We start from the raw sequence: 57,671 nt of genomic DNA, 5'->3' as shown, positions 1-57,671 counted from the left end.
TCCTCGTGGCGACGACCGAGTACCACGAGGACGTCGAGCGACAGGCGATCAAGGCGCTGCAGGACCGGCGGGTCGACGGCATGCTGTACGCCGCGATGTACCACCGCATCGTCGTCGTGCCTGAGGCTCTGCGCGGATCACCGCTCGTCGTCGTGAACGCTCGCACGGCCGAGCCGGACACGTCCTGGGTCGTCCCGGACGAGGTACGCGGCGGCTGGGACGCGGCAGACGTCCTCCTCGCGGCGGGTCACCGTCGGATAGCCATGATCAACAACGTCGACGACATCCCGGCGCGCGATGGTCGCGAGCAGGGATTCCGAGCCCGCTGCGCGGAGGCCGGCCTGCCGGCGGCAGACGTCGTGGTCGAACACGCCGCCGCTGTCGCCGAGGGCGGGTACGAGGCTTCGATCCGCGTCCTGCGCGGACGGTCGCGTCCGACGGGCCTGTTCTGCTTCAACGACCGGATGGTCATGGGCGCCTACCGCGCGGCAGCCGAGCTCGGCCTGTCGATCCCGGTTGATCTCTCCGTCGTCGGCTTCGACGACCTCGAGCTCATCTCCGAGGGGCTCTACCCGGGCGTCACGACGCTCGCGCTACCGCACTACGAGATGGGCGTCTGGGCGGTCGAGCAGCTCTACGCCCAGATCGACGCTCCGGCCGGCATGAGCATGCCGGTCCGAACCGCAGAACTCCGGTGCGCGGTGATCCAACGCGCATCGGTGACGTCGCCCCCTCCGCCGTAGCGGAAGGGACGACGCCAGCCACCGCTCGCGTGTTCGAGCACGCGGTGCCGGATCCATTGCAGAACCCATCAGTGACATCGGAGGAAAACCGTGGCATATCGAACCATCCGTCGCCTCTCGGCGGCCAGTCTAGCGATCGGAGCGCTCGCGCTGACCAGCGCCTGCTCGGGCTCGGGTTCGGGCTCGAGCTCGGATGCCAGCTCCGGAGGCGGATCCTCGTCCGACAGCACCATCGAGCTCTGGACGCACAATGGCGGCAACGAGGCCGAGCTGGGTGTCGTCAACCGGATCGTCAAGGACTTCAACGGCAGCCAGGACAAGTACACGGTCAAGGTGCAGTCGTTCCCCCAGGACTCCTACAACGACGCCGTCGTCGCCGCCGCGTCGGCGAAGAAGCTCCCGTGCGTCGTGGACATCGACGCACCCAACGTCCCCAACTGGGCATGGGCCGGCTACCTCGCACCCCTGGACCTCCCGGAGAGCACCTGGGACGGTCAGCTCCCCACCACGATCGGCAAGATCGGCGACGAGGTGTACTCCTACGGCTTCTACGACGTCGCGCTGGCGATGTTCGCCCGTCCGTCGGTGCTCCAGGCCGCCGGCATCCGGGTTGCGACGCCGGACGAGCCGTGGACCAAGGCGGAGTTCGCCGACGCGCTGGCCAAGCTGAAGGCGACCGGCACGTGGCCCTACCCGCTGGACCTGGGTACAGGCGGCGGCGGCGAGTGGATCCCCTACGCCTACTCCCCGTTCCTGCAGAGTGCCGGCGGTGACCTGATCGACCGCAAGGACTACCAGAGCGCCGAGGGCGTCCTCAACGGACCGGAGGCGCTCGACTGGGCGAACTGGTTCCAGGGCCTGGTCAAGGACGGGTACATGGCGGCGAAGTCCGGAGCGGACGCAACCGCGGACTTCGTCAACGGCAAGAGCGCGATCCTCTACTCCGGAAGCTGGGCGAACGACACCGTCCGCAAGGCGTTCGGCGACGACATCGCCGTCATCCCGCCGCCGGACCTGGGTGAGGGCCCCAAGATCGGTGGCGGCTCGTGGCAGTGGGGCATGACAGACCAGTGCAAGAACACGGACGCTGCCAAGGCGTACCTCGAGTTCGCCCACCAGACGAAGTACTTCGTCGACTTCGCGAACACGCTCGGTCTGATTCCGGCGACCGAGGAGGCCGCGGCTCAGGTCCCGGCCTACGCACCCGGTGGCGAGAACGAGATCTACCTCACGCTGGCCAAGGACTTCGCGCTGGTGCGTCCGGTGACACCGGCCTACCCGATCATCTCCTCGGTGTTCCAGAAGGCGACGCAGGACATCCTCTCCGGTGGTGATCCCCAGCCGATCCTCGACAAGGCCGCGAAGGACATCGACGCGGACATCAAGCAGAACGGCGGCTACACGTACTGATGCCGCAACCGGCGCGGCCGGTGGGTGGTGACAACCCCCACCGGCCGGGCCGGACCCAACCCGAAAGGGCCCGTCATGGTCTCCACGACTCCGCTCGCGCCCGGGAACGAACCGGCCGCGCTCACCACCACCCGCCGCAAGTCGGCCCGACCCTTCGCAGGGGGTCAGCGCCGGCCGACGTCCGCACGATCCCGCGAGTCCCGAACCGCAGCGTGGATGGTCGGACCGGCAGGGATCCTCCTCTTCCTGTTCCTCGTCGTGCCGGTGGTTCTGGCCTTCATCCTCGCCTTCACCAACGCCAGGCTGATCTCGCCCAGACCGGCCGAGTTCATCGGGTTCGACAACTTCACCAACCTGTTCACCGATTCGGTGTTCTGGGCCTCCCTGCGCAACAACGTGGTGTTCGCGCTGGTCATCGTGCCCGTCCAGGCCGGGTTCGGCCTCGTGCTGGCGCTCCTGGTCAACGCGAAGGTCCGCGGGACGAACTTCTTCCGGACCGTGTACTTCGTCCCGGTGGTGACGTCGATCGTCGTCATCTCCCTCCTGTGGAAGTTCCTCTATCAGCTGGACGGACTTCTGAACCAGATGCTGGTGCGGGTGACGTTCGGGCACTTCACGCCGATCGACTGGCTGAACAACCCGTCGACCGCGCTGCCGGCGATCATGGTGATGTCGGTGTGGCAGGGCGTGGGATTCCACATGATCATCTGGCTGGCCGGCCTGCAGACGATCCCGGCCGACCTCTATGAGGCGGGCGACCTGGACGGCGCCTCCGGCTGGCAGCGCTTCCGGTACATCACCTGGCCGGGCCTGCGGGCGACGCGGACGTTCATCCTCATCACGATCACGATCTCCGCGCTGAGCCTGTTCTCACAGATCAGCGTGATGACCCAAGGTGGCCCGCTCGACTCGACGACGACCCTGGTGTTCATGGCGGTCCGCAGCGGCTACAAGCAGCTCGCCACCGGGTACGCCTCGGCGATCTCGCTCATCTTCTTCGTGCTCGTCCTCACCGTCGCCGCGATCCAGCGGTTCTTGACCCGGGAGAAGGTCTGACATGGCTGCACTGACAGACGCACCGACCGGGGTGCAGCCTGCACCTGCTCCCCAGAACCGCCGGCGGGCGCCGGTCAGCCGCCCGCGGTCGGTCCTCATCACGGTGGCCCGCGTGGTCCTGGTCCTGGTCTTCGTCCTGCCCTTGCTGTTCATGTTCGTGTCGTCCCTGAAGCCCGACCTGCAGATCTTCGCCGACATGACGAACTGGCGCGCCTTCCTGCCCGTGGGAGATGTCTCGTTGGACAACTACGCGGGAGTCTTCGACCGCGTGCCCTTCCTGCGCTTCCTGCTCAACTCCATCGGGATCTCAGGACTCACGGTGGTGCTCGGCATCTTCGTCAACAGCCTGGCCGCGTTCGGCCTCTCCCGGCTCCAGTGGCGCGGTCAGCAGGCCGTGCTGACGGCGATCATCGCGACGCTCATCGTGCCGTTCGAGACGCTCGCCCTGCCGCTGCTGTGGTGGGTCAACAAGCTGCCGTCCATCCAGCTGGACGGGTTCCACCTCGTGTTCACGACCGGCTGGATCGACACCTACCAGGTGCAGATCATCCCGTTCATCGCGAACGCCTTCTCGATCTTCCTCTTCTACCAGTACTTCTCCAGCATCCCGCGCGAGCTGGACGAGGCCGCCCGCATGGACGGTGCCGGCTGGTTCCGGATCTACCGCAGCGTCGTCATGCCGCTGTCCGGTCCGGCGATCGCCACCGTCGCCATCCTGACCTTCCTGCCGATCTGGAACGCCTACATGTGGCCACTCATGGTCGTCCAGCGAGAAGAGCTGCGTCCCGTGATGGTCGGGATCCAGTACTTCTTCCAGCTGAACGTCGCCTGGGGTCAGGTCATGGCGTACGCCTCGATGATCACCATTCCCGTCCTCGTGCTGTTCCTTGGGTTCCAGCGCTCATTCATCAACAGCATCGCCTCGAGCGGTGTGAAGGGTTAGGCATGTTCCTCCTTCCTGACGTCTGGACCTGGGATGCATGGTTCGTCGACGACGGCCACCAGTTCCACGCCTTCTACCTCAAGGCCTCCCGCGCCCTGCTCGATCCGCACCGGCGGCACGAGCGAGCAAGCGTCGGGCACGCCGTGTCAGCCGATCTGCGCACGTGGACGGAGGTGGCCGATGCCCTCGTTCCCAGCGACGGTCCCGCCTTCGACGACCTCGCCATCTGGACGGGCTCGGTCCTTCGGGGTCCGGACGGCGTGTGGCGGATGTTCTACACCGGTCGCACCCGAGGGGAGCCCGGGATGCGACAGCGGGTCGGAGTCGCCACCTCGGCCGACCTGCTGACGTGGCGGACCGATCCTGCCCAGCAACCGGTCGTCGCCGACGAGCAGCACTACGAGCTGTTCGGCGACTCGGCGTGGGACAACGAGACGTGGCGCGACCCCTGGGTCTTCCCTGATCCGCACGGTGCCGGGTGGCACATGCTCGTCACTGCCCGAGCCCAGCACGGCGAGCTCCGGCAGCGCGGCGTCGTCGGCCACGCCACCTCCACTGATCTGGAGACGTGGCGCGTCGAGCCGGCGCTCAGCGAGGCAGGCGCCGGCTTCGGACAGCTCGAGGTGCTGCAGGTGGTGGAGGTGGACGGTCGCGGCGTGCTGCTGTTCAGCTGCTTGGCCGGCGAGCTGGCCGACGACCGTCTGGAGACGGACCCCGACGGCGGCATCTGGAGCCTGCCGGTGGACGACCTCACAGGACCGTTCGACATCAGCCAGGCCACGCGCCTGACCGACAGCTCCCTGTACGCGGGAAGGCTGGTGCAGGACCGGTCCGGAACGTGGAACCTGCTCGCGTTCGTCAACCATGACGACTCGGGAGAGTTCGTCGGCGGCCTCTGCGCTCCGATTCCCGTTGCCTGGATCGGTGGCGTGCTCACCTGCGAACGCTCACCAGCGCGGTTCGCGCCGGTCGTGTAAGGCAACCTTCCTGTTCGTCGCCTCCCGGGCGCGGCTTCCCCACCGCGCCCGGGCAGTCGGCTTGCAGGTGCACCACCTGACGGTTTGCGCCCGTTCTTCGCGAGGGGACCGACAGCTAGGAGCCCGATGTCCGACGCCCAGACGACCCTCTCATGGCGCCCGTGGGCGTCGCTGTCTGAGGCGGACGTTCGCGCGGTGACGCGCGGTCGAACGGCGCGCGCCCATCCACTCCACTCCGAGCTGTTCGGAGAGATGTCAACCCTCATGGAGCGCATCCGGACGGGTGGGGACGAGGCGGTCCGCGCCGTCACCCTCGACTTCGACGGAGTCGCGCTGGAGGGGCCCCTCCTGCGGGACGTCGACATGCTGCGCACGCAGTACGGGCACGCGCTCCCCGACGACTTGCGCGACGCCCTGGATCTGGGTGTCGAGCGCGTGCGTGCCTACAACTCTCTGCTCGCCGAGCGCTCGCGGGACTATCTGGTCGCATTCGGCCCGGATCGCATGGGACAGCTGACGCGACCCCTGGACTCGGCTGCCCTGTTCGTGCCGGCGGGCAAGGGCTCGTTCCCGTCCGTCCTCATCCACGTCGGCGGACCGGCGGTGGAAGCGGGCGTCGCGAACCTTGTCGTGGCCTCGCCGCCCGACAAGCGCTGGGGACCGGAGCACGGGTACGTCGACCCGGCGACGGTGCACATCGCCTCTCGCCTCGGGATCTCCCACATCCTGGTCGCCAACGGACCGGCCTGCATCGCAGCCGTGACTTTCGGCACCGAGACCGTCCCAGCAGTCGACATGATCGCCGGACCGGGTAGCCCGGCGATCGAGACGTGCCAGCGCATCGCTGCGGCGGCCGGGCTCGTCGTGCCGGCCGGACTTGGGCCGTCCGACTCGCTCATCGTCGCGCAGTCTGGCCTCGACCCAGAGATGCTCGCTGCCGACTTCCTGAGCGAGGCGGAACACGGCAGTGACTCGTCGGCCGTCTTGCTCAGCGACGACGCTGCGCTGCTCGACGCGACCCTCGCGGCAGCGAGCCGAAGGCTTTCTGAGCTTCCGCAGCCGCGGCACGGGTATGCACGATCGGCGGTGGCACGCGGCGGCGCGTACCTGGTGTCCGACGTGGAGGAGGCGCTCGACGTCGCCAACGCCTACGCGCCTGAGCACCTGCTCCTGCTCACTCACGACAACGACGCCGCGCTAGCACTCGTGCGGGACGCGGGCACGGTCCTTCTTGGCCGCCACACGCCATTCGTGGCGTCGAGCTATACCGGGGGCACGCCCGCGACCCTTCCGACCACCGGGGCCGCTCGCACCGCCAGTGGGGTGACCGCCACCTCGTTCACCAAACGGATCGCGGTGCTCGAGCTCGACGCGACCACCATGGCAGCGATGGCGGGACGACTGGAGCTGATCGCGCGACACGAGGGCTTTCCCGCGCACGCGGAGTCCGCACGAATCTCGCGCGAGGACGGTCGGTGAGGTACCGCTGACCATGGATCGAGGCGTAGGCCGCGGAGTGGGGTCGAAACGTTCAGCGACCCGGTGGGGTCTCCCGGATAGGTGACAGCCGAGCACCGGCGGTGAGGGTCACGTTGGTCTCGTGCTCGACTTCGGGGCTGCTCACCCCGCACGGTTACGAGGTCGCGGTCGATGCGGCCGCCCGAACCTCCACGGGCCCACAAGGCGCCGCGGTCACCAGGTAACCGCGGCGCCCAGCCGCTACCGTCGGTGTGCTGGCCGTCGTGAGCGGCCGATGAGCAGGAGCAGCGCTCCCGCGCCGAGCAGTGCCGCGACCCACGTGAGCAGTTCACCCGCCGATGCGCCGGTGATCGGCAGCCCGTCCGGTGACGCGGTCGTCGTCGGCGCGGCGGGAGCTGCGGTCGTCGTCGGCGCGGCGGGAGCTGCGGTCGCCGTCGGCGCGGCGGGAGCTGCGGTCGCCGTCGGCGCGGGGGGTGTCGCGAAGACGAGGACGCTCAAGGTCGCCGGCGTGCTGCGCAGGCCGGCGGCGTCCGTCACGGTGAAGCGCACGTCGACGTTCCCGACGAACCCGGCCTCCGGAGTGAAGGTCGCGACCCCCGTGACCGGGTCGACGGTTGCCGACCCCACGAGGGCGGAGGTGGCGTCCATCTGCCACGTGAACGGGCCCGTCCCGACCGGCGCCGGAAGCTGGACGCTCACTGGCGTCCCGGCAGGAGTGCTCACGCTCGTGCCCGCGGTCGTGGGGTGGACGCGCAGGACGGAGGTGACCGGCTCGCTGGTCAGGCCGTCGGCACCGACCACGGCGTGGGTGATGGTGAGGATCCCGCTGTAGCCCGGGGCCGGGGTGACGACCAGGGTGTGTCCGACGACCGTGACGGCGGCGATGTCGGGTGTCGGTCCCGCCTGCACGACGGTGGTCAGGTTCGTCCCGTGGGGCGTCTGCGGCGTCAGGGTCACGGGGACCGGGGTCAGGGATGCCTCGACGTCCGCCTGGGTGGCATGCGCGACGGGGATGACGGTGAACGTGACGACGCGGGTCTGGGTGGCCAGGCCCGCGGAGTCGTAGCCGGTCAGCGCGATCTGGATGATGCCGGAAAGGTCAGTGGTGTCGAGGGTGAGCACACCGGTGGACGGGTCGATGCGGACGGCACCGGAGGTCACCTCGGGTCCGGCGATCGTCCAGGTGGAGGGGCCGGTGCCCACCGTCGTCGGCGTGGCCGCCACGAGGGTCTCTCCGGTCGTGCCCTCGACGACCGGCAGCGGTGCCAGGTAGGGGTGGACGATGACGGACGCGTCGACGGTCCCGCTCGAGACACCGTCGGTGTCGTCGACGTGGTAGCCGGCGAGATAGCTGCCGCTGTGCCCGCCGGAGACGACGACGTCCAGGATGCCGCCCGCGCTGACGGTCGCGTCGGTGCCGAGTGCGATGCGGGTCGCCCCGTCGCGGGTGAACGCGAACGGACCGGTACCGGCCGGGGTCGGCAGCGTCAGGCTGTCCGCGGCGTTCCCGTCCTCGTCGAGCCACAGCTCAAGGACGGCCGGCCCGGCCCCCGGGCGCACGCGCACGGTGACGGTGGCCGGCGCGCTGTGCAGACCGGACGCGTCGATGGCCTCGTACTGGACGGTCGTGACGCCACTGAACCCGGCGGCCGGGGTGATCGTCAGCTGCGGCCCGGTCGGGGTCGAGACGACCGTCGCGTCAGCAACCCCCGGGCCGTGCGGCAACAGCTGGTACGTGAACGGACCCGTCCCCACCGGCAGCCCCGGCGCGGCGGTCACCGGCTGCCCCATGTCGGTCACGACCGACGCGGGCTGCCCGGCAGGCAGCACGTCGACCGTGACGGCGGCCCATCCCGAGGTACCCCCGTCGGGGTCGGTGACCTGGTAGGTCGCACGGATGGGACCGCTCGCGCCGGGGGCGGGCGTTACCTGGAGCTTCTGCCCCGAGGGTGCGACCGACCCGACGGACGGCGTCGTCGGCGCGGTCGTGGCGACGGTGAACGGGCCCGTCCCCACGGCATCAAGGTCGATGAGCACGGTCGACGGCGTCGCGGAGGCGACCACGGGGCCCGCAACGACGGGCGCTGCGGTCGGGGTCCACTGCAGTGTCGCGCTCGCTACATTGTCGGCGGCCAGGGTCGGGTCGTCACTCGCACTGGTGACCGTGCCGGTGACGGTGCGCCTTCCACTCGCGCTTGTCGCGAGAACGTTCGGCACAGTCAGCGGGGGCAGGTCGGTGCCCGGTGCCAGGTCGCCGCTCGGCAGGTAGGAGCAGGCCGCCTGGGACGGCGTCGAGGCCGAGCAGTCCCAGCCGGCGCCGGTCGGGAGCCCGAAGGACACGCCCGCCGGTGCGGCCGCGGCCAGGGAGACGGCTTCCCCGGCAGGTACCGGGCCGCTGGCCTCCGAGGTGCGGACCGCCAGGGCGAGAGTCCCCGGGACGCCGGTCGACTGGGTCGAGGCAGTCGCGGCGACGGACAGGTCGGGCTTGATCGGGTTGACCGACGTCACCTTGAGGAACGTGAGCTCGTGGATGTCCGTCTTGTTGCCGGTGGAGGCAGCCCAGCCGAACTTGAACGTCGGCGTCGTCGCGATCTCCGCCGGCTCGTCGACCTGGGACACCAGGACGCCGTCGAGGAAGACGCTCACCTGGGGTGCCGGATCCGTCGGCGGGTCGATCACGATGTGGGTCGCGATCGGTGCCGGCCGGGGGGCGCTTGCCGAGTGCAGCGAGGGGGCGCCAGACACGTCGGCCGTGTTCACCGGGGCGTCGAGCAGGCAGTAGCCGTTCAATCCGTTGCCGGGGCCGCGCATCGCGACGCTCGACGTGTGGTTGAAGTCGCTGCCCCAGATCCACGCCGGATTGGTGGAGGGGCAGTCCGCGGTGTTGTTCGTCTCGACGCTGAAGTTGCCCCAGGCGTCGAACCCGATACCGAGCAGGCCGCCGGACAGGCCGGGGACGCCCAGGCGGTTGTGGTAGCCCAGGGACCCGCCGAACGCACCCGGGGTCGACAGGGTCTGCGACCCGTCCGCGAGGAAGAACGTGATCCCGTCGGCTGCCGACCCGCCGTACTGGAACTGGTTGAACGTGATGTCGAGGCCTGCCTTCGTCGGCAGCGCCTTGTCATACAGAAGGAAGCCGGCTTGGTCCACGACTGCGGCGGTCAGTCGCAAGGCGCCGCTGCCGACCGAGTCGATGGCACCCGCCTGACAGCCCGGGATCGGGGCCGCCGAGGTGTCCGAACCCGCCGTCAGGCACGCGCGGAAGTTGGTGCCGCCCGCCAGATAGCGCGAGTTGACGGTCGTCGCGTCCCGGAAGGTCTCCACGAAGAGGGTGGTGCCGCTCGAAGCCTGCGCGGGGACGGCGACGCACACGGACGTGGCGACCACGGCCACGACCGCTGCGACAGCAGGTAGCAGGCGACGTCGACCGGCCGCGGGCTGGGCGCGACGATGCGCCCGTGCGGCTCGTCCCACCGTGGAGCGCCCTTCCGTGGGGTCAGTCAGAGTCGTCATGGCCTCTGGATCGGCAGCCGCGGTGCAAATCGTTTGGCATCCGCCGGGTGAAACTCGCGCCCCAAGCCACCGGGTCGAACCTTGGTTCGGCCCGTTTCGTCGTCGCGGGGCCGGTGGTCGGCGCTGGGTCGCTATTCGGGCTCGAGCGGCACGTACTGGTTTCGCTCGTCGTCGAACCGCCGACGGGTTGCGGCGGGCTGCGCCCATGCCCAGGCGACCACCACATCGCGTGTGCCGTCGAAGTCGACGTGGGATGCCGCCTCGGCGCCCTCACCCTGCCAGATCGCGCTCCACGAGCCGTCGCGAAAGCGCGTCACGAACACGTGCCCCGTCCCTGGCGAAGGTGCGTTCGTCACGACGTGTGCGACCTCCGATCCGAGATGGTCGGAAAGTCGGTGCGCCCTGGAGGCAGGACGTTCCGGCAGCTGGGCTCTGATCGACCCCGCCGAGCAACGCTACAAGCCTGGCCGTGACGACGATCGGTCGGCCCTGGCGGTGACAGAGACACTGCGTCCGACGGACCGCCCGGCGCGCGCGCGAAGGACGAACGGTGCGTTTGACCCCGACCGCGCCGAGCCGGGGGGTGAACTCTCGGCGGCCGGGCACCCCGAGTCGCCCCGGAGACCCTGACGAACCACGACAACGGGTACCCGGCTCCGGCCGGATATGGCATGCGGCCCGCAACGCTCGTCGGCCGGGCGTGGGAAAGGCAGCAGAATTGTGCGTCCGACCAGCCCACCGCCTCAGGAGCCACCGTGCGCCGCGCACTCACCGTCGCCATCGCGACTGCACTGTCCCTCACTCCTGTCGCCTTCACCGCGACACCTGCCTCCGCGGCGACGGGGAGCTGCACGGCGTCGATGTCGGTGACGGCACCGGCTCAGTACACGACGACAGTCGTGCGGGTCTCGGGCGTCGGCGGCTCCGCCAAGGTGACGACCGCCGCCCACTACAAGACGACGACGAACCAGAAGCAGACCACGGCGTCCACCACGGGCAAGGCCTCGGTCGCGTACTCCATCTCCCGCGCGACCAAGGGCTACAAGGTCGTCGTGAGCGTGTCCGCGACGAAGGGCACGTCCACCTGGAAGTGCAGCACGTCCTTCACGCCCCGCTGAGCGAAGCCGGGCCGGCGCTGCCGCGCTGCGCCTCACGGGTCGTGGGCAACGATCGCTGAGGGCACTCCCGCGCGCCTGCACGTCGGGCTGATGCCACAGCCCGCATGACGCCGACCGGGTGAAATCTCGCCGGCCAGGCGGCACGCGTCTCGGTTCCCCGGACGACAGCGCCGACCGGGCCTCAGGTCCAGGGCGCCGGTCGGGCGTCGGCTGCCCGCACGACGTGCTCGAGGAGCCGGATCCCAGGCTGACCTGCAACAGCGCCATCGACCTGCGCCCCCCGGCAGCGGCGGAACGGCCGGCCGCAGCAGGAGCGGCGCATGGATGCGGTCGTGGGCGGACCCGACCCGCGCTGGTATGTGCAATGAGCGTCGGAGAAAATGTCCGACTTGACATTCCGGGGTTAGGAGACGGTACGCCCCGATCGTCGACGTTTGCCCGATCATTTCCCCCGCATCGCCGTCGGCCATAGCACATTGCGGTTGATAAACTCGCGCACGCCGGCCGACGGAGGAAGGAGCCCAGAGATGGTCGCCCAGCGCGATGTACTGGACTTGCTCCGCGACGCGGCGGTCCGTGCCCTCGACGAGTCGTGGGACATCCACCTGCCGTCGACGCTCCTCGAGCGCGCGTGGGTGGCTGCGCTGCGCAGCCTGCGATCCTCCCTGCGTGGCACGTGGGGCGATCTGGGGCTCGACGTGCTGCTGCGCGGCCCGGCACGCGATCAACGGACCGGCCCCTCGGACGCGCTCGTTTTCGGCATGGCGCTCGACGCGTTCGTCGTCGCCCTCGGCGCGGCGTCGGAGGACGACGACCTGTCTGCGGAGGACGTGGTGTCCGCGGCGGACCAGCTCCTCGACAGGTCGCGGTACCGCGAGGCCGACCTCGCCGGCCCCGCCACCCACGCCGGGATCGACGTGGTGCGCGCAGCCCACACACTTCTGGGACTCGTTCTCGGGGTCGGCTCATTTGCACGCGTCAGAGAGCTGACGGCCAATGCGGAAACGCTCGAATGGGAAATTCAAGACCGATTGACGTGGGAGAAGTCGAGCGCCGCGAACGACCCGGGTGCTCGCCGATCGATCCTCGAGCGGCTGCCCATCTTTCGCGGGCTCCGTCCCCGCCGGCCGTCCACCGCGCCCGAGCACGAGCTGCACCGCGGTCCGCACGTCAACGTCGCGGTGCTCGCCGCTGCCGGACCCGCTGAGCACCTGCCCCGGGTGCGACCCGGCAGCCGCGTCTGGCTCGCCGTCAACGTCGGGCCGCACGCGGACGATGCCGCGAACGGCCTCCGGCCGCCGCTGACTCTTCCGAAGCGGGTCCGGCGGGAGCTGGTCGACGTCGTCATCCTGGCCGACGGAACGGGAGACAAGTTCCCTGTCGCACCTCCGCCGGGACAGCTGCGCATGTCGGCCGACGGGCCGTTCACCGTGACCCGGCCGGCGGGCATCGGACCGGCAGGCAAGGCGGACTCCCTGCGCCTGTACTTCGCGCTGCAGGCGCCGACCGAGCCGGGCGACTGGCGGGTGCGATGCGTGCTCTCCGTCCGCGGACTCATCGTCCACGTCGAGCAGGTCAACGTCGTCGTGGCGGAGATCGCCCCGGGGATCGCGGCGCAGTCCGACGCCGGGTCGTCGGGAGAGCCGGTGACGGAGACGACGGCGGAGACGACGTTCCGGCTCGTGGAGGACATGACCGATCCGGAGTCGCTCGAGGGCATCGAGGCGCCGACGCTCGCGCTCTACGCGAGCTGCGACGACGGGAGGCAGAACTTCTCCTTCCTGCTCTCGGACGACGCCGGCGTCGAGGCCGCGCAGGTGCACTTCGACCCGGAACGGGTGGCGGCCTTCATCGACACGGCGCGGGTCGCCCTCGACGAGGTCACCTGGGTCATCCCGGAGCCCGACGAGCAGGGCGCCGTCACCTGGTACTCCTGGAACTGGGCCGCCGTCGGGGACCCGTCGCAGGTGGCGAGCCACCTGGTCGCGCTGGCCCGGACGGGCCGGCTGGTCTGGGGCGACCTCGCGGAGGGGCTCGCCAAGCACCCCTCGTTCGTCTCCCAGCTCCGCGAGGCGATGAGGACACCCGGCAGCGTGCAGGTGGCCCTCAAGGACAGCATCACGCACGTGATCCCGGTGCAGTTCCTCTACTACCTCCCGCTGCGCACCGACGTCGACGAGACCTTGCGCCTCTGCGACGCGACGAAGGAGTGGCTCGCCGCCAACGTCGACGGATCGGACGACGCCGAGGAGCCGCCGTGCGTCGCGGGGACCTGCCCCCAGGAGGGGGACGACTCGCGCGTGTGCATCGCGGGGTTCCTGGGATATCGGCACCGGGTGACCAGCGACCTGGACAGCGCGACGGCGCTCAGCGAGCTGGACATGTCACTCACGGCCTGAGGTGTCCCGCCGCAGGTAGTTCCATGCCAGGAACGCGCAGACCAGCCCGTTGACGGCCCCCATGGCCACGTCGGTGGGGTGGTGCATGCCCCGGTACAGGCGTGCCGCGCCGACGCACACGGGAACCAGCAGGCAGAGCACGGTCACGACGACACGCAGCACCGGGTTGCCGATCCGCTGGGCGATCAGCGCGAGCGTGACGTAGAACGCCGTGGAGGCGCCGGTGTGCCCGCTCGGGTACGACGAGGTCGGCGGCGAGGTGTCCAGGTGGTCGACGTCGGGGCGGTGCCGCCCGACCACCAACGCGGACGTCATGAAGACGATCGCCTGCACGCTGATCGCCTGGACCGGGATGATCGCGACCCACCACTGCTTCGTCCGCCACCAGAAGAGCGCGACGAACAGCACGCACGCGCCGATGATGATCTCGGTGCTGCCGACCGCCGAGAGGGCAGCCGTGACGGAGTTCAGCGCCGGCGTCCGGATCGAGACGAACCAGCGGTTCATGGCCTGCTCGCCCGGCCAGTCGTCCAGCGGTCCCGTGATCAACAGACCCACGCCCACGACGACGACCCAGAGCGCGACGGCGGGCAGGAGTACCCGGACGCCGATGTCGCGGAGCGCCGCACGGCCGGCCGGTGCGGAGTCGTCGAGCTCGTATCGGTGCAGGAAGGTGTGCATCAGGGCTCCGGGTGAGGGGCGACGGCGGACCAGCCGCTGTAGCCGAGGTAGGACGCTCCCGCGAGGGCTGTGCCGAGGGCGAACCCCGCGATCACGTCGGAAGGGAAGTGCACGCCGAGCATCACGCGGTCGATACCGGTCAGCAGGACGCAGGCTGCCGCGACGACGGGTACGACGACCCGTCCCCGGGGGCCGAGCAACGGCCAGACGAGCAACGTCACGGTCACCGCGACGGCGGCGGTGTTCGTCGCGTGCCCGGACGGGAAGCTGGATCCAGGGGCGTGCGCGACCGCGTCGGCGACGACCGGCCGCGTGCGCTGCACGAGGCCCTTCGCTCCGAGCTGCAGGGCCCACGCGGCCATGATCGTGAGGAACGCCCAGAGTGCGCGCGTGGTCAGTCCGTGCCGCCGCCAGACCCAGACGCACAACCCGGTCGCCGCGAGGTTGAGCCACTTCGCCTGGAACATCTCCTGCCAGGCGAGCAGCAGCTGCCGCAGCTCGGGGTGTGCGCGCGTGATCGCGGTGGCGGCGACGATGGCCCGCTGGTCGAGGCGAAGGACGTCGTCGACCTGTGCACGCACCAGGTAGGCGAGCAGGGCGACCGGAACCGTGAACGCCACCCCGAACGCGGCGGCACGCAGGAGCGCGCGGCGGCGGAGGGGGAGAGGACGCATCCCCGGAGGCTAGGGCCGTCGGACCGTCCCCGCTCGTCGGGAGGCGACGCCGAGGGGACGCAGCGCCTCGTCCCGCGGGTCACGAGCCTGTATCGAGGAACGCGAGGCGCAGGGTGTCGGCGGACGTCTTCAACCGTTCGGCGTACCGGACCTCGTCCCAGCTCGGGGCTGGGATCGTGCCGAGCGTCTGGTCCACGCCTGCGGAAGAGAGCACCACGGTGATCCCCGGACTCGTCTGCGATGCCGGCGTCGTCCCGTCGGGGACCAGCATCTGCGCGGAGGACGGGTCGCTGAACCCGGCGAGCGCCCACGGGATGCGCAGCTCCAGCTTCGAGCCGTCGGCGTGCCACGTCGCCCGGCTGTCGAACTCCGGAGCCGAGACGTCGAACGTGCCGTAGCGCAGAGCGCCGGCGTCGAAGAGCTCGAGAGGCTGTGGCCCGATCCCGGGGACGGTCAGCGCGCGGTTCACGACGAGCTGGTACGGCCACCACCCGGGGACCGTCGCATCGCGGGCGTCAGCCGGCACCTGGTAGTCCAGCACCAGCGGGTCGAGCTGTCGGCGGACCCAGGCCTGCCCCGTGCGGGTGCCGAGCTCCAGAGCGAACGCGGTGTCCGGACGACGGTCACCGGCACCGGGAGGTGGTTCACCGGTCAGCGCGGGCAGGGAGTCCAGACCGACCGTCAGCTGTGAGACATCGGCCGACGAGAGGTCGATGCTCAGGTGCAGGTAGCTCTCGTCCATCCACCACGAGGCTCCGTCGGCGGGTCCCGTGGCAGGGTCGACGGGCAGGGCGGCGGGGGCGTCGTCCGGCGGCCCGAGCGGGTCGGTGGCGACGATCCCGAAGTACTGCTCGTTCGTGAGCTCGTCGTGCCAGAAGGGCCGACGCCCCGGCGGGTACTGGTGGGTCTGGGTGTTCCAGGTCGCCTTGAACCACTCGTCGGTCCACGAGAAGACGAAGCCACCGGCGAGGCCCTGCTGCCGGATGAGGCGCAGCATGTCCGCGTCCATCGTCATGGCTTCCTGCTCGTCGTGGTCGCCCTGGCCGCGGCCCAGCGGTCCGTAGTGGGCGGTGCCGATCGACGACGGGACCCCGAACTCGCTGATGACGACCGGCATGTGCGTGTAGTGGTCCCGGAGAGAGGCGAGGTAGGCGCCGTAGGGATCGCTGCTGCCGGGGAACTCGTAGCGCTGGAAGTCCGGGTAGTACGGGTAGGCGTGGAAGCTCGCGAAGGTGCCGCCCGGCCAGGCGGACGTGGGAAGGACGTGCTCGGCGTCCACGCCGGCGAGGTCTTCGAGCGGGTTCGGCTCGAGCGGGTGCGTCAGAGGGTCCGCCGTGGGCCAGTTGACGAACGCGATCGGGGAGCTGCGGCCGCGGGTCACCTCGTCCGTGGCGAGCAGGTTCATCCGGGTGGCCAGCCAACGCTCCGTCGGGCTCGCGTCGGGCGTGCTGTGGAAGAGGTCGCCGCCGCCGGCCGGTGCGCTCTGGTTCAGCGCGTCGCTGGCCTCGACGGCCGTTCCGTCCCACTCGACCCCGATGATCCAGCCGATCAGCCACGGGCTGACGTCGGTGGTCCAGGTACCCGACGCCCTCCCTGGCGCCGGCTCGCGTACGAGGTCGCCCGACACCGCTGCGGAGGCGTCGCGGAGCTCGGCGTCGAAGGCGTCGGTCACGGCCGAGTCGTAGAGGTTGCCCTTCTGGACGTAGGACTCGTCCGGCAGGTAGACGCCCTGGACCAGGTAGAGCGGCTGGTCCGGCCACCTGCGGTTGTAGGCGGCGAGCTCGTCGTAGAACGCGGGCGGGTGGATCGTGTAGTCGCGCACCACGCGGATGCCCATGCGACCCATGACGTCGAACCAGCGTCGGTAGTCCGACGCCGAGACCGCGAGCTCACCGGGTTCGTGTCCCGGGGTGGACGCGCCCACGTCCACCCCCGGCAGGAAGGTGCGGTCCGCGCCGGCGGTGTGCAGGAAGAACCCGGTCGGGCCCGCCTGAGCATTGACCTGGAGGCCCTCGACCGTGAGCGGGCTGGGCGCCCAGGACGAGCCCGCCGGCGGTGACGTGGGGAGGTCCTGGGTACCCAGCATGGCGATCTGCTCCCCGAGGTTCGGGTCTGCCGTGTCCGCAGCCGGACCGAACGGTCGCACGACCACGAGGACCACAGCGAGTGCGACGGCTGCGGCCGTGGCCCCGGCGAGTGCAGACGTCCGGGCCGGATGACGACGACGCGCGGTGTCCGCGTGCCCGACCCGGGTCATCGTCCCCCAGGCACCGCGCTTGCGCCGCAACGCCTGCCAGATCCCCTGGAGCTGGAACCCGGCGAGGGCCTGCCGGTACCCGAGGTTCTCCAGCACCGCCGCGGGGAGTCCGCGCGCCAGGTCGGTCCAGCGTCGGTAACGGGAGAACGACGCCTCTTCCAGGACGACCGCGCAGAGGGTGACCAGGATCCCGTAGCCGTAGGCCACGAGCATGAAGTGCCAGGCGAACTGCACGTCGACGATGCCCAGCACGAGGCTGACGGGGATCAGGATCAGGGCGAGGAGCTCGATGACCGGGGCAGCCAGCTCGAACAGGACGTAGAACGGCAGCGCCACCAGACCGATCCGCCCGTAGCGCGGGTTGCCGATCATCCTGCGGTGCCGCATCAGGACCTCGGTGAGCCCACGGTGCCAGCGACGCCGTTGGCGCCCCAGGATCCGCAGGGTGTCGGGCGCCTGGGTCCAGGCGACGGGGTCGGCGGCGAAGACGACCTTGTAGTCGCTCCTGGCCTCACGCAGCCGGCGGTGCATCCGGACGACGAGCTCGGCGTCCTCGCCGACCGTGTCGAGCTGCATGCCGCCGATGTCGAGGACCACGTCTCGTCGGAACAGCCCGCAGGCTCCGGAGATCACGACGAGACCGCCCAGCCGCGACCAGCCGGTCCGGCCGGTCAGGAAGGCCCGCAGATACTCCACGATCTGGATCCGGACCAACCACTGGCGCGGCATCCGGACATCGACCACACGACCGGCCTCGATGCGCGAGCCGTTGGCGATCCGCACGACGCCTCCGACGGCGACCACGCGCGTGGGGTCGTCGGCGTACGGCCTCACGAGGCGCAGCAGCGCGTCGTTGTCCATGACCGAGTCGGCGTCGACCACGCAGACGAGGTCCTGGCCGGCCATCGCTATCCCGACGTTCAGCGCGTCCGCCTTGCCGCCGTTCGCCTTGCGCACCACCCGCAGGCCGTCCGGGTCGTTCCGGGCGACGTGCAGCGACCGGACGGCTCCGCGGTACTGGAGGCCGGTCGGGTCCACGTGCGGGATCTCGACGAGGTCGAACGCCGTGCGGAGCGCCTCGAACGTGTCGTCCGTGGAGCCGTCGTCGACCACGGTCACGTCGAACCGTGGATACCGCAGGGCCAGCAGTGCCTGGACGGACGACACGATGACCGGACCTTCGTTGAACGCGGGAACGATCAGCGAGACGGACGGCGCCAGCGGGCTGCGGAACAGGTCGTCGGCTCCGGCGACCGGGGTGCGGCGGACGTGCCGGACGAACACGCCGGCAGCCAGCGTGATCAGCACGAGGTAGGCCGTGTTGATCGCGATGAAGTACACCAGGATCAGCTGGTCGGCCAGGTCGAGCAGCCAGAGCAGTGCGTCGCCGACGATGCTCATCGGCGGGCCAGGTCGAGTCGGGCGAGGGCCAGCGCCTCGCGCGCGTGCGCCGGGCCGGTCCCGTGCTCAGGGTTGGCCGCGTCCTCGGGTCCGACGAGCTGCTCGAGCGCCCGCACCCCGGGCGGACCGGTGCGACGCAGCGCCTGGGCCGCCTCGTGGGCGACTCGCGGATCGCTGTCCCCCACCAGGACCACCAGGACCGACACCGCCGATGCGGCCCCGGTGGTCCCGATCGCCCGGACGGCCGCGGCCCGCAGTGGTGCCGGCTGCGTCTCACCCGTCGCCTCCAGGAGCGGGTCGACCACGGCTCGCTGACCGATCCGGCCCAGCGCCAGTGCCGCAGACACCCTGACGGCGAGCGTGTCGTCGTGAGCAAGGACCCCGGAGATCGGGTCGACCGATTCCCCGGAGCCGATCAGCGCGAGGGCGTCGACGGCGCTCGCCCGTGTCGCGGGCTGGGGCGCGAGCAGGGCGGCGTGCAGGGCGGGCAGGGCGCCGGACCCGATCCGGCCCAGCGCGTCCGCGACGACCTGGGCCGGCAGGCCGTCGTCCAGGGAGGCCAGCAGCGGGCCCGCCGCGTCCGCGCTCGCCAGCGCCCCGAGCGCCCGTGCGGCGACCACGCGGACGAACGGCTCCGGATCCTTCAGCAGGCCACAGATCGGCTCGACGCCTTCGGGTCGCGCGAGCAGGCCCAGGGCTTGCGCTGCCCGGGCCCGCCTCTCCGGAGAGCGGTGCCCCAGGTCGGCGAGTGCGGACTCGACGACGCCACGCTCCTCGAACACGCGCGTCAAGGAGTCCCGTGCCTCGCCGCGCACCTTGCCGAGCATCGCCACGGCGACCGGCTCGAGCGCGTCCCAGGCGGGGCGCGGCAGGGCGAGGAGGCGGTCGACCCCCTCCTCGTCGGGATCGGCGACCAGCTCGACGAGCTGCCGTCGAGGTTCCTTGCGCAGAGATGCCTGGCGACGCTCCCGCAGGGTCCGGCGTAGCCGGACGGCGACGAGGACGGCGCTGAGCAGCACGATCGCGGTCGCCAGCGCGACGATCGCCCAGGTCAGGACCGTGATCGGCGTGGTCATCGGCGCTCCGTCGCGGATGCTGCGTGCGCCGGTTCGGGACGCTCGAGCAGGGGGAGGCGCACTGTCACCCGCGTCCCGCGGCCTTCTTCCGAGGCGAGGGACACCGTGCCCAGATGCTGCTCGACCATCGAGGCGACGATGGCGAGCCCGATGCCCGTGCCCGCGATGGCGCGGCCGCGTGCGTTCGCCGAACGGTAGAAGCGCCCGAACACCTTGTCCTGGTCCGTGGCCGGGATGCCGATCCCGGTGTCCTCGACGACGAGGACCGCCTCGGTGTCCGTCGAGTCGAGCGACACGGCGACGGTGCCGCCCCGAGGAGTGAACTTGATCGCGTTGGACACGAGGTTGATCACGAGCCGGTCCAGGGCCTGCTGGTCGCCGTCGACGGTCAGCGGTCGGCGGACCTCGTAGGTCAGCGTCAGCCCGGCCTTGTCCGCGGCGGGTTCGAAGGTCGATCTGGTGTGGGCGACGATCGCGCCGAGATCGACGGCCTGCAGCTCGGCGGCCTCGGCACCGAGCTCGATGCGGGACATGGTCAGGAGGTTCTCGATCATCGCCTGCAACCGCTCGATGTTGCGCTCCATGGTCCCCAGCATCGTGCGCTGCTGGGGCGTGACCGGTCCGGCGTCCTCGTCGATCAGGAGCTCCGTGTAGCCCCGGATGCTCGTGAGCGGCGAGCGGAGCTCGTGGGAGATGTTGGAGATGAACTCGGTCCGGGTGGCGTCGAGCTCCTGCAGCCGACTGACCAGCTCCTGCTCCTGCTCGACCAGCCGAGCTCGTGCGAGCGCGCGGCCGAGGTCGGCGGTGAGTCGCTCGGCGAACTGGATCTCGAACCGCTGCCACGCGGCGTGCCCCTCTGGCTCGACGAGCGTCACCGTGCCGAGGATCGCCGACCGGTCCGCGATCGGGACGACCAAGACCCGGCCGCCCACGGACGCTCGGACCTGCGAGGCCTCGAGCGGTCGATCGACGGCGTCGGGCGCGGACGCGGGAGGTGCCGTCGCCGTGTCGGTGGGCGTCCCCGGGCCGAGCTGGCCAGGTCGTTCGAGGTCTGACGAGGTGACGACCCGCGACATGGGGTCGGGCGAGGTCGCGATGGTCACGCCGGCCAGCGGAAAGAGCTCTCCGAATGCGGCCACCGCCCGTTCGAGCAGCTCCTGGTGGCCCTGCCGTTGCCGCAGCTCGACGGACAGTCGCTGGTAGTCGTCGTCCAGCCGGCGTTCCTGAGCGAGCTCGTCAGCGCGCTTGTTGGCCGTCGCGGCCATGTCCGCGATCTCCAGGGGCATACCCCCCAGGTCGATCCGGGCGTCGTAGTCACCGTGTCGGTGCTGGTCGAGGACGCCGGTGATCGCTGCCAACGGCCGCCTGATCCGTCTGCCGGTGTGCGTGGCGATGACGACCGTCGCCAGGATGCCCGCGGCGGTGAGGCCCACCAGCGCGCCGACCGTGTACCGGTTGAGAGCGGCAAAGTGGTCCACGACCGTCCGGCCCCGTGCGGTCACCCGCTCGTCGAGGACGACGCTGGCCTCGAACGCCTCCGCGTACAGGGCGTTGGCCGTGGTGTACTCCGCGACGGGGAGCGCGTTCGGCGGCGCGCCCGTGATCACGTGGAGCTGGTCCCACCAGGCCTCGGACGTGTCAACGAGGTCCTCGACGTACGCCCGGTCCTCCGGGAAGGAGACCCGCCGGAGCTCGTCGATCGCCACGTGGTAGGCGCGTTCGGCTGCCGACATGCGTTCCAGTGTCGAGGGCGCGCCTGTGAGCAGGTAGTCGTCCATGCCGAGCTCGGCGTCGGTCAGGGCGCGGCGCACGTCCAGGTTCGCGGTCCGGACCGTGAAGATCTGCGCGAGCTGGTCGTTCCCCGCGCTCGACACGACGACCGACGCGATCACCCCGACCGTGCCCCCGAGGATCAGGAGGCCGATGACGCCCGCGAACCCCCGTCGGAGAAGCTGGGTGATGCTCGCCGGACGGCGGCCGGTCATGGCTGTGTGCGCGTGAGCAGCGTCTGTATGCGGGAGACCAGCTCGCGTGGACTGAAGGGCTTGGTCACGTAGTCGTCCGCGCCCGCCGAGAACCCGGCCTCCACGTCGTTCTCCTGGGCCCGGGCGGTCAGCATGATGACTCGTGTGGAGGACAGCTCGGGCTCGGCGCGGATTATCCGACACACGTCGATGCCGGAGAGGCCCGGCATGGAGATGTCGAGCACGGCCAGGTCGGGTCGGTGCTCGCGCACCCGGGCCAGCGCGTCCGTGCCGTCGACAGCCGTGACCACGTCGACGCCCAGGTGCTCCAGCTTGAACGCGACCAGGTCGCGGATGTCCTCGTCGTCGTCCGCAATGAGTACCAGAGTCATCGGCTGCCCTTCGCCCGTACGCGGCCCACGGTAGGAGCGCCGCCCACCCCAGCACGGGTGCGCCTCCGCCTGAGTCGATCATGCCCCATGGGCCCTCGATCGCACGGGCGCGGCGGCGGAGGGCAGACGCACGTGCGCTCCGCCGCCGCTGGTGGTCAAGGCACCAGGACGATTCCTCCCCGGACGCCGCCGGTCGCCACGGCCGCGTAGGCGTCGCTCGCCTTCTCGATCGGGTAGGTCTGCGCCACGCGCGGAGTGAGGACGCCGTCGACGGCGAGTGCCGCGAGCGCGGTCAAGGCAGCCGCGTCGGACACCACGTGCACGGTCTGGACGCGGATGTCGCGTTCGGGCGCAGGGGTGGACGGCTCGGTCACCGCGACGAATGTGCCGCCGTCACGGACCGCGGCCAGGGCGGGTGCACCGAGTACGGCGGAGTCGAGCACTCCGTCCGCACGCAGCGTGCCGAGCTCGGTCCCCCGGACCACGAGCCGAGCACCGGTGCGCTCGACGAACGCGCGGTCCTCCTCGCGGGCGACGGCGAGCACCTCCAGCCCGCGGTGCCGCGCCAGCTCGACGACGAACCCGCCGACCCCGCCCGCCGCCCCGGTCACCGCGAGCGTCGCGCCGACGGGCAGGTCCAGGAGGTCGAGCGCCTGTGCTGCGGTCAGCGCGTTGAGGGCGAGGGTGGACGCCTCGGCGGCTCCGAGGGACGCGGGACGCTCCCCGACGGACGAACGCGGAAGGACCACGCTCGACGCCTGCGTGCCGACGAGCGTGTCGAACCAGTCGCTCAGCGCCAGGACCGGGTCGCCCGCGGCGAGGTCCGTGACGCCGTCGCCGACCTCGTCGACCACGCCGGCGAGGCCCCAGCCGAGGCTGTAGCGGTCGGCGGGCGGGAGCGGGAAGTAGCCGCGCACGGTGGAGACGTCGGCGGGGGTGACGGGGGCTGCCTCGACGCGGATGCGGACCTCGCCCGGTCCGGGGGTGACGAGGGGCAGGTCGACGATCTCGAGCTCGGCGGTGGGGCCGGGGACGGTGAGCGTGACGGTGGACATGTGAACCTCCAGAGGTGGTGCGTTCTGCGGGACGGCGCCTATCCTGAGCCCAGTGGTACCGTTTGGAAAGTAGGCACCTAAAAGTGCCTATGGGGTCTGTCTGGTTCCCTGGAGGAGATGTGATGACCGAGACCACCACGGCCGCGCCGCCCCGGGCGTACAACTCGTTCGACGCCGAATGCCCGACGCGCGACCTGCTCGACGAGCTCTCCGACAAGTGGGTCTCCCTCGTCCTCGTCGCCCTGCTCGACGGCCCGCAGCGGCACTCGGAGCTCCGTCGGCGCCTCAACGGCGTGAGTCAGAAGATGCTGACGCAGACCCTGCGCTCGTTGGAGCGGGACGGCACCATCACCCGCACCGTGACCGCCGCCGTGCCGGTCCGGGTCGACTACGCGCTCACGCCGCTCGGCGCCTCTCTGACGACGGTGGTCCACGCCGTGAAGGTGTGGGCCGAGGCGAACATGGACTCGGTCGCCCTGGCGCGCGCGGAGTACGACGCCCGTAGCTGAGGCGCCCCGGAAACGAGACGGCCAGTCTCACGATGTGACCAGCGGTTTGACGTCGTCGGCACCTCGATCTAAATTCCCTACCAATAAGGTCAAGATTTCCAGCGCGAAGCTCCGGCTAGCTGGATGGCAACCCTCCGCGCGGTGGGGTGCCCCGGATGAGGACCTGGTCGTGGTGGGCGTCATGCCTCCACACGGCAACGACGCGAACCCGGCACTGCCGGGACGAGAGGACGGACGATGAACGCGTTCGGGGCTCCCCGTGCCATGAGCAGAGGCGACGAGGCCGTGCTCACGCGTTCCTGTTGTCGCTGACCCCACAGCGTCCAGCAGTCCCCCGCACGCCCCCTGACGGGGCGAGCCCCGCCGCACCTCACGGTGCGCGCGTCGTCACCTCTCGAACCACACGAACGGGTACCCCTGTGTCCTTCCCTGCCCAGCCTCGCCCTGCGCGGCATGCCCATCTCGGCATCGACCTGTCAGACACCGGCGCTCGCGCCGCGGCCTGGCGCACCCACGGTTCCCAGGGCCAGCGGCTCTTCGACGCGGGCCGGCTCGAGGAGCTCGTTGCCGTCGCCCAGCGCGGCGCGCTCGACTTCGTGGTGTTCGACGACGACTTCGCGCTGCACCCTGGCGGCAGCACGACCCGGCTGGACGCCGCCATCGTCGCCTCGCGGCTCGCCTCCCGCACCGCCGGCATCGGCCTGGTCGCCGCCGTCGGGACGTCGCACCTCGAGCCCGCGCACATCTCCACGGCCATCGCGACGATCGACCAGGCCAGCGCCGGCCGCGCGGGCTGGCAGGTCGGCTGGACCACGCGGGTGGACGAGGTGCCGACGGCGGGACCGCGCTCGACCTCCGCCGACGCCGCTGCCGTGGCCGGTGCTGGTGAGGCGGCGGCGACCGTCGGACGGCTGTGGGACAGCCGGCTCGCGACGACGGTCGCCCGTCCTCGGTTCACCACCCACGACGGCGTCAACTTCGCCGCCGGTACACCGAAGAGCAGCCCGCGCCCGCCGCAGGGTCGGCCGCCGGTCGTCGTCCGCGCCTCCACGCCGGCCGAGATCGAGCTGGCCGGGCGTGTGGCCGACGTGGTCCGGATCCGGGCGACGACGCCCGACGAGGCGGCCCGGATCCGTGCGCGGGTGCTGGGTGCCGTCGCCGCCGCGGGTCGGGACGCGCGCGACGTGCGCGTCCTGGTCGACGTGTACCTGATCGTGGGACCCGACCGGGCCAGCGCGCAGGCCCGCCTGGACATGCTCTCGGACCTCGAGGGCGTCAGCTGGGACACCGGCTCGCTCGCGTTCGTCGGCACCGCCACCGGGTTCGCCGAGCTGGTGACGCAGTGGTTGGACTCCGAGGCTGCCGACGGGTTCACCATCCGCCCGGCGTCGGTGCACACCGACCTGGTCGCGCTCGTCGAAGGGGTCCTGCCGGTCCTGCGGGCGTCGGACGCCTTCCGCGAGGCGTACCCGGGCCTCACGTTCCGCGACACGCTCGGCCTGCCGAGCACCGCCGACCGCTACGCCGCGACGGCCTGACATGACGACCACCGACGTGCGGGCCGTGCGCTCGTACCCGCTGACCGACCCGGCCGTGCAGCCGATGCTCGACGAGCTCGCGGTCGAGTACCTGACCCGGTACGCCGAGCACTTCACCCCCGACGACCTGCGCGCCGAGCTGAAGCGGTACCCGGCGGAGCAGTTCGAGGCGCCCGACGGTGACCTGATCCTCATCCTCGAGGGTGGCGTTCCCGTGGCCGGTGGCGCCTTCCGGCTGCGGGCCGAGCCGGAGCTGGGAGACCGCGCACGCCTGACCCGCGCGGGCACCCGGGACGACGCCGGTCTCCCGACCGTGCGGACCGCCGAGTACAAGCGGATCTGGACCAGCTCCGCGCACCGCCGTCGTGGGCTGGCCCGTGCCGTGCTCGCCGAGCTCGAGGTCCGCGCGGCCGCACTCGGCTACGAGCGCCTGTACCTGACCACCGGACCGCGTCAGCCCGAGGCAGCCGCCCTGTACCTGGCCACCGGATGGACGCCGCTGTTCGACACGAGCCTCGCCCCCGAGGAGATCGGCCCGCTGGCGTTCGAGAAGTGGCTCTGTCCGGAGCCCACCGCCCCGCAGTCGTAGAGCCCCCTCGAACCCCGGAGAGAAACCGTGTCCACCGCCTTCCTGAGCAAGGACGTCGTCGCACCCGACGTGGCTGATGTCGTCGTCCACGACGAACCGCGCGTCTACGCCGCGCGCCATCCCGGCCGATGGGTCGCGACCGCGATCGTCGCCGTGCTCGTCGCCATGATCGTCAGCTCGCTCCTGACCAACACCAAGTGGGAGTGGGGGATCGTCTGGCAGTACCTGACCTGGCCCTCCGTGCTCAGCGGGTTGTGGGGGACCATCCGGCTGACCGCCACGGCCGCCCTGATCGGGTTCGGCCTCGGCACGGTGCTGGCGCTCATGCGCCTGTCGCGCTCGCCGCTGCTGCGGTCCGTCGCCTGGGGCTACACCTGGATCTTCCGGTCCGTGCCGCTCATCCTGCAGCTCCTGCTCTGGTACAACCTCGCGTACCTCTACCCGCAGCTGTCGGTCGGCATCCCGTTCGGTCCGTCGTTCGCCAGCTTCGACACGTTGTCGATCATCGGGAAGTTCGGTGCCGCGGTGCTCGGGCTCGGTCTCTCGCAGGCCGCCTACGCCTCGGAGATCGTGCGCGCCGGCATCATCGGCGTCGACCAGGGCCAGCACGAGGCAGCCGCGGCCCTCGGCCTGCCCAGGGGTCGTCAGCAGCGGCGGATCATCCTCCCGCAGGCCATGCGCACCATCGTGCCGACGGCCGTGAACGAGATCATCGGCCTGGTCAAGGGCACGTCCGTGGTCTACGTCCTCGCGTACGGCGAGCTGTTCTACATCGTCGGCGTGATCTACGGCCGCAACCTGCGGGTGGTGCCGCTGCTCATCGTCGCCGGCATCTGGTACCTGGTCCTGACCACAGTCCTGACCGTCATCCAGTACTACCTGGAGCGGCACTACGCCAAGGGCGCGCTGCGCCAGCTGCCGCCCACACCGATCCAGAAGGCGCGTTGGGGCGTGGGCGTGGCCTGGTCCCGGGTGTCGGGCAGACCGCTGCCGAAGGACCTTCCACCGGGCTACGGCCGCAACGTCAGCGTCCTGGTCCGCTCCACGCTCATCCAGCGTCAGGGAGAGATCTGATGGCCGCGGGACTGGTCGAGGTGCGCGGTGTGCACAAGGCCTACGGGACGCTCGAGGTGCTCGACGGCATCGACCTCACGGTCCAGCCGGGCGACGTCACCGTCGTCATCGGCCCCTCGGGGTCGGGCAAGTCCACCCTGCTGCGCGTGATCAACCACCTGGAGAAGGTGGACCGCGGGCTGATCTCCGTGGACGGCGACCTCATCGGTTACCGGCGACGCACCGACGGGGCGTTGCAGGAGCTCAAGGAGAAGGACGTCCTGGCTCAGCGGACCCGCATCGGGTTCGTCTTCCAGAACTTCAACCTCTTCCCGCACCTGACGGCGCTCGAGAACGTCATCGAGGCGCCCATCTCGGCACAGGGGCGGCCGCGGGCGGAGGTCGAGGTCGAGGGGCGTGCGCTGCTCGAGCGCGTCGGGCTGTCGGACAAGGCCGACGCCTATCCGCGGCAGCTGTCCGGCGGGCAGCAGCAGCGCGTCGCGATCGCCCGGGCGCTCGCGGTCAAGCCGGCCGTCGTCCTCTTCGACGAGCCGACGTCGGCGCTCGACCCGGAGCTCGTCGGCGAGGTGCTCGACGTGATCCGCGACCTCGCGGCAACCGGGACCACCCTCGTCGTCGTCACGCACGAGATTGGCTTCGCCCGCGAGGTCGCGACCACCGTCGTCTTCATGGACAGCGGCCGGATCGTCGAGCAGGGCCCCCCGGCCCAGGTCCTCGACGCCCCGCAGCACGCCCGCACCAAGGCCTTCCTGGACAAGGTGCTCTGAGCAGCTTCGTCACCCTTCCCTGGGTGACGTCTGGCCGGTGCGCGCCCGCGCACCCCCACCGAGAGAGAGAAAAACTCGTGACTACACCCCTCCGACGGGCCCGGCTCGTGAGCGCACTGGCCGTGGTGCCCCTGCTGGCGCTCGCCGCGTGCGCCGGATCGGCGACCGCAGAAGGCAACGCGGATCCCGAGACGAGCCCGTCCGCCGCGACTGCCCTGAAGGTCGACACCAGCGCGAAGCAGGACCGGATCCACACGACGAAGGACGACGCCGCGATCGCGCTGCTCCCCGCCGCCGTCAAGGAGTCCGGCGTGCTCAAGGTCTCGACGACGGCCGGTGGCCTCCCGCCGCTCGGCTTCCTCGCCGACGACGAGAAGACGCCGATCGGCAACGAGCCCGACATCGCCAGCCTCGTCGCCGACGCGCTGGGCCTCAAGCTCGACCTGCAGGTCAAGGCCTGGGCGGACTGGCCGCTGGCCGTGCAGTCCGGTGCCGTGGACGCCGTCATCTCCAACGTCACGGTGACCGAGGAGCGCAAGGAGCTCTACGACTTCTCGTCGTACCGCAACGACCAGCTCGGCTGGCTGACCAGCGCGACCGGCACGATCAAGGCGATCAAGGAGCCCAAGGACATCGCGGGCCTGAAGGTCGCGGTCGGGTCCGGGACCAACCAGGAGAAGATCCTGCTGGCCTGGAACAAGCAGAACGTGGACGCGGGCCTCAAGCCGATCGACGGTGGCGAGCCGCAGTACTTCGAGAACTACTCCGACGTCCTGCTCGGGCTGCAGTCGGGCCGCATCGACACGTACGTCGGCCCGAACGCGACGGCGGCCTACAGCGCCGCGACCGCGCCGGACCAGTACAAGGTCGTGGGCACGCTCAACGGCGGATGGCCCGACACGGCGCAGATCGCGGTCGGCACGCTCAAGGGTTCCGGGTTGGCTGAGGCCGTGACCGAGGCCCTGAACCACGCGATCGAGGACGGCTCCTACGCCAAGGTGCTCGCACGCTGGGGCCTGCAGGCCGAGGCGATCGACACGTCCGAGACGAACCCCCCGGGTCTGCCCAAGACCAGCTGATCCACCCTGAACCGGGCGCCCGACGGGTGCCCGACGGTGGCCGGCTGGGGTCGGGGGACGCCTGGCCGGCCACCGTGTTTTTCTCGTCCGAAGGAGCGCACATGGAGAACGTCGACCACCTGGTCATCGGCGGCGGCGTGATGGGCTCGGCAGCCGCCTGGCAGCTGGCCCGCCGCGGTCGGTCGGTGGTCCTGCTCGAGCGCTTCGCCCCCGGACACGTCAACGGCGCCTCGCACGGCGCGTCCCGGATCTACCGACAGACCTACGACCGAGCCGAGTACCTGGACCTCACCATCGAGGCCTTGCGGCTCTGGCGCGAGCTGGAGGCGGTCTCCGGAACCGAGCTGCTCACGATCACGGGCGGCGTGAGCCACGGTGCACCCGCGCCCTCGCTGCTCGCCGCGTTCGCCGCCCGCGGCATCGAGCACGAGATCCTCTCGCCCGCGCAGGCTGCCGAGCGGTGGACGGGTCTGCGGTTCGAGGGAACCGTGCTGCACGAGACCCGGACCGCCGGCCGGGTGCACGCCGACCGCGCGGTCGCCGCGCTGCAGGCCGCCGCCCTGCTCTCGGGCGCGGAGGTCCGTCACGGCGTCCGGGTGCTGAGCCTGGCGACCCGTCCGGACGGCGTCCTCGTCGAGACGACGGACGGACCGATCCACGCGCGCCGCGTCGTGCTGGCCGCCGGCGCGTGGACCGGGTCTCTCCTCGGCCGGCCCCTACCGCTCGTCGTGACGCAGGAGCAGCCCGCCCACTTCCCGCTCGCGTACCCGGCTGAGTGGCCGTCGTTCACGCACCAACCGCTGGGCGTCCATCCGTACCCCAGCGGGACCTACGGACTGCTCACACCGGGCGAGGGCGTGAAGGTCGGGTTCCACGCGGTCGGCCCGGTGACCGACCCCGACCACCGCTCGTTCACACCCGAGCCCGGTCAGCTCGCGCTCCTGCAGCGGTACGCCGAGCAGTGGATGCCCGGCGTCGACCCGAGCACCCCGCACCCGATCTCGTGCACCTACACGACCACGCCGGACCACGACTTCATCCTCGACCGCCGCGGCCCGCTCGTCGTCGCCGCCGGCTTCTCCGGCCACGGGTTCAAGTTCGGCCCCGCGATCGGTCGCGTGCTGGCCGACCTCGCCGACGAGCCCGTCGACGACCCCGTGCACGCCTCAGACCCCGCGTTCCACCTGTCCCGTCTCGTCCTCCAGGAGTCCCGATGACACGCGTCCCCCTGTCCGTGCTCGACCTTGCACCCGTCTGGGAGGGCGGCACCGGAGCGGAGGCTCTGCGGGCGTCCCTGGACCGGGCGCGCCACGTCGAGCGGCTCGGGTACCAGCGGATCTGGTTCGCCGAGCACCACCTCGCGCCGGGTGTGGCCTCTTCTGCGCCGGGTGTCCTGGCGGCGCTCGCCGCCGGGGTGACCTCGACGCTGCGCGTGGGGTCGGCAGCGGTCTTGCTCGGATCCACCAGCCCGGTCGTCGCTGCCGAGCAGTTCGGCACGATCGCCGCGGCGTACCCCGGTCGCGTGGACCTCGGGCTGGGGCGTGCGTCGTTCCCGCCACCCCCGTCGAAGGGCGGCGAGACCCCGGCGGTCCCGGCGCGGGCTACCGGCGCGTCGCAGGACCGCATCGTCGAGGGGCTCCTCGTCCCGGCCGACCCGCCCTTCAGCCTTCGCGACCCCGACCTGCTCGCGCGGTTCGTCGCGCAGCAGCGCTACCTGAGCGCCGCCCGCACGCCCGCCGCGTTCACCGACGAGCTGCGCACGGTCCTCGACCTGCAGGCGGGCATCGCGCGTGCCGACGACGGCCGCCCCGCCGCCAGCCCTGCGGTCGAGGGGTCCGACCTCGACCTCTGGGTGCTGGCCTCCAGCGCGGGGGAGAGCGCCCGGGTCGCCGGGGAGCTGGGTCTGCCGCTCGCCGCGAACTACCACGTCAGCCCGTCGACGGTGCTGGAGACGGTCGCCGCCTACCGGGAGGCCTTCCGGCCCGGCGTGCTCGCGGAGCCGTACGTCGTGGTGTCCGCCGACGTGCTCGTCGCCGAGACCGCGCAGGAGGCCGAGTCGCTCGCCGACCCGTTCGCCGCCTGGGTCCTGTCGATCCGCGGCGGCGCTCGTGCGATCCCCTACCCGCGCCCCGGCACCACGACCCCGTGGGACGAGCGGCCCGACGACGAGCGTGCGCTGCTCCGCGACCGGATCGTCTCGCGCCTCGTCGGCGACGCCTCCACGGTCGTGGCGGGTCTCGAGGCGCTCGTGCGCGCCACCGGTGCCGACGAGCTGCTGCTCACGACGATCACGCACGACCCCTCGGACACGGCACGCTCCTACGAGCTGCTCGCGCGCGAGTGGTTCGGGTCGGGTGCGGGCGAGCTGGTCGGTGCGGGCGCGAGCGGCACGGCAGCGTCGTAGTCCCCGCCCGCCTCCCAACCGGCCCGAGGGGCCCCCACAAGACATGGGTGACGTCATGGATCTCCACGGCGTCACCCATGTCCTGTTCGGCGTCCGGTGCGGTGCCCCGAGGTCCGGACATGACAAGACCCGCCGGGATCGATGCACCCGGCGGGTCTGCCGTCTGTGGGCGTCACACCGCCGTGTGGTGACCGATCCGGTGGTACGTGCGGTCGTGGTAGACGAGCGGGAGGGCCTCGTCGTCGATCCCGTGCTCGAGGGCGCGGATCGACACGAGGTAGGACCCCCCGACGGGTGCGCGCTGCACGATGCGCCCGCGGACCCAGGACACGGCACCGTCGATGACGGGCTCGCCCGACGGCAGCGCCGTCCAGCCGCCCGCCGCGAACCGGTCGATGCCGCTGGTCGCGAACCGCGCCGACACGTCGTCCTGCCCGGAGGCGAGGAAGCTGATCGCGAGGGTGCGGGCGCGGGACAGCGGCGCCCACGACGAGGAGGTCGAGGCGAGCGAGAACGCCAGCAGCGGCGGGTCGGCGGACACGGAGATCACCGAGGTGGCCGTGAACCCGACCCGCTTGCCGCTCTCGTCGACGAAGGCCACGACGGCCACCCCGGCGGGATGGCGACGAAAGACCTCCTTGTAGGAGGCGGGCGAGAGCTGCGGCTCGTCCTGTTCCACGAGGTTCGCCTGGAGTTCGCGAAGGATCTCGGCGGTCATCGGTCCGCTCCCACGAGGTCGTGCGCCAAGGCCCGGTGCAGCGGGCCCGACGCCTTGTCCAGCCATCGGTCGACGGCGGGGTCGAGGTTGGTCAGGTCCGCCTCGGTCACGGTCAGCGACCGGGTCGGCACGGTCGCGCCGAGCTCGACCAGCAGGGGTCGCAGGTGGACCTCGCCCACCAGGGCGTGCGCGGGGTTGCCGGAGATGACGAGCGGGACCGCGACGACGCCGGCCAGCCCGTCCGGGCCGTAGAGGTCGAGGAACGACTTCAGCAGCCCGGTGTAGGACGCCTTGTAGACGGGCGTCGCGACGACGAGCAGACGGGCCTGCGCGACGGTGCTCAGTGCTGGGTCGAGCAGCGAGCGGTCGGCGGTGAACAGCTGGTGGCCGATGGTGGCGAGATCGATCGACGTCACCTCGGCCCCGAGCCGGCCGGCCACGTGCTGCGCTGCCACGAGCGTCCGGGACCCGACGCGAGGGTTGCCGACGAGGGCGACGACAGGCTGTGCTGGCTTGCTGACCACGAGGTTGCTCCTTCTCGTCCGCGCCGGATGCGTGACGTTGGAGGGGATGTGTAGCAGCGAGTCGGGAACGGGCAAGGGCTTCGGCGGAGAATCCCGAATGACGGACAGTGCCCGCCCCCGGTGCACAGGCCCTGCCCCTCGTCGGGAATCCGCGACAGGATGCATGTCGAGATCGTGCGGGCGGCTGCGACCACCCGATGAGGCCGGACCGACGCGGCCCGAACAGCCACAGGGAGCGCACCGTGAAGTACATGCTGCTGATGACCTACCACGTCGAGGGCGTGCCGCCGGTGGACACCTGGTCGCCCGAGGACCTGCGGCGGATGATCCAGTTCCAGCACGACCTCGACGCGTCGCTCGTCGCCAGCGGCGAGCTCGTGGGCGCCGAGGGGCTCGCCTGGCCGGACCAGGCCAAGCTCGTCCGCAGCGACGGCGTGCGGCCGCCGGTCATCACGGACGGGCCGTTCCCCGAGTCGAAGGAGTTCCTCGCGGGCTTCTGGATCGTCGACGTCGAGAGCGAGGAGCGGGCGATCGAGATCGCGGCCAAGGCGTCGGCGTCGCCGGGGGTGGGCGGGGTCCCGATCCAGCAGGTCATCGAGGTGCGCGCCGTGATGGAGGCTCCCGACGTCACCGGGTGAGTCACGTGTCGACGAGGACCTGCTGCGCACGCTTGCGCCGCGGGTCCTCGCCGTGCTGGTCCGGCGCTCGGGCGACCTCGCGGACGCGCACGACGCGCTCCAGGACGCGTTGCTCGCGGCGGCCACGCAGTGGCCCGTCGACGGGGTGCCCGACAACCCGCACGGCTGGCTCGTCGTCGTCGGCGGTCGTCGGCTGGTGGACGCCTGGCGTGCGCAGGAGTCGCGACGACGACGCGAGGAGCTGGTCGCGTCGCCGGAAGCCGTGGAGGACGCGCCCGGTGGGGACGACTCGCTGCTGCTCCTGTTCGGCTGCTGCCACCCCGCGCTGTCGCCCGCGTCCGCGATCGCGCTCACGCTGCGCTCCGTCGGCGGGTTGACCACGGCCGAGATCGCCCGCGCGTTCCTGGTGCCGGAGGCCACGATGGCTCAGCGCCTCAGCCGCGCCCGCCGGATCCTGCGCGACCTCGACGAGCCGTTCAGGATGCCGTCGCCGGACGAGTACGCCGACCGTCTGCGAGCCGTGCTCCACGTGCTGTACCTGATGTTCAACGAGGGCTACGCGAGCACGTCGGGCTCGTCGGTCGCCCGCGCGGACCTCTCGGGGGAGGCGCAGCGGCTGACGCGCGCCCTGCGCTCGAGCCTTCCCGACGACCCCGAGGTGACCGGCCTGCTGGCCCTGATGCTGCTCACCGACGCCCGCCGCCCTGCCCGGACGGGACCGGACGGCGAGCTCGTCGCGCTCGACTCTCAGGATCGGTCCCGGTGGGACGCGGGCATGATCGCCGAGGGTGTCGGGCTCGTCGAGACGGCCCTCGCCCGGGGCGCGGTCGGGGAGTACCAGCTGCAGGCGGCGATCGCCGCGGTGCACGACGAGGCGCCGTCGGCCGACGACACCGACTGGCCGCAGCTGCTCGCGCTGTACGGGCTGCTCGAGCGGATGACGGGCAACCCGATGGTGACGCTCAACCGTGCGGTCGCGGTCGCCATGGTGCACGGGGCGCGCGCCGGGCTCGCGCTGCTCGACACGCTGGACCCGGTCCTCGGCACCCACCACCGCCTGCTCGCCGTGCGCGGACACCTGCTGGAACGTGCCGGCGACGCCGAAAGCGCGGCCGAGCAGCTGCTTGCGGCGTCGCGACGCACGACGAGCACCGCCGAGCGGAACTACCTGCTGCTCCAGGTCACCCGGCTCCGACAACCGGCTTCCTGAGCGTCGTTGGGCCGTTCGGGTGGCCCGATATGTCCGATCTTGCGGGTTTGTCCGTTACGCCAGACGATGAGCCGATCGCAGCCCCGCGACGCAGCGTCGTCTGGTTCCAGGCGCCGAGGGAAAGGCACCTTGTGCAGACGAACGAGTCCTCACCGCTCAGCGCAGGCGCGCACGACATCGCGATCGCCCGCGAGCGCATCCGGAGGCGTCGCGTCGTCCGGCTGCTCACGTGGGGCCTGGTCATCGAGGCCTGGGTCATCCTCCGGTCGCTGCTGGGCCACCCCATCCTGCCGACGCTGCCGACGATGGACCCGTTCCTGGTCACGACGATCGTGTTCTTCGGTGGTCTGCTCGGTGTCACGCTGTTCACGCAGGTCTTCACGGGACGGTCGAGCCACGTCACCTTCCGACCCGAGCAGATCGACATCAGCCTCGACGACGTCATCGGCATCGAGCCGGTCAAGGAGGACGTGCGTCGCTCGATCGACCTGTTCCAGACGCACCGCCAGTTCGCCGAGCAGATGGGTGGCACGCCGCGGCGCGGCCTGCTGTTCGAGGGCCTTCCCGGCACCGGCAAGACGATGACCGCCAAGGCCATGGCACGCGAGGCCGGCGTGCCGTTCCTCTTCGTGTCCGCCACGTCGTTCCAGTCGTCGTTCTACGGTGCGACGGCACGCAAGATCCGCAGCTACTTCAAGGCGCTGCGCAAGATGGCTCGCGCTGAAGGGGGCGCCATCGGCTTCATCGAGGAGATCGACGCCATCGCGCTGGCGCGGAGCGGGACGTCCGGCTTCTCCGCGGCCGCGACGAGCGGCTTCGACCCGTTCCGCACGGTGGTGAACCCCAACGGGCCGGCGGCAGGCGTCAGCGACGCCACCGGTGGTGTGGTCAACGAGCTGCTCATCCAGATGCAGTCCTTCGACCTGCCCACCAACGGCGACCGGTTCGTCAACTGGTGCCGCGGTCGCGTGAACCTGTTCTTGCCGGCGCACCGCCAGCTCACGCTGCGCAAGGCCGGGAAGGCCCCGATCCTGCTCATCGCGGCCACCAACCGCGGGGACTCGCTCGACCCCGCGATCCTGCGCCCGGGTCGGTTCGACCGCCGCCTGACGTTCTCGCCCCCGGACGTGCACGGTCGGCGCGCGCTGGTCGACCACTTCCTGTCGAAGCGGTCCGTCGACGCCGAGCTGGACGACCACGCCCTGCGCGAGCGCATCGCCGCCGCGACGAACGGCTGGACGCCCGTCATGATCGAGCACCTGATGGACGAGGCGCTGGTCAACGCCCTGCGCCGTGGCTCGCGCGCGATGAACTACTCCGACGTCGAGCACGCCCGGATCACCGAGATGGTCGGCATCGGCCAGCCCGTCACGTACACCGAGCACGAGCAGCGGCTCATCGCCACGCACGAGGCCGGGCACGCCGTCACGGCGTGGCTCGTGGCCCCCACCCGCAACCTCGAGGTGCTGACGATCGTCCGACGCGGTGACGCGCTCGGGATGCTCGCGAGCAACGACTGCGACGAGGTCTACACGCGCTCGCACTACGACCTGCGTGCGCTCGTGCAGATCGCCATGGGTGGCTGGGTGGCCGAGGAGCTGTTCTTCGGGCAGACCAGCACCGGTCCCGCCGGCGACCTCGCCGCCGCGACCCGTACCGCCGCCCAGATGGTCGGCGCCGCGGGCATGACCGGCTCTCTGATCAGCTTCGCCGCGACCCCGCACGACCTGGTCTCGGCCGTGCTGAGCGACGGCGCGGCCCGCGCGCAGCTCGAGGGAGTGCTGGACGACGCCCGCAGCACCGTCCGTCGTCTGCTGTCCAAGCACCGCCACCTCGTCGAGGCGCTGCGGGATGCGCTCCTGGAGCGGCACGAGCTCATCGGCGTCGAGATCACCGACGTGCTCGAAGGGGCGGTGCTCTACCAGGAGCGGCTGGCGGAGCAGACGGAGGCGGACAACCGCGCGGCCGTCGCCGCCGGAGCGGCCGCGGCCCTCGCTGCCGCCGAACGGCTCCGCGTGGCCTGACGGTCGGGCCGCCGAGACCGGTGCATCGTGCCGGTCGCGCGGCTGACCTTGGCCTAGCCTTTCGGACGTGCCAGAGGGTCATACCGTCCACCGGATCGCACGCCAGCTCGGCCTCGACCTCGTCGGGCAGCCGTTGGCCGTCAGCTCGCCGCAAGGCCGGTTCACGGCCGGTGCGCGACGCCTCGACGGGCAGGTGCTCGTAGCGTCCTGGGCCGTCGGCAAGCAGCTGTTCCTCGAGTTCGAGTCCGGCGACGTCCTGCGCGTCCACCTCGGCCTGTTCGGCGCGTGGGACTTCTTCGGGCGGCTCACACCGCTGCTGCCGGGAAGCTCTGCGACGGGCAGCATGGGCGCCCCGCGCCTGCGTCGAGCCGTCCGCATGGGCGAGGGCGAGCGCGACGTCGACGGTTCCGACGGGCCGTTTCCTCCCGACCCCGTGGGCCAGGTCCGGGTCCGCCTCGCCTCTGCGGAGACCGTCGCCGACCTGCGCGGGCCGTCCGCCTGCGAGGTGCTCGACCCGTCGCAGGCCGCCGCGCTCGTCGCACGGCTCGGGCCCGACCCGGCCGCCCACGCCGCGCCGGGCGCCGGGGATCCGCGCACCGTGATGGTCGATCGCCTGACGGACCGGTCGGTGGCGGTCGGCCAGCTGCTCATGGACCAGTCCGTGGTGGCGGGCATCGGGAACATCTACCGCGCCGAGCTCCTCTTCCGGGCACGGCTCGACCCGCACACGCCCGGCCGCCGGGTCCCGCGCGAGGTCGCGGGGGCTCTCTGGGACGACTGGGCCGTGCTCCTGGCGGAGGGGATCCGCACCGGCGAGATCGTGACGCGGGATGTCCCCTCAGGCTCCGACCCCACGCTGCGCCACTGGGTCTACCACCGGGCCGGCCTCCCGTGCCTGGTCAGTGGCACCCCGGTGGTCGTCGAGCCGATGGCGGGCCGCAACCTCTACTGGTGCCCGACCTGCCAACGGTGACGGTCGGCGGGCCTCGGTGACCGCTGCCGGGGTCTGTCCTCCGTCACTCGTACGAGGACGGGAACGCGAGCTCGCCCACGGGCACCTCGACGGCGAGCGTGTTCGCCCGGGTGGCGAGCGGGCAGGTCCAGGCAGGGTTGTACGCGCACGAGGGGTTGTACGCGAAGTTCAGATCGACGACCAGCGAGTCACCGGCCATGCCATGGTCCGCTCCCTTGATGGTGTCGAGCACGTAGCGCCCGCCGCCGTAGGTGCGCGTACCCGCCAGGGCGTCGCGCACCGGGACGAACAGGCCGCCCGCGTACGACGTGAGCGACCAGACCGCGAGCGACCCGAGCGACCCGAGCTCCACGGTGCCGATGCGCTCGAACGGCACGACGCCGTCGGTGGCGGTCGCGACCTCCAGCCGCTGCTGCCCAGCGGGCTCGATGGTCGCCTCGAACCGGTACGCCGGGTCGTAGGGCGCGACGTCGAGCCCGGCGAACGACGCCGACGTGACGACGTCCAGGGGTGAGGCCGGATGAGTGGCGAACAGCTCGTCGCGCTGCTGCACCCACACGCCGTGCGCACCCGCAGGGTCGTTCGCAGCGATCCGCCGCACGTCGGCGTACATCTGGGCGACGCGGCGCCGCCAGTCGGCGATGGCCACCGGGTCGAAGGCCGAGGCGGGTGCTGTCACGTCTTCCACGGTCGCACGTGCACCCCGTCCGAGGCGAACCCACGTCCGAGCAGTCGTCCGCCAGGAGGGCCCCCTGACGTCCGGGGCGGGCTGCTGTTCGGACGATGCCCGAGGGATGTGTGAGGCTGGAGCACATGGATCTGCGCATCTTCGTCGAGCCCCAGCAGGGCGCCTCCTACGACGACCAGCTCGCGGTCGCCAAGGCCACGGAGGACCTCGGGTTCGACGCCTTCTTCCGCTCCGACCACTACGTCCGCATGGGCGCGGGGTCCGGTGACCCAGGTCCGACCGACTCGTGGACCACGCTGGCCGGTCTCGCCCGTGACACGGCGAGGATCAAGCTCGGCACGTTGGTCTCGTCGGCGACCTTCCGCCACCCCGGGATCCTGGCGATCCAGGTGGCCCAGGTGGACCAGATGTCCGGCGGGCGGGTCGAGCTCGGCCTGGGGGCGGGCTGGTTCGAGCGCGAGCACGCGGCGTACGGGATCCCGTTCCCGGCGAAGCGGTTCGGCCTGTTCGCGGAGCAGCTCGAGGTCATCACCGGGCTGTGGAGCGCCACCGGGACGTACACCTTCCACGGCGAGCACTACGACCTGACGGACTCGCCCGCCCTGCCGAAGCCCGCCCACGACATCCCGATCATCATCGGGGGCAGCGGCGCGACGAAGACCCCCGCGCTGGCCGTCCGGTACGCCGCGGAGTTCAACCTGAACTTCCCCGCGCCGCGCGAGGTCGAGGCCCGCGTGAAGGTCCTGCGGGCGGCGTGCGAGGCGGCAGGGCGCGATCCCGAGAGCCTGACGCTCTCCGTCGCCAACGTCCTGTGCGCGGGTCGCGACGACGCCGAGGTGGCTCGTCGTGCGTCGGCGATCGGGCGGGACGTGAACGAGCTCCGCGAGGTCGGCTTCGCGGGGACGCCGTCCGCGATCGTCGACCGGATCGGCGGGTTCCGTGAGCTGGGGGTCCGCCGCGTCTACCTGCAGGTGCTGGACCTGCGCGACCTGGACCACCTGGCGTTCGTCGCGTCCGAGGTGGCGAGCCAGCTGTAGGGGGCCCGGTCAGCTCTCGGCCGCGGCCAACGACTCCACCGGTGCCTCGAGCGACGGGTCCTCGCGCGGCGCCCGGAGGAGCACGACCACGGTGTGCACGAGCAGGACGACGAGTGCGACGTTGCGTGCGGCCAGGACGAGGGTGGTGCCTGGGCCCTTGGAGATGATCTCGTCGTAGAACCACGGGAACACGAGCTGCGTCGCGCCGGCGACGCCCAGGCTGAGCCAGGCGGTGGCCTTCCACCCGGGCAGCCGCAGGGCGAGCGCGACCGCGACCGGTGGCGCGAGCCAGGTCATGTACTGCGGCGAGCCGACCTTGTTGAACACCAGCAGCACGAGGGTGACGACCATGGCCCCGCGGACCAGCAGCTCGGTGCGGGCCAGCCCGCCCGACCACAGGGCCGCCCCGATCCGCTCACGGCGCCACCACAGCAGCAGCACGACGAGCGCGAGCGCGACCGGCTGGAGGATGCCCAGGAGGGTCGCGGCGACCAGCGTCCCGGGCCCGACGACCTCCCACGTGATGATCGGGTCGTTCAGGTACGGCTGGACCGACGAGGTGAACAGCCCCGCGAGGATCCAGGGCGTCGCGCCCGGTGACTCGATCTGCAGCCCGCGCTTGTCCTGCTCGGTGAGGAACGATGCGACGTGCGAGAAGCCCCCGCCCAGTGCGACGGCCCCGATGACCACCGCGGAGACCAACGCTCCGGGCACGACGACGCTGCGCCACGGACGTCGTACCGCGAAGAACATCGGCAGCAGCAGCGTGCCGGGGGCGACCTTGACCCACGCCGCCGCGGTGAGCAGCGCCGACGCGATGCGCGGATGGTTGAGCGCGGTCGCGAGCGCCACGACGATCGCGGGCACCACGACCCCGTCGAGGCGACCCATGGCGATCGGCCCGAGCAGGAGCAGGAACGCCAACCACCACCAGGCGCCGGTCGTCGTGCCACCGCTCTCCGGCCGGTTCGGCCGAGGAACGCGCAGCAGGAACCCGACGGCGATCGCGTCGAGCACGGTCACCAGCACCGCCCACACGGTCGCGTAGTGCGAGCCGTTGCCGGTGCCGCCCGGTGCGGCGGCGAGCATCGGCACGATCGCGCCCGCCGGGTACACCCATCCACCCGAGAGCACCGGCCACTGGCCCTGGTGCAGGCCGAGCCACATCCAGTAGCGGTAGAGCTCGAGGTCCCAGAAGGCGCGTTGGGGGATCAGCACCAGGCCGACGACCGCCAGCCATGCGTGCACCAGGGCGAACGTGACCCAGACGGCGGGCTTCGACTGAATCAAGGGGCGCAGCGGGACCTCCCAGGACGTGACCCGTGCGGGGCCGTGCGGTGCGGACGCCACGTTAGTCCGCGAGTCTGTGCGTCCGAGACCGGGCTCAACCGGCTGGCGTCGCTGCCGGCGTCACTGTCGTGGACGCGAACTCCTCGTAGGGCGTGCAGCCGGCGGGCGCGACCAGGGGAACGGCGGGATCGAGTCCCACCTGGTCGAGGGGCTTGAGCGTGTCGAACTGCGCACCCAGGGCGACGCTGACTGTCGCGTTGTCGACGGCCAGCGGGAACATCGTCGCGCCGTCGAAGTGTGCGAGGAGCGTGTACGCCTGGGCGATGCCGTTCTTGCCGAACGAGATGCGTGCGACCCCGTCGTACGGCTCGACGGTGGTCTTGGTGCCGATGACGAATCCGCGCTCCTGCAGCGCTGCCGCGGTGGCAGCGGCGAGGCCCGCGCGCGAGGTCGCGTTGTTCACGTTGACCTTGATGGAGGCGGCGGCCACCGGCTTCGCGCCGACGGGCGGGCAGGGGTAAGGCTTCATGACCTCGGTCGGCGACGGCTCCTGGGCGATCGCCCGGTCGAGGCCGGGCAGGTCCAGGTTGCCGGTGAAGACGGCCGCGGCGCCGAGGCCGATGAGTGCCATGGCGGCCAGGAGCACGCCGAAGATCACGGCCTGCCGCTCGTGCATGTGCCGACGACGAAGCTGCCGGTTGCGGTCGATCTCGCTCATGAGGCCGACGTCCGGACGGGGACGGCGTCGCTGGGCAGGACGAGCACCCGCGCATGCAGGACCGGCCTCTGGTGCAGAGCAGCCCGGACCGCGCGGTGCAGCCCGTCCTCGAGGTACAGGACGCCCCGGTACTGGACCACGTGCGCGAACATGTCGCCGTAGAACGTGGAGTCCTCCGCGAGCAGCGCGTCGAGGTCGAGGGTCCGCTTCGTCGTGGTCAGCTCGTCGAGCCGGACCTGGCGCGGAGCGATCTCCGCCCACTGCTTGGCCGTGGTGAGGCCATGGTCCGGGTAGGGCCTGCCCTCGCCCACGGCCTTGAAGATCACTGGGGGAGTCTAAGCGGAGCGGGCGCTCCCGGTGCGACAACCCAAGAGGATCACCCGTGCCGGACGGCCGTGCTGCCGAGCGCCATGGTGCCGTCCCTTTCGTGGCGCACGTGCGACGACCCGGATTCGGGTTCCGGCAAGGAACGTCGGGTGAGTGTCAGGGAACCGTCAAGACGGCCGCCGGGGGCCTGATCGCGGCGTAGACCTGCGGTGCGGCCTGCTCGTCGGACCGCCGGGATCGTGTCTCCCGCCCGTCGTCGAAGGTGCCCCATGGACCTCGTCTACCTTGCGCTGACCGTGGCGTTCTTCGCCGCGGTCGCGCTCCTCGCGCGCCGGGCCGACCACTCATGAGCGACGGGGTGGGGCTCGTCCTGGCGGGTGCGCTGCTCATGTACCTGGTGGTGCAGCTCGTGCGATCGGACAAGATCCGATGAGCGACACGACGGCTGCCGTCCTCCAGATCGGCGCGGTGGTGCTCGTCCTCGCGCTGGCGTACCGGCCTCTGGGCGACCACCTCTACCGGTCGCTGACGAGCCCGAAGCACCTCGCCGTCGAACGTGCTGGGTACCGCGTCATGCGGGTCGACCCTGACGCGGAGCAGCGCTGGAGCACCTACCTGATGTCGGTGCTCGGCTTCTCGCTGGCCTCGGTGCTCGTGCTCTTCGGCCTGGCCCGCCTGCAGGACCACCTGCCGATGGGTGCCCCGGCGATGGATCCCGCGGGCGCCTGGAACGCCGCGGTCTCGTTCGTCACCAACACCAACTGGCAGTGGTACTCGGGCGAGGTCGCCGCGGGGAACCTCCTCCAGATGGCCGGGTTCGCGGTGCAGAACTTCCTGAGCGCTGCCGTCGGCATCGCCGTGGTCGCTGCGTTGGCGCGCGGTTTCGCGCGGTCGGGTACCGACGGCCGCGTCGGCAACTTCTGGTCCGACCTCGTGCGCGTCACGGTCCGCGTGCTGCTGCCCCTCGCGTTCGTCGCGGCGATCGTGCTCGTGGCAGGCGGGGTCATCCAGAACCTCGGGTCGCACTCGGAGATCACCACGCTCGCCGGGGGCTCGCAGCACGTCCTCGGCGGTCCGGTCGCCTCCCAGGAGGCGATCAAGGAGCTCGGCACCGACGGCGGCGGCTTCTTCAACGCCAACTCCGCGCACCCGTACGAGAACCCTGCTCCGTGGACGAGCACCGTCGAGGTGGTCCTGCTGCTGGCCATCCCGTTCAGCCTGCCGCGGACGTTCGGCCTGCTCGTCGGCGACCGCAGGCAGGGCACCGCGATCCTCGCCGCGATGGTGTCGCTGTGGATCGCCGCCGTCGGGTTCCTCACCTGGGCCGAGCTGGCCGGCGCGGGTGCCGCACCCCTGGCCGCCGCCGGCGCTCTCGAAGGGAAGGAGGTCCGCTTCGGCGAGGCCGCGTCTGCGCTGTTCGCCGCCTCGACGACGATGACGTCGACGGGCGCGGTGAACTCGATGCACGACTCGCTGACCGCGCAGGGCGGTGGCGTCGCGATGCTCGGGATGCTGCTCGGCGAGGTCGCACCGGGCGGTGTCGGCAGTGGTCTGTACGGGATGGTGATCCTCGCGATCGTCGCGGTGTTCCTGGCGGGGCTCATGGTCGGCCGCACGCCCGAGTACCTGGGCAAGAAGATCGGCCGCGAGGAGATCACGATCGTCGCGCTCGCGGTGCTCACCATGCCCGCGGTCGTGCTCGTGGGCTCCGCGGTCGCGGTCTCGGTGCCCGCGGGGCTCGCCGGTCGGCTGCAGGGCGGACCGCACGGGCTGTCGGAGATCGTCTACGCGTTCGCCTCCGCCGGGAACAACAACGGGTCCGCGTTCGCCGGCCTGAGCACCGGCACGACCTTCTACGCCACGTTGCTCGGGGTCGCGATGCTGGTCGGCCGGTTCGTCCCGATAGCTCTCGTCCTCGCGCTCGCCGGCCGGTTCGCGCGGCAGAGACGGGTGCCCGCGTCGGCGGGAACCTTGCCCACGCACACGCCGCTGTTCGTCGGTCTCCTGGTCGTGGTGACGCTGGTCGTCGTCGGACTCACGTTCGTCCCCGTCCTGTCCCTCGGTCCCGTCGTGGAGTCGTTGTCGTGAGCACCGTCCTCGCCCCTGCCCCCCAGAAGCCCGCACCGCGTGCCCTTTCCGGCTCGCAGGTCCTCGACGCGGTGCCCGGCGCGCTGCGCGGACTGGACCCGCGCAGGCTGTGGGACGCGCCGGTCCTGTTCGTCGTCGAGGCCGGTGCCGTGTTCACGACGGTCCTGGCCGTCGTCGACCCGACCCTGTTCGCCTGGTCCATCACGGTCTGGCTGTGGCTCACGATCCTGTTCGCGACGCTCGCCGAGTCGATCGCCGAGGGTCGTGGCAAGGCGCAGGCCGCCTCGCTGCGGGCCACGCAGCGGGAGACCACCGCGCGTCGCGTGATGGCACCGCAGGACACGCTCGAGTGGACCGGCGGCCTGACGTCGTTGGAGACCGTCCGGGTCCCGTCGTCGTCCCTGCGGGTCGGGGACGTGGTCGTCGTCGAGACCGGTGAGACGATCCCCGGGGACGGTGACGTGATCGAAGGGGTGGCCAGCGTCGACGAGTCGGCGATCACGGGCGAGTCCGCTCCCGTCATCCGCGAGTCCGGCGGCGACCGCTCGGCGGTGACCGGCGGGACCGTGGTGCTCTCCGACCGGATCGTCGTGCGCATCACCGCACCCGCCGGCCACACGTTCGTCGACCGGATGATCGCCCTGGTCGAGGGCTCGGACCGGCAGAAGACGCCGAACGAGGTGGCGCTGAACGTCCTGCTCACCACGCTGACGATCGTCTTCGTGCTCGCCGTGGTCACGCTGCAGCCGTTCGCGGTGTACTCGGGTGCGCGCCAGCAGCTGGTCGTGCTCGTCGCGCTGGTCGTCTGCCTGATCCCGACGACCATCGGCGCGCTGCTGTCGGCGATCGGGATCGCGGGCATGGACCGGCTGGTCCGTCGCAACGTGCTCGCGATGTCCGGCCGCGCGGTCGAGGCCGCAGGAGACGTCGACGTGCTGCTGCTCGACAAGACCGGGACGATCACGTTGGGCAACCGCCAGGCGGCTGACCTCCTTCCGGCCTCCGGGGTGCGCGCGGAGGACCTCGCCGATGCCGCGCAGCTGTCCTCGATGGCCGACGAGACCCCCGAGGGGCGCTCGGTGCTCGTGCTGGTCAAGGAGCGGTTCGGGCTGCGCGAGCGGCACGACCTGGCCGGCGCGCAGCTGGTCCCGTTCGCGGCTCGGACGCGGATGAGCGGCGTGGACCTGCCGTCGCGACGGGTCAGGAAGGGAGCGGCGGCCGCGGTCCTGCACTGGGTGCACGCGACCGGAGGCCACTCAGGCCCTGACGTCGCGGCGACCGTCGACGCGATCTCGGCGTCGGGCGGGACACCGTTGGTCGTGGCGTCGCAGGTGGGTGACGCCCCCGCGCGCGTGCTCGGCGTGATCCACCTGAAGGACGTGGTCAAGGACGGGATGCGAGAGCGGTTCGACGCGCTGCGCGCCATGGGCATCCGCACGGTCATGGTCACCGGCGACAACCCGCTCACCGCCCGTGCGATCGCGGACGAGGCGGGTGTCGACGACTTCCTCGCCGAGGCGACGCCCGAGGACAAGCTCGCCCTGATCCGTCGCGAGCAGGAAGGCGGGCGGCTCGTCGCGATGTGCGGCGACGGGACCAACGACGCCCCGGCGCTGTCCCAGGCGGACGTCGGGGTCGCGATGAACACCGGCACGACCGCCGCGAAGGAGGCCGGCAACATGGTCGACCTCGACTCGAACCCGACCAAGCTGCTGGAGATCGTCGAGATCGGCAAGCAGCTGCTCATCACACGCGGAGCGCTGACCACCTTCTCCGTGGCGAACGACGTGGCGAAGTACTTCGCGATCCTGCCCGCCATGTTCGTCGTCGCGTTCCCGCAGCTCGACGTGCTCAACGTCATGCGCCTGTCGTCGCCACAGTCCGCGATCCTCTCCGCCGTCATCTTCAACGCGCTCGTGATCGTCGCGCTGCTGCCGCTGGCGTTGCGCGGGGTGCGCTACCGGCCGTCGTCCGCGTCCGCGCTCCTGCGACGCAACCTGCTGGTGTACGGGCTCGGCGGCGTGATCGCGCCGTTCGTCGGCATCAAGCTCATCGACCTCGTGGTCACGTTCCTGGGGATGTCCTGATGACCGACATGGTGTCGTTCCTGCGCCAGACCTGGGCCGGGTTGCGCGTGCTGCTCGTCCTCACCCTGGTGCTGGGGGTCGTGTACCCGCTGGCCGTGACCGGGGTGTCGCAGGTGGCGTTGAGGTGGCAGGCGAACGGGTCGTTGGTGGCGGCGGACGGCTCGCGGGTGACGTCGCCCTCGGAGTCCGTGGGCTCGCTGCTGATCGGTCAGCAGTTCGAGGGTGCGCAGTGGTTCCACCCCCGGCCGTCCGTAGCCGGCGACGGGTACGACACGCTGGCCTCGGCGGGCTCGAACCTCGGGCCGCTCAACCCGGACCTCGTCGTGACGATCGACCGACGACGCGCCGCGATCGCCGCTGCCGAGGACGTCGACCCCGCCCTCGTCCCGCCCGACGCGCTCACCGCGTCCGCGTCCGGGCTCGACCCCGACATCTCGCCCGCCTACGCGCGCCTCCAGGTCGCGCGCGTCGCACGGGAGAACGGCCTGTCGACCGCCGACGTGCAGGCCCTCGTCGACCAGGCGACCGTCGGCCGCGACCTCGGGGTGCTCGGCGAACCGCGCGTCGACGTCCTGCGCCTCAACCTGGTGCTGCGGACAATGGGCTCGTGACCAGCGAAGGACCGCGACGGGGTCGGCTCACCGTCTATCTCGGCGCGGCCCCCGGCGTGGGCAAGACCTACGCGATGCTCGACGAGGCGCATCGTCGGCTGTCCCGCGGGACCGACGTGGTGGTCGGACTCGTGGAGTCCCACGGTCGGCCGGCGACAGCGATCCAGGTGGAGGGCCTCGAGGTGCTGCCGCGGCGGACCCTGGAGTACCGCGGGTCGTCGTTCACGGAGCTGTCGGTGGAGGCGGTCCTGGAACGCCGACCCGAGGTGGTCCTCGTCGACGAGCTCGCGCACACCAACGTCCCCGGCAGCGCGCACGAGAAGCGGTGGCAGGACGTGCACGACCTGCTCGCCGCCGGGATCGACGTGGTGACGACCGTGAACGTGCAGCACCTGGAGTCGCTGAACGACGAGGTCGAGGCGATCACCGGCGTGAAGCAGCGCGAGACCGTGCCCGACGGCGTGGTGCGCGACGCCGACCAGATCCAGCTGGTCGACCTCTCACCCCAGGCCCTGCGCCGGCGGCTCGCGCACGGCAACGTGTACCGCGCGGAGCAGATCGACGCGTCGCTGACCCAGTACTTCCGCGTCGGCAACCTCACCGCCCTGCGCGAGCTGGCGCTGCTGTGGCTCGCGGACCGGGTGGACGACGCGCTCGCGGTCTACCGCCGCGACCACCGGATCGAGACGCCCTGGCCGGCTCGCGAGCGGGTGGTCGTCGCGGTCACCGGTGGCGCCGAGGTGGACACCCTCCTGCGCCGCGGCGCCCGGATCGCGCAGCGGTCCGCCGGCTCCGAGCTCCTCGCGGTCCACGTGCTCGCCACGGACGGCCTGCCCAGCGCGCCGCCCTCGACGATCGCCGCGCAGCGGGGACTGGTCGAGTCGCTCGGGGGCTCGTTCCACACGGTCGTCGGGGAGGACGTCGCGACGGCCGTGGTCGACTTCGCACGCGGCGTGAACGCCACCATGATCGTGGTCGGCGTGTCCCGGCGCAGCCGGCTCCAGGAGGCGTTCTCGGAGTCGCACGGCACCGAGATCGCCCGGTTGGCCGGTCAGATCGACGTGCACCTGGTCACGCACGAGCGGGCGCGTGCGGGTCGACGACGACTGCGGCGGTCGTCGCTGTCGATGTCCCGGGTGGTCGCCGGCTGGGCCGTCGCCCTGCTCGGCCCGGTGCTGCTCACCGTGGTGCTCCGTGGCATGCGGGAGGTGGTGAGCCTCCCCACCGACCTCATGCTCTTCCTGGCCCTGACCGTGCTGGTCGCGCTCGTCGGTGGGTTGTGGCCGGCCATCGTCAGCGCGGTCGTCGGGTTCCTGCTGCTGAACTGGTTCTTCATCGAGCCCACCGGGCGGCTCAGCATCGAGCAGCCCGAGAACGCCCTCGCGCTCGTGGTGTTCGTGCTCGTGGCCGCCGGTGTCGCCTCCGTGGTCGACCTGGCCGCCCGGCGCACGGCGGAGGCGTTCCGGGCGCGGGCCGAGGCGTCCGCGCTCACCGCCGTGTCGCGGTCGGTGCTCTCGGGGGAGGACACCGCGGCCGCGCTCGTGGCGCGGCTGCGGGAGACGTTCGGGCTCTCGGCCGTCTCGCTGGTCGAGGACCGGACGACGGTTCTCGCCACCGACGGCCCTGATCCGGCGCTCACGCCGAAGGACGCCGACGTCGTCCTGACGGTCGACGACCGCCGGGTGCTGCTCCTCACCGGCCGTGTGCTCCCGGCGTCGGACCGCCGGGTCCTGGAGGCGTTCGCGTCGCAGGTCGGGATCGTGCTGGAGCACGCGCGACTCAGCGAGCAGGCCGAGCAGGCGCGGGTGCTGGAGCAGGCGGACGCCACCCGGACCGCGCTCCTGGCCGCCGTCTCGCACGACCTGCGCACCCCGCTGGCCACCATCCGCGCCTCGGTCGACGGCCTCACGTCGACCACGCTGGAGCTCGACGAGTCCGACCGCGCGGCCCTCGTCGGAACCCTGGAGGAGTCCACCGCCCGCCTCGAGCGGCTCATCGACAACCTGCTCGACCTCTCCCGCCTGCAGACGGGCAGCGTGCGGCCGGTGCTGCGGGCCACGAGCCTGGACGAGATTGTGCCGTTCGCGATCGAGGGCTACCCGCCGGGCGCGGTGGTGCTCGACCTGGCCGAGGACCTGCCGTACGTGCAGACGGACCCGGGGCTGCTGGAGCGGGTGGTCGCGAACCTCGTGTCCAACGCGGTCCGGCACGCACCGGGTTCCCCCGTGGTTGTCGGGGCGTCGGCGGTGGGGGGTGAGATGGTCGTGCGCGTGGTGGACCACGGGCCCGGCGTGCCGGACGCGCTCAAGGGCCGGCTGTTCGCGCCCTTCCAGCGGTTCGGTGACACGACGGGGCCGGGTCTCGGTCTGGGGCTGGCGGTCGCCGACGGGCTCGCGACCGCGATCGGCGCGGACCTCGCCGCCGAGGACACCGTCGGGGGCGGGCTGACGATGCTGGTCACCGTCCCGCTCGCAGGGTCCGTCTCATGAGGGTTCTGGTGGTCGACGACGAGCCGGGGCTGGCCCATGCGCTCGCGATCACGCTGCGCGCGTCCGGCTGGTCCGTGGACACGGCGTCCGACGGTGCCTCCGCCCTGCGTGCCGCCGCGGCTCACATCCCCGACGTCCTCCTCCTCGACCTGGGCCTGCCGGACATGAGCGGGCTCGACGTCATCACCGCGGTCCGTGCGTGGAGCCGGATGCCGATCGTGGTGCTGTCCGCGCGGCAGCACGGCGAGGACAAGGTGGACGCGCTCGACGCGGGGGCCGACGACTACGTCACCAAGCCGTTCGCGATGAACGAGCTGCTCGCGCGGCTGCGGGCGGCCGTCCGGCGTTCTGCACCCGTGCTGGGCGCCCAGGACGAGGCCGTGGTGACCGCGGGTTCCCTCGCCATCGACCTTGCCCGCGCCCGCGTCCTGCGGGACGGCGTCGAGGTCCGGCTGACCCCCACCGAGTGGTCGATGCTCGAGGTGCTCGTCCGCAACCGGGGGCGGTTGGTGGGCCGTCGCCAGCTCCTGCAGGAGGTCTGGGGCCCGGGCTACTCGGACGAGACCCACTACCTGCGCGTCTACTCCGCCCAGCTGCGCCGCAAGCTCGAGGAGGACCCGGCGCACCCCCGCCACATCCGCACTCAACCGGGCATGGGCTACACGTTCGAGGTCTGACGCGCTGTTGGCCACTGAGCCCGGCTTGCGCCCCCGGGCCCCAGTCGCCGCCCCCTGGAGGCCCCGCCTTCCGCCTCCCGGGCTCCGCCTCCCGCCTCCCGCCTCCCGGCTGCGCCTCCGGTCGAACTCGTCGTTACGCACGCCATTCACGTGTTTGGGGCGCGTAACGACAAGTTCGGCGAACCGGTGCGGTGTCGGCAGGAGTGGGAACCCCGCGGGCTCGCGCGTAACGACAAGTTCGGCGAACCGGTGCGGTGTCGGCGGGAGTGGGAGCCCCGCGGGCTCGCGCGTAACGACAGGTTCGGCGAACCGGTGCGGTGTCGGCGGGATGCGGAAGGCCGCGGGCTGGAGGGGGCGGGGCTCACCTCACGGCGGTACCACGCGGCGGTCCCGCCCGCGCAACTTCCCGGACCCGGTCGAGACGGTGACGTACGAAGCCCCCGCGGCCCGGGTGGGCGGCGGGGGCTTCGCGACGAGCGAGGGCCGGTGGATCAGGCGCGGTAGACGGCCGTGATCGGGCAGTTGAACGGGTCGCGGTCGTGCAGGCCGACGGTGTTCAGGTACTTCACGATGATCGCGTACGACTGCGTCAGCGACACCTGCTTGTACGGGATGTTGTGCTCCTTGCAGTACGCCTGCACGATCGGCTTGGCGCGGCGCAGGGACGGCCGGGGCATCGACGGGAACAGGTGGTGCTCGACCTGGTGGTTGAGCCCGCCCATCAGGATGTCGACCCACTTGCCGCCGCCGATGTTGCGGCTGGTGAGCACCTGGCGGCGCAGGAAGTCGAGGCGCGAGTCCTTGGGGATCAGGGGCATGCCCTTGTGGTTCGGGGCGAACGAGGCGCCCATGTAGAACCCGAAGAAACCCATCTGGACCGCGAGGAACACGAGCGCGATCGGCCAGGACATCGCGTAGAAGACGAGGGCCGTACCGCCGACGAGCCGGATCGACATCATGACGATCTCGGCCGCGCGGTGCTCGAGCTTCTCCCGCTGCGAGAGTCGCTTGATGGCCGCAGCATGCAGCGCGAGGCCCTCGAGGAACAGCAGCGGGAAGAAGAACCAGCCCTGGCGGTGGAGGAACCACACCTGCCACTTGCTGGTCTTGCGGTCCGCCTGGTCGGGCGTGAAGGCGAGGAACTCGAGGTCGATGTCGGGGTCGACGTCGATCTTGTTCGGGTTGGCGTGGTGGCGGGTGTGCTTGCGCTGCCACCAGCCGTGGCTCAAGCCGACGAACAGGTCGGCGAGCACCAGGGAGGTCCAGTTGTTGACGCGGCCGTCGGCAAAGATCTGCCGGTGCGCGGCGTCGTGGCCCAGGAAGGCCACCTGCGTGAGGATCACGGCTGCGGCGAACGCCACGGCGATCTGCCACCAGGAGTCGCCCACCAGGACGATCGTGGCGATGAGGCCCAGGACGGCCAGCACGGCAGCGGAGAGCCGCACGGCGTAGTGCGCGGGCCGGCGCTTCATCAGCCCGGCGGCCTGGATGGTACGGGTGAGCTCCGTGAAGTCGCTCACGGCGCGGTCGCGGGGCCGCGCAGGGATGGTCGTCGTAGAGCTCATAGGTCCGTCCTTCATGGAGCGTCGCGCGCCAGCCTGCGTGTGGGACGACATCCTCGGATGCGCAAGGCCGAGGATGTGACGAAGCCCCGACCGACTAATCGGCCGGGGCTTCGTCCTCTGGAGCTATTCGGCTCAGAGAGGCGTGATGTTCGACGCCTGCGGGCCCTTCGGGCCCTGCGTGACCTCGAACTGGACCTTCTGGTTCTCCTCGAGCGTGCGGTAGCCGCTCGTCGTGATGGCCGAGTAGTGCGCGAACACGTCGGGTCCGCCGTCCTCGGGGGCGATGAAGCCGAAGCCCTTCTCGGCGTTGAACCACTTCACGGTGCCAACAGGCATGATGCTCTCTTCTCTCACGTGCGGTATGGACAACCCCGGCTAACCGGGACCGGTGGTAGCGGTGTTCGTCGTCCTGCTCCGAGGTGATCCTCGAGAACGTTCTGCCGGGTCTCCCGCGGCTTTCTGACAAGCGATTCACTGCGACTACAGGGACAACCGTACGGCAACATGGGCCTGACCGGAACGCGCACACTGTCTCGATCGTGAAACGAGTCGCGTCGGATGCTGTGGGGAGCCTGTAAGTTCGCGCCCACGACGCCCCCTCGGCAAGGAGCTGACCATGGACGTGGACGACGATCGGTGCCCGTGCGGCTCGGGCGACAGGTTCGTCGACTGCTGCGGCCGGTACCTGTTGGAAGGCCGGCGCGCCCCGACCGCAGAGGCGCTCATGCGCTCCCGCTACACCGGTTTTGCTACCCGCGACAGGGAGTACCTGCTCGCCAGCTGGCACCCGAGCACCCGGCCCGATGAGCTCGAGCTGGACGACGAGATGATCTGGCGCAGGCTCGACATCGTCTCGACGGACGCCGGCGGTCCCTGGGACGAGTCCGGGACCGTCGAGTTCGTGGCGCACTACCGGGTCGACGACGGCACGGCGATCGGCAAGCGCGGACGCCTGCACGAGACCAGCCGGTTCGTGCGCGAGGACGGCCGCTGGCTGTACGTCGACGGCGGGTTCGACTCGATCGGCGACTGAGCGCGGTCGCGCTACGCGAGCGACGCGTCCAGCAGGAGTGCCGCGACGGCGCGCGCCTCGGCGGCCGCGGACAGGTTCCGATCCATCCGGACCGCCTGGCTCGTACCGTCGTAGAGCAGGTGCAGCTGTCGGGCCAGGAGCGCCGGATCTGCGGCGCCCGCCTCGCCGGCGAGCTCCGTGAACAGCGAGCGGACCCAGAACCGGTACCCGGCGGCCGCCTGGACCACGAGGCCGTCGGACGGGGCCTCGGCGGACGCCAGCGCGAACGCGCAGCCGCGGTAGCCAGGCTCCTGGACGATCTCCGACAGGGCCTCGAAGACCGCGAGGATCCGGTCGCGGGGCTCCTCATGGGTGGACACGTGGCGCAGGATCTGGCCCGAGAGCCGCACGCGGCGTCCCTCGAGGTAGGCCTCCACGAGGGCTTCCTTCGAGCCGAACGTGTTGTACAGCGACGCCTTGGCCACGCCGGCCTGCTCGATGACCCGGTCGATCCCCACCGTCTGGACACCGACCCGGTAGAACAGGTCGTCGGCGGCCTCGAGCAGCCGTTCCCGCGCCGTCGCGGTTGCCCTCATGCTTCCCACCCTCCTAGACCGATCGGTCTAGCGTACGCCGCGGCAGCACCAGCCCGGCGAGCGCCACGAGGGCGAGGGCGATGACGAAGATCCCGTAGTCGCGGGCGGTCGTGAGCAGGTTCCCCGAGTGCACGACGAGGACGCCGGCGAGCACTGCGGGGACGCCCAGTCCCAGGTACGACACCACGTAGAGCAGCGACAGCACCCCGGCGCGCTCGTCGGGAAGGGCCTGAGGGATGACGAGGCGGATGCCGCCCTGGAACCCGGCGCCGAAGCCGATGCCGGCCACGGCGGTGCCGACGAAGAACAGGACCGGCGACAGCACGGCCAGCGACGTCAGGACGACCGCGATGCCGGTGATCAGGGCGAGGATGCCGAGCATCATGACCGAGCGGGCGGGAGCGTTGCGCAGGACGAGGACGGACGAGGCGCCGACGGTTGCGAGGACGAAGAGCCCGAGGCCGGCGAAGGCGACCGAGGTCGAGCCGACGAGCTCGCCGATCACCGCGGGGCCGAGCGAGCCGTAGAACCCGGCGAGCGCCCACACGGCGAACATGACGGGCAGCGCGATCACCGCGGGCCGGCGCACGTGGCGCGGCAGCTCGAGGTGCGGGCGAGCGCTGGCCAGGGCACCGGGCTCCCGCGGGGAGGTCTCGGGGATGCGCGCCACGGCGGCGGCCTGGACGGCGAGGATCACCAGGATCGCGACGAAGATCAGGTGGGTCGGCGCGGGCAGGGTGGCGACGACGACCGAGGCGATCACGGCGCCGAACGCGGTGCCGAAGCCGGGCGCCGCCGCGTTGGCCAGCGTCCCCTTGGCGCGGTTCAGGTCGAGCATCCACGCGCCGCCGGCGGCCACCGCCGCGCCCGTCGCGACGCCTTGGACGATGCGTGCGACGAGCAGGGCGGGCACACCGTTCGCCGTCGCGAACAGGACCATGGCCAGTGCCTGGACGGCGATCGCCAGCAGCACGACGGGCCGTCGGCCGAGGTGGTCGGACAACCGGCCGAGGGTCAAGAGCGCGAGCAGGACGGCGACCGCGTAGGTGCCGAAGACGACGGTCGTGGTGATGGCGGAGAAGCCCCACTCGGCCTGGTAGATCGCGTAGAGCGGGGTGGGCGCACTGGATGCGGCGAGGAACGCGACGAACACCGAGGCGATCACGGCGATGCCGGCGTCTCCGGACAGGCCGGCCCGGGCGGTGGGCGCGGCGATCGGCTGGAGGGTCTGGGTCATGGTCGCCTCACGGGATTGGGTAGACCGGTCTGTCTACCTCGAACACGAGGAGATTAGACAGACCTGTCTAGCCACGTCAAGCGTTCCGCGCCGGAGATCGGGCATGTTCGCGAGCGTGCGGCTGACCCCTGACAGCGGAACGGCGCCGCGGCACAGGCCGCGGCGCCGTCCCGGGCGCTCAGGCGCCCTCGTCGACCCGGTAGATCTCGTCGGCCACGAGGCCGTGCGCCTCGCGGTGGACGTTCGCGGCCGACTCGGCGTCGGGGGCGTCGACGAGGCAGAAGATCTTGCCCTGGGTCTCGTCGACCCAGTACTTCAGGTAGTTGACGTTGTGCGGGCCCTGCGTCTGCAGGTCGGCCTGGTGAGCCTTCTCGACATCCGACATCCCGACGGGTCCGTCGATCGTGTGGACATCCATGAACAGTGCCATTGCGGTGCTCCCTGCTGAGTCGTAGCGGTTCGTCGATGTGACACGATCAGCCTCGTGCGGAGTACCGCCGCGGACCATGACCGCGTACCCGAAGCACCTGATCCGGACACCACGCTGAAGCTCACGCTGGACCGGATCCACCTCGAGGGCGCGGTGTTCCGGCGGGCGCAGTACCGCGAGCCGTGGACCTACGAGTCGCTGACCGGCCCGGTGACGGCGAACATGCTGCGGCCCGGGACCGACCGCGTGGTCGTGTTCCACCTCGTCGCCTCGGGGACGTGCTGGGTGGCCGTCCCGGGAGGGCCGAAGCACTGGGCGTCGGCGGGGGACGTCATCGTGCTGCCCTACGGCGACCAGCACTGGATGGGCGGGGTCACCGATGCCGAGCTCGTCCGGATCGAGGACCTGGGCGACGAGGGCGCGCTGACGGGCCTGGTCTGCGGCTACCTCCACAGTCGCGACCCGCTGTTCGAGCCGTCGCTGCGTGCGCTGGCGCCCTTGTTCGTCGTGTCCCCGCCCCCCGGTGCCGGTGCCGAGTGGGTGCGCGCGAACATCGAGTACGCGATCGCGCATTCCGAGCCGTCGTCGTTCAGGGTTCCGACGAGGCTCCCCGAGCTGTTGCTGGTCGAGGTGCTGCGGCTGCACCTGGCGTCGGCCCCCGCGGTCGACAGCGGCTGGGCCGCGGCGCTGCGCGACCCGGTGCTCGTCCCGGCGCTGGCCGCGATGCACACCGACCCGGCGCGCAAGTGGACCGTCACCGAGCTGGCGACCGTCGCGCTGGTGTCGCGCTCGGCGCTCGACGCGCGGTTCCGGGAGGTGCTCGGGCGCTCACCGATCCGGTACCTCACCCAGTGGCGCATGCACGTGGCGCAGGACCTCTTGGCGACGACGGACCTGGGCGTGGTCGGGGTCGCGCATCGCGTGGGATACGACGCCGAGGAGGCGTTCAGCCGGGCCTTCAAGCGGTACTACGGGTCGTCGCCGACGTCGTGGCGGGCGGAGAGCCAGGCGCCCTCGTCGACCCGGTAGATCTCCTCGGCCACGAGGCCGTGCGCCTCGCGGTGGACGTTCGCGGCCGACTCGGCGTCGTGGGCGTCGACGAGGCAGAAGATCTTGCCCTGGCTCGTGCTCCTGGTCGGGTGCTCATGACACGATCAGCCTCGTGCGGAGTACCGCCGCGGACCATGACCGCGTACCCGGAGCACCCGATCCGGACGCCACGCTGAGCCTCTCGCTCGACCGGCTCCGCCTCGAGGGCGCCGTGTTCCTGCGGGCGGAGTACCGCGAGCCGTGGACGTACGAGTCGATGAGCGGCTCGGTGACGGCCAACATGCTGCGGCCCGGGAGCGACCGCGTCGTCCTGTTCCACGTGGTCGCGTCCGGGACGTGCTGGGTCTCCGTGGGCGGCGGTCCGAAGCACTGGGCGACGGCCGGGGACGTCATCGTGCTGCCCTACGGCGACCAGCACCGGATGGGCGGGGTCACCGACGCGGAGGTGGTGCCGATCAGCTCGTTCATGCCCCCGCCGCCGTGGACCCAGATGCCGGTCCTGCACCTGGGCGTCGAGGGCGAGCTCACCGGGGTCGTCTGCGGGTACCTGCACAGTCGCGACCCGCTGTTCGAGCCGTCGCTGCGGGCGCTGCCGCCGGTGTTCGTCGTGACGCCACCGCCCGGCGCGGGAGCGGAGTGGGTGCGCGCGAACATCGAGTACGCGCTCGCGTCGTCGGCTGCGGGGTCGTTGGGAGTTCCGACGAGGCTCCCGGAGCTGTTGCTGGTCGAGGTGCTGCGACTGCACCTGGCCTCGGCGCCTGCCGTCGACCGTGGCTGGGCGGCGGCGCTGCGCGACCCGGTGCTCGTCCCTGCGCTGGCCGCGATGCACGCGGAGCCGGCGCGCAGGTGGACCGTCACCGACCTCGCTGGAGTCTCTTTGGTGTCGCGGTCCGCCCTTGACGCGCGGTTCCGGGAGGTGCTCGGGCGCTCGCCGATCCGGTATCTCGCGCAGTGGCGCATGCACGTGGCACAGGACCTTCTGGCGACGACGGACCTCGGCGTGCTCGCGGTCGCCCGTCGCGTCGGGTACGACGCCGAGGAGGCCTTCAGCCGAGCGTTCAAGCGGCACTTCGGGGTGTCGCCGACCGCGTGGCGCGCTCGTTCCTTGTCGTAGCCCTTGTGGGTGGTTCGCGCGAGGATGCGGGGATGTTGTTCGCCGAGCTCGCGTCGACCTCTGCGTCGGTCGCGGCCACGCGCTCCCGGTTGGCCAAGCGGTCTTTGCTCGCTGCGTTGCTCGCGCGGACCCCGGCGTCCGACGTCCCGATCGTGTCGCGCTACCTCGGCGGCGAGCTGCGGCAGCGGCGCACCGGGCTGGGGTGGCGGTCGCTGGCGGACCTTCCCGCGCCTGCTGTGGAGGCGTCGTTGACGGTTCAGGACGTGGATCTGTCGTTCGAGCGGATGTCTCTGCTGTCCGGGCCGGGGTCCTCGACCGCACGCAGTGAGCTCACGGACCAGCTCTTCTCGGCCGCGACCGGGCCGGAGCAGGCGATGCTGCGCGGGCTGGTGACCGGGGAGCTGCGGCAGGGGTCGCTGGACGCGCTACTGCTCGAGGCGGTCGCCGAGGCGGCCGGGGTGCCTGCGGACGCGGTCCGTCGGGCGGCGATGCTGGCAGGTGCGACCGAACCCGTCGCCGTGGCGGCGCTCGGGTCCACCGACCCTCTGGCGGCCCTTGAGGCCTTCGGGCTCGAGGTCGGGCGGCCGGTGCGGCCGATGCTCGCGCAGTCCGCACCGGACGTCGCCGCCGCTCTCTCGGCGTTGGTGCCACCGGTCGTCGTCGACACGAAGCTCGACGGGATCCGGATCCAGGTGCACAAGCGTGGCGACGAGGTCGGCGTGTTCACCCGATCGCTGGACGACATCACCGCGCGGGTGCCGGAGATCGTGACGATCGCGCGTTCGCTGCCGGCGTCGTCGTTGGTCCTCGACGGTGAGGCGCTCGCGGTCGGCCCGGACGGGAGGCCGCGACCGTTCCAGGAAACCGCGTCCCGGTCCGCGTCGGCCCCGACCGACGTGGTCCTCACGCCGTTCTTCTTCGACTGCCTGCACGTGGACGGCGTCGACCTGCTCGACGCCCCGCTGCTGACCCGGTTGGCGTCGCTGGATGCGGTGGCCGGTCCGTGGGCCGTGCAGCGTCTCGTGACGTCGTCCGTCGACGAGGCGGCCTCGCGGTTCGCGTCCGTCGTCGCCGCGGGGCAGGAGGGGGTCGTCGTGAAGTCGTCGACCGCTCTCTACGAGGCCGGACGTCGCGGTGCCGGGTGGGTGAAGGTCAAGCCGCGGCACACCCTCGACCTCGTCGTCCTCGCGGTCGAGCGGGGTTCAGGGCGTCGGCGCGGCTTCCTGTCCAACATCCACCTCGGCGCCCGCGACCCCGCCGGCGGGTTCGTCATGCTGGGCAAGACCTTCAAGGGCATGACCGACGAGATGCTGGCGTGGCAGACGGAGCGGTTCACGGAGCTCGCCGACAGCCCGACCGACGGGTACGTCGTGCACGTGCGCCCCGAGCAGGTGGTCGAGATCGCGTTCGACGGCCTCCAGCGGTCGTCGCGCTACCCGGGCGGCGTCGCCCTGCGGTTCGCGCGCGTCC

General features: G+C 71.4%; 51 protein-coding genes and 1 riboswitch (2 of these 52 only partly in view). Of the genes, 30 read left to right on the top strand and 21 right to left on the bottom strand.

Annotated elements, in window-relative coordinates:
- The 6 genes from I847_RS0111220 to hisD form a co-directional block, all read left to right on the top strand.
- A protein-coding gene (locus I847_RS0111220; RefSeq protein WP_034609979.1) for a LacI family DNA-binding transcriptional regulator crosses the window boundary here: on the top strand, positions 1-743 show its 3' portion. It extends 295 nt beyond the left edge of the window; the window shows 743 of its 1,038 coding nt (coding positions 296-1,038); its start codon lies off the left edge, out of view; its stop codon occupies positions 741-743.
- Positions 744-833: 90 nt separating this feature from the next.
- Entirely contained in the window at positions 834-2,153 is a 1,320-nt protein-coding gene (locus I847_RS0111215) for an extracellular solute-binding protein (protein ID WP_034609977.1), read from the top strand.
- A gap of 75 nt (positions 2,154-2,228) precedes the next feature.
- A complete protein-coding gene (locus tag I847_RS0111210) occupies positions 2,229-3,209 on the top strand; it encodes a carbohydrate ABC transporter permease (RefSeq protein WP_028049764.1) in 981 nt (326 codons plus the stop codon).
- A gap of 1 nt (position 3,210) precedes the next feature.
- A complete protein-coding gene (locus tag I847_RS0111205; protein ID WP_081680796.1) occupies positions 3,211-4,152 on the top strand; it encodes a carbohydrate ABC transporter permease in 942 nt (313 codons plus the stop codon).
- Positions 4,153-4,154: 2 nt separating this feature from the next.
- The gene (locus I847_RS23305) at positions 4,155-5,129 is read left to right on the top strand and encodes a glycosyl hydrolase family 32 (RefSeq protein WP_051274808.1); all 975 of its coding nucleotides are present in this window, start codon (positions 4,155-4,157) and stop codon (positions 5,127-5,129) included.
- Positions 5,130-5,381: 252 nt separating this feature from the next.
- Positions 5,382-6,608: a histidinol dehydrogenase gene (gene hisD / locus I847_RS0111195; RefSeq protein ID WP_196804538.1), complete on the top strand. Its 1,227-nt coding sequence runs from the start codon at positions 5,382-5,384 to the stop codon at positions 6,606-6,608.
- Positions 6,609-6,848: 240 nt separating this feature from the next.
- Here the strand turns inward: hisD and I847_RS0111190 are convergent, their stop codons facing one another.
- Together I847_RS0111190 and I847_RS0111185 are read right to left on the bottom strand one after the other, a co-directional pair.
- The gene (locus I847_RS0111190) at positions 6,849-10,121 is read right to left on the bottom strand and encodes a hypothetical protein (protein ID WP_196804537.1); all 3,273 of its coding nucleotides are present in this window, start codon (positions 10,119-10,121) and stop codon (positions 6,849-6,851) included.
- 131 nt (positions 10,122-10,252) lie between these two features.
- The gene (locus I847_RS0111185) at positions 10,253-10,477 is read right to left on the bottom strand and encodes a hypothetical protein (protein WP_196804536.1); all 225 of its coding nucleotides are present in this window, start codon (positions 10,475-10,477) and stop codon (positions 10,253-10,255) included.
- A 399-nt stretch (positions 10,478-10,876) separates the two neighbouring features.
- On the opposite strand from I847_RS0111185, the gene I847_RS0111180 reads away from it, so the two are divergent.
- The gene (locus I847_RS0111180) at positions 10,877-11,239 is read left to right on the top strand and encodes a hypothetical protein (RefSeq protein ID WP_028049759.1); all 363 of its coding nucleotides are present in this window, start codon (positions 10,877-10,879) and stop codon (positions 11,237-11,239) included.
- Positions 11,240-11,766: 527 nt separating this feature from the next.
- Positions 11,767-13,638, top strand: coding sequence for a hypothetical protein (locus I847_RS0111175; protein ID WP_028049758.1), 1,872 nt, complete (start codon positions 11,767-11,769; stop codon positions 13,636-13,638).
- On the opposite strand, the gene I847_RS0111170 is transcribed toward I847_RS0111175, so the two are convergent.
- The 7 genes from I847_RS0111170 to I847_RS0111135 all read right to left on the bottom strand — a co-directional run bounded on the left by I847_RS0111170 (position 13,624) and on the right by I847_RS0111135 (position 23,138).
- Positions 13,624-14,319: a phosphatase PAP2 family protein gene (locus tag I847_RS0111170; RefSeq protein WP_034609975.1), complete on the bottom strand. Its 696-nt coding sequence runs from the start codon at positions 14,317-14,319 to the stop codon at positions 13,624-13,626. The genes I847_RS0111175 and I847_RS0111170 overlap by 15 nt on opposite strands.
- Positions 14,319-14,993, bottom strand: a complete 675-nt coding sequence (locus I847_RS23300; protein WP_034609973.1) for a phosphatase PAP2 family protein — start codon at positions 14,991-14,993, stop codon at positions 14,319-14,321. Before I847_RS23300 ends, I847_RS0111170 begins: the two co-directional genes overlap by 1 nt.
- A 79-nt stretch (positions 14,994-15,072) precedes the next feature.
- Entirely contained in the window at positions 15,073-18,651 is a 3,579-nt protein-coding gene (locus I847_RS27095) for a glycosyltransferase family 2 protein (RefSeq protein WP_081680794.1), read from the bottom strand.
- On the bottom strand, positions 18,648-19,727 hold the full coding sequence (locus I847_RS25665; protein WP_028049756.1) for a HEAT repeat domain-containing protein: 1,080 nt from the start codon (positions 19,725-19,727) through the stop codon (positions 18,648-18,650). The genes I847_RS27095 and I847_RS25665 overlap by 4 nt, the downstream gene beginning before the upstream one ends.
- Entirely contained in the window at positions 19,724-21,712 is a 1,989-nt protein-coding gene (locus I847_RS0111145; RefSeq protein WP_028049755.1) for an ATP-binding protein, read from the bottom strand. Before I847_RS0111145 ends, I847_RS25665 begins: the two co-directional genes overlap by 4 nt.
- A complete protein-coding gene (locus tag I847_RS0111140) occupies positions 21,709-22,083 on the bottom strand; it encodes a response regulator transcription factor (protein WP_028049754.1) in 375 nt (124 codons plus the stop codon). Before I847_RS0111140 ends, I847_RS0111145 begins: the two co-directional genes overlap by 4 nt.
- 155 nt (positions 22,084-22,238) lie before the next feature.
- Positions 22,239-23,138, bottom strand: coding sequence for a zinc-binding dehydrogenase (locus I847_RS0111135; RefSeq protein WP_028049753.1), 900 nt, complete (start codon positions 23,136-23,138; stop codon positions 22,239-22,241).
- A gap of 122 nt (positions 23,139-23,260) precedes the next feature.
- On the opposite strand from I847_RS0111135, the gene I847_RS0111130 reads away from it, so the two are divergent.
- The 8 genes from I847_RS0111130 to I847_RS23270 all read left to right on the top strand — a co-directional run bounded on the left by I847_RS0111130 (position 23,261) and on the right by I847_RS23270 (position 31,098).
- The gene (locus tag I847_RS0111130; RefSeq protein WP_028049752.1) at positions 23,261-23,647 is read left to right on the top strand and encodes a helix-turn-helix domain-containing protein; all 387 of its coding nucleotides are present in this window, start codon (positions 23,261-23,263) and stop codon (positions 23,645-23,647) included.
- Between the two features lie 87 nt (positions 23,648-23,734).
- Positions 23,735-23,854, top strand: a riboswitch (SAM riboswitch).
- Between the two features lie 212 nt (positions 23,855-24,066).
- Positions 24,067-25,185 (top strand): LLM class flavin-dependent oxidoreductase, encoded by a 1,119-nt coding sequence (locus I847_RS23280; RefSeq protein WP_051274807.1) that lies wholly within the window; start codon positions 24,067-24,069, stop codon positions 25,183-25,185.
- 1 nt (position 25,186) lies between these two features.
- Complete coding sequence (locus tag I847_RS0111120; protein WP_028049751.1) at positions 25,187-25,774, top strand: GNAT family N-acetyltransferase; 588 nt, start codon at positions 25,187-25,189, stop codon at positions 25,772-25,774.
- Between the two features lie 42 nt (positions 25,775-25,816).
- Positions 25,817-26,848: an amino acid ABC transporter permease gene (locus tag I847_RS23275; protein WP_051274822.1), complete on the top strand. Its 1,032-nt coding sequence runs from the start codon at positions 25,817-25,819 to the stop codon at positions 26,846-26,848.
- The gene (locus I847_RS0111110; RefSeq protein ID WP_028049750.1) at positions 26,848-27,615 is read left to right on the top strand and encodes an amino acid ABC transporter ATP-binding protein; all 768 of its coding nucleotides are present in this window, start codon (positions 26,848-26,850) and stop codon (positions 27,613-27,615) included. The genes I847_RS23275 and I847_RS0111110 overlap by 1 nt, the downstream gene beginning before the upstream one ends.
- A gap of 77 nt (positions 27,616-27,692) precedes the next feature.
- Complete coding sequence (locus I847_RS0111105; RefSeq protein WP_028049749.1) at positions 27,693-28,694, top strand: ABC transporter substrate-binding protein; 1,002 nt, start codon at positions 27,693-27,695, stop codon at positions 28,692-28,694.
- A 101-nt stretch (positions 28,695-28,795) separates the two neighbouring features.
- On the top strand, positions 28,796-29,911 hold the full coding sequence (locus tag I847_RS0111100) for an FAD-dependent oxidoreductase (RefSeq protein ID WP_028049748.1): 1,116 nt from the start codon (positions 28,796-28,798) through the stop codon (positions 29,909-29,911).
- On the top strand, positions 29,908-31,098 hold the full coding sequence (locus tag I847_RS23270; protein WP_051274806.1) for an LLM class flavin-dependent oxidoreductase: 1,191 nt from the start codon (positions 29,908-29,910) through the stop codon (positions 31,096-31,098). The genes I847_RS0111100 and I847_RS23270 overlap by 4 nt, the downstream gene beginning before the upstream one ends.
- A 172-nt stretch (positions 31,099-31,270) precedes the next feature.
- Here the strand turns inward: I847_RS23270 and I847_RS0111090 are convergent, their stop codons facing one another.
- Together I847_RS0111090 and I847_RS0111085 are read right to left on the bottom strand one after the other, a co-directional pair.
- Positions 31,271-31,816, bottom strand: coding sequence for a flavin reductase family protein (locus tag I847_RS0111090; RefSeq protein WP_028049747.1), 546 nt, complete (start codon positions 31,814-31,816; stop codon positions 31,271-31,273).
- Entirely contained in the window at positions 31,813-32,340 is a 528-nt protein-coding gene (locus tag I847_RS0111085; RefSeq protein WP_028049746.1) for an NADPH-dependent FMN reductase, read from the bottom strand. Before I847_RS0111085 ends, I847_RS0111090 begins: the two co-directional genes overlap by 4 nt.
- Positions 32,341-32,591: 251 nt before the next feature.
- On the opposite strand from I847_RS0111085, the gene I847_RS0111080 reads away from it, so the two are divergent.
- The 4 genes from I847_RS0111080 (at position 32,592) to I847_RS0111060 (ending at position 37,185) form a co-directional block, all read left to right on the top strand.
- Positions 32,592-32,978: a YciI family protein gene (locus I847_RS0111080; protein ID WP_034610026.1), complete on the top strand. Its 387-nt coding sequence runs from the start codon at positions 32,592-32,594 to the stop codon at positions 32,976-32,978.
- 19 nt (positions 32,979-32,997) lie between these two features.
- A complete protein-coding gene (locus tag I847_RS0111070; RefSeq protein WP_028049744.1) occupies positions 32,998-34,188 on the top strand; it encodes an RNA polymerase sigma factor in 1,191 nt (396 codons plus the stop codon).
- 131 nt (positions 34,189-34,319) lie between these two features.
- Positions 34,320-36,212 carry an AAA family ATPase gene (locus I847_RS23265; RefSeq protein WP_231384180.1) on the top strand — a complete coding sequence of 631 codons (1,893 nt, stop codon included), beginning with the start codon at positions 34,320-34,322 and terminating at the stop codon, positions 36,210-36,212.
- A gap of 67 nt (positions 36,213-36,279) precedes the next feature.
- Positions 36,280-37,185 carry an Fpg/Nei family DNA glycosylase gene (locus I847_RS0111060; RefSeq protein WP_028049743.1) on the top strand — a complete coding sequence of 302 codons (906 nt, stop codon included), beginning with the start codon at positions 36,280-36,282 and terminating at the stop codon, positions 37,183-37,185.
- A gap of 43 nt (positions 37,186-37,228) precedes the next feature.
- Here the strand turns inward: I847_RS0111060 and I847_RS0111055 are convergent, their stop codons facing one another.
- Positions 37,229-37,864, bottom strand: coding sequence for a DUF1684 domain-containing protein (locus I847_RS0111055; protein WP_028049742.1), 636 nt, complete (start codon positions 37,862-37,864; stop codon positions 37,229-37,231).
- 134 nt (positions 37,865-37,998) lie between these two features.
- Here I847_RS0111055 and I847_RS0111050 point away from each other — a divergent pair, with 134 nt between their 5' ends.
- Positions 37,999-38,910 carry an LLM class F420-dependent oxidoreductase gene (locus I847_RS0111050; protein WP_028049741.1) on the top strand — a complete coding sequence of 304 codons (912 nt, stop codon included), beginning with the start codon at positions 37,999-38,001 and terminating at the stop codon, positions 38,908-38,910.
- Positions 38,911-38,919: 9 nt separating this feature from the next.
- On the opposite strand, the gene I847_RS23260 is transcribed toward I847_RS0111050, so the two are convergent.
- The 3 genes from I847_RS23260 to I847_RS23255 all read right to left on the bottom strand — a co-directional run bounded on the left by I847_RS23260 (position 38,920) and on the right by I847_RS23255 (position 41,244).
- Positions 38,920-40,200 carry a glycosyltransferase 87 family protein gene (locus tag I847_RS23260; RefSeq protein ID WP_231384178.1) on the bottom strand — a complete coding sequence of 427 codons (1,281 nt, stop codon included), beginning with the start codon at positions 40,198-40,200 and terminating at the stop codon, positions 38,920-38,922.
- Between the two features lie 94 nt (positions 40,201-40,294).
- Entirely contained in the window at positions 40,295-40,918 is a 624-nt protein-coding gene (locus I847_RS0111040) for a LytR C-terminal domain-containing protein (protein ID WP_028049740.1), read from the bottom strand.
- Complete coding sequence (locus I847_RS23255) at positions 40,915-41,244, bottom strand: type II toxin-antitoxin system VapB family antitoxin (protein ID WP_051274803.1); 330 nt, start codon at positions 41,242-41,244, stop codon at positions 40,915-40,917. Before I847_RS23255 ends, I847_RS0111040 begins: the two co-directional genes overlap by 4 nt.
- 430 nt (positions 41,245-41,674) lie before the next feature.
- On the opposite strand from I847_RS23255, the gene kdpA reads away from it, so the two are divergent.
- From kdpA to I847_RS0111000, 5 genes are read left to right on the top strand one after another with little or no spacing between them, the layout of a single operon-like run.
- The gene (gene kdpA / locus I847_RS0111020) at positions 41,675-43,333 is read left to right on the top strand and encodes a potassium-transporting ATPase subunit KdpA (protein WP_028049739.1); all 1,659 of its coding nucleotides are present in this window, start codon (positions 41,675-41,677) and stop codon (positions 43,331-43,333) included.
- Positions 43,330-45,420: a potassium-transporting ATPase subunit KdpB gene (kdpB, locus tag I847_RS0111015; RefSeq protein WP_028049738.1), complete on the top strand. Its 2,091-nt coding sequence runs from the start codon at positions 43,330-43,332 to the stop codon at positions 45,418-45,420. The genes kdpA and kdpB overlap by 4 nt, the downstream gene beginning before the upstream one ends.
- Positions 45,420-46,031, top strand: a complete 612-nt coding sequence (gene kdpC / locus I847_RS0111010; protein ID WP_028049737.1) for a potassium-transporting ATPase subunit KdpC — start codon at positions 45,420-45,422, stop codon at positions 46,029-46,031. Before kdpB ends, kdpC begins: the two co-directional genes overlap by 1 nt.
- Positions 46,028-48,520: a DUF4118 domain-containing protein gene (locus tag I847_RS0111005; RefSeq protein ID WP_028049736.1), complete on the top strand. Its 2,493-nt coding sequence runs from the start codon at positions 46,028-46,030 to the stop codon at positions 48,518-48,520. The genes kdpC and I847_RS0111005 overlap by 4 nt, the downstream gene beginning before the upstream one ends.
- Entirely contained in the window at positions 48,517-49,197 is a 681-nt protein-coding gene (locus I847_RS0111000) for a response regulator (protein ID WP_028049735.1), read from the top strand. The genes I847_RS0111005 and I847_RS0111000 overlap by 4 nt, the downstream gene beginning before the upstream one ends.
- 491 nt (positions 49,198-49,688) lie before the next feature.
- Here I847_RS0111000 and I847_RS0110995 read toward each other — a convergent pair whose 3' ends face one another.
- Together I847_RS0110995 and I847_RS0110990 are read right to left on the bottom strand one after the other, a co-directional pair.
- Positions 49,689-50,762: an acyl-CoA desaturase gene (locus I847_RS0110995; RefSeq protein WP_034609969.1), complete on the bottom strand. Its 1,074-nt coding sequence runs from the start codon at positions 50,760-50,762 to the stop codon at positions 49,689-49,691.
- A gap of 132 nt (positions 50,763-50,894) precedes the next feature.
- Positions 50,895-51,098 carry a cold-shock protein gene (locus tag I847_RS0110990; RefSeq protein WP_028049733.1) on the bottom strand — a complete coding sequence of 68 codons (204 nt, stop codon included), beginning with the start codon at positions 51,096-51,098 and terminating at the stop codon, positions 50,895-50,897.
- Between the two features lie 280 nt (positions 51,099-51,378).
- Between I847_RS0110990 and I847_RS0110985 the strand changes: the two genes are divergently transcribed.
- Positions 51,379-51,795, top strand: a complete 417-nt coding sequence (locus I847_RS0110985) for a YchJ family protein (protein WP_028049732.1) — start codon at positions 51,379-51,381, stop codon at positions 51,793-51,795.
- A gap of 11 nt (positions 51,796-51,806) precedes the next feature.
- Here the strand turns inward: I847_RS0110985 and I847_RS0110980 are convergent, their stop codons facing one another.
- From I847_RS0110980 to I847_RS0110970, 3 genes are all read right to left on the bottom strand, one after another.
- Positions 51,807-52,370 carry a TetR/AcrR family transcriptional regulator gene (locus I847_RS0110980; protein WP_028049731.1) on the bottom strand — a complete coding sequence of 188 codons (564 nt, stop codon included), beginning with the start codon at positions 52,368-52,370 and terminating at the stop codon, positions 51,807-51,809.
- Between the two features lie 13 nt (positions 52,371-52,383).
- A complete protein-coding gene (locus I847_RS23250) occupies positions 52,384-53,607 on the bottom strand; it encodes an MFS transporter (RefSeq protein WP_034609967.1) in 1,224 nt (407 codons plus the stop codon).
- Between the two features lie 178 nt (positions 53,608-53,785).
- Positions 53,786-54,037, bottom strand: coding sequence for a DUF4242 domain-containing protein (locus I847_RS0110970; RefSeq protein ID WP_028049730.1), 252 nt, complete (start codon positions 54,035-54,037; stop codon positions 53,786-53,788).
- A 54-nt stretch (positions 54,038-54,091) separates the two neighbouring features.
- Between I847_RS0110970 and I847_RS0110965 the strand changes: the two genes are divergently transcribed.
- Positions 54,092-55,066: an AraC family transcriptional regulator gene (locus I847_RS0110965; RefSeq protein WP_196804534.1), complete on the top strand. Its 975-nt coding sequence runs from the start codon at positions 54,092-54,094 to the stop codon at positions 55,064-55,066.
- Here the strand turns inward: I847_RS0110965 and I847_RS26740 are convergent.
- Positions 55,006-55,149: a hypothetical protein gene (locus tag I847_RS26740; RefSeq protein ID WP_155856127.1), complete on the bottom strand. Its 144-nt coding sequence runs from the start codon at positions 55,147-55,149 to the stop codon at positions 55,006-55,008. The two genes, I847_RS0110965 and I847_RS26740, sit on opposite strands and share 61 nt — an antisense overlap.
- A gap of 50 nt (positions 55,150-55,199) precedes the next feature.
- Here I847_RS26740 and I847_RS0110960 point away from each other — a divergent pair, with 50 nt between their 5' ends.
- Entirely contained in the window at positions 55,200-56,201 is a 1,002-nt protein-coding gene (locus I847_RS0110960; RefSeq protein WP_196804533.1) for an AraC family transcriptional regulator, read from the top strand.
- A 32-nt stretch (positions 56,202-56,233) separates the two neighbouring features.
- A protein-coding gene (locus tag I847_RS0110955) for an ATP-dependent DNA ligase (RefSeq protein ID WP_028049727.1) crosses the window boundary here: on the top strand, positions 56,234-57,671 show its 5' portion. Its footprint extends 71 nt past the window's final position; only the first 1,438 of its 1,509 coding nucleotides appear in the window; its start codon is at positions 56,234-56,236; its stop codon lies off the right edge, out of view.

The sequence above is a fragment of the Cellulomonas sp. URHD0024 genome (genome assembly GCF_000426185.1).
Classification (GTDB): Bacteria; Actinomycetota; Actinomycetes; order Actinomycetales; family Cellulomonadaceae; genus Cellulomonas.
This window is presented reverse-complemented; position numbering and strand designations above follow the sequence as displayed.

Coding starts and splice junctions, on each gene's coding strand:
- I847_RS0111210 (WP_028049764.1), top strand. CDS start 2,229: ATGGTCTCCACGACTCCGCTCGCGCCCGGGAACGAACCGGCCGCGCTC.
- I847_RS0111205 (WP_081680796.1), top strand. CDS start 3,211: ATGGCTGCACTGACAGACGCACCGACCGGGGTGCAGCCTGCACCTGCT.
- I847_RS23305 (WP_051274808.1), top strand. CDS start 4,155: ATGTTCCTCCTTCCTGACGTCTGGACCTGGGATGCATGGTTCGTCGAC.
- hisD (WP_196804538.1), top strand. CDS start 5,382: ATGTCAACCCTCATGGAGCGCATCCGGACGGGTGGGGACGAGGCGGTC.
- I847_RS0111190 (WP_196804537.1), bottom strand. CDS start 10,121: ATGACGACTCTGACTGACCCCACGGAAGGGCGCTCCACGGTGGGACGA.
- I847_RS0111175 (WP_028049758.1), top strand. CDS start 11,767: ATGGTCGCCCAGCGCGATGTACTGGACTTGCTCCGCGACGCGGCGGTC.
- I847_RS0111170 (WP_034609975.1), bottom strand. CDS start 14,319: ATGCACACCTTCCTGCACCGATACGAGCTCGACGACTCCGCACCGGCC.
- I847_RS23300 (WP_034609973.1), bottom strand. CDS start 14,993: ATGCGTCCTCTCCCCCTCCGCCGCCGCGCGCTCCTGCGTGCCGCCGCG.
- I847_RS27095 (WP_081680794.1), bottom strand. CDS start 18,651: ATGAGCATCGTCGGCGACGCACTGCTCTGGCTGCTCGACCTGGCCGAC.
- I847_RS25665 (WP_028049756.1), bottom strand. CDS start 19,727: ATGACCACGCCGATCACGGTCCTGACCTGGGCGATCGTCGCGCTGGCG.
- I847_RS0111145 (WP_028049755.1), bottom strand. CDS start 21,712: ATGACCGGCCGCCGTCCGGCGAGCATCACCCAGCTTCTCCGACGGGGG.
- I847_RS0111140 (WP_028049754.1), bottom strand. CDS start 22,083: ATGACTCTGGTACTCATTGCGGACGACGACGAGGACATCCGCGACCTG.
- I847_RS0111135 (WP_028049753.1), bottom strand. CDS start 23,138: ATGTCCACCGTCACGCTCACCGTCCCCGGCCCCACCGCCGAGCTCGAG.
- I847_RS0111130 (WP_028049752.1), top strand. CDS start 23,261: ATGACCGAGACCACCACGGCCGCGCCGCCCCGGGCGTACAACTCGTTC.
- I847_RS0111120 (WP_028049751.1), top strand. CDS start 25,187: ATGACGACCACCGACGTGCGGGCCGTGCGCTCGTACCCGCTGACCGAC.
- I847_RS0111110 (WP_028049750.1), top strand. CDS start 26,848: ATGGCCGCGGGACTGGTCGAGGTGCGCGGTGTGCACAAGGCCTACGGG.
- I847_RS0111100 (WP_028049748.1), top strand. CDS start 28,796: ATGGAGAACGTCGACCACCTGGTCATCGGCGGCGGCGTGATGGGCTCG.
- I847_RS23270 (WP_051274806.1), top strand. CDS start 29,908: ATGACACGCGTCCCCCTGTCCGTGCTCGACCTTGCACCCGTCTGGGAG.
- I847_RS0111090 (WP_028049747.1), bottom strand. CDS start 31,816: ATGACCGCCGAGATCCTTCGCGAACTCCAGGCGAACCTCGTGGAACAG.
- I847_RS0111080 (WP_034610026.1), top strand. CDS start 32,592: ATGCTGCTGATGACCTACCACGTCGAGGGCGTGCCGCCGGTGGACACC.
- I847_RS0111050 (WP_028049741.1), top strand. CDS start 37,999: ATGGATCTGCGCATCTTCGTCGAGCCCCAGCAGGGCGCCTCCTACGAC.
- I847_RS0111040 (WP_028049740.1), bottom strand. CDS start 40,918: ATGAGCGAGATCGACCGCAACCGGCAGCTTCGTCGTCGGCACATGCAC.
- kdpA (WP_028049739.1), top strand. CDS start 41,675: ATGAGCGACACGACGGCTGCCGTCCTCCAGATCGGCGCGGTGGTGCTC.
- kdpC (WP_028049737.1), top strand. CDS start 45,420: ATGACCGACATGGTGTCGTTCCTGCGCCAGACCTGGGCCGGGTTGCGC.
- I847_RS0111000 (WP_028049735.1), top strand. CDS start 48,517: ATGAGGGTTCTGGTGGTCGACGACGAGCCGGGGCTGGCCCATGCGCTC.
- I847_RS0110995 (WP_034609969.1), bottom strand. CDS start 50,762: ATGAGCTCTACGACGACCATCCCTGCGCGGCCCCGCGACCGCGCCGTG.
- I847_RS0110990 (WP_028049733.1), bottom strand. CDS start 51,098: ATGCCTGTTGGCACCGTGAAGTGGTTCAACGCCGAGAAGGGCTTCGGC.
- I847_RS0110985 (WP_028049732.1), top strand. CDS start 51,379: ATGGACGTGGACGACGATCGGTGCCCGTGCGGCTCGGGCGACAGGTTC.
- I847_RS0110980 (WP_028049731.1), bottom strand. CDS start 52,370: ATGAGGGCAACCGCGACGGCGCGGGAACGGCTGCTCGAGGCCGCCGAC.
- I847_RS23250 (WP_034609967.1), bottom strand. CDS start 53,607: ATGACCCAGACCCTCCAGCCGATCGCCGCGCCCACCGCCCGGGCCGGC.
- I847_RS0110970 (WP_028049730.1), bottom strand. CDS start 54,037: ATGGCACTGTTCATGGATGTCCACACGATCGACGGACCCGTCGGGATG.